Genomic DNA, 51,028 nt, shown 5'->3' with positions numbered 1-51,028 from the left:
GCCCGTAGATGCTGCTACAGGACGCGTTTACAGTAGCAATATCGATGTCGAGCTAGCAGGACCACTTCCCTTTGTATGGGAGCGTACCTACTACAGTGATGCCGAAGTCAAGGGGCCGATGGGCTATAACTGGCACCACAGCTATCATATGGGCTTGTTTAATCTGGGCAACGGCTATGCCTTTTTACGGCTTTCCGATGGCCGAGAAATGCCAGTTCCGCTCCTTGGTTTTGGGGAAAGCTGGTATAGCCGGGAAGAGCAAATGACCTTCAGCAAAGATGAAGAAGGCTATCTATTAGTCGATGCCGACAAGCTCCATTACCGTTTCGATGGCCCTAAAAATAGAGAAGGTTATGTTATGCTTTCACAGATAGCGACCAAAGAAGGGTTTAATATTGATTTAAGATATAACTCCTTAGGCGATTTGCTAGAAATCACCGATAGTAGAGATCAGCTTATCCAGGTAGATACAGACGCTCAAGGGCGTATAACCAAGCTCCATACCCAAGGAGAGCAACAAAAATCCGTTACCCTAGTGGCCTATACCTATGATGAATTAGGCAATATGACATCGGTTAAAGATATCGCTGTTGCTCAAAAGCATTTTTACTATGCCGGTCATTTACTCGTGAAGCTCACCAACCAGACCGGGCAGAGCTTCCATTGGGAATATGAAGGGCATGGCGATGAGGCCAAATGTATACATACCTGGGGCGATGGCGGTATTTTAGATTACTGGACGGTATACAACGATGGGCACACCATTACGCGAAACAGCCTAGGGCATACGGCTCATTATTTTTATGATGAGAAACACCTTATCTATAAAATAATAGATGAAAATGGCGGTATTACACATCAATACTATAATCCCTACCAAGAACTAGAACTTAGTGTCGATGGGGAGGGCTTAACCCAAAAGTTTGAATACAACAGTCATGGGAAACTTACAAAAGTAGAAAATGGAGGTATTACGAGCTATGAATATGACGATAGGCTCAACCTAACCCGTATTATCAGTCCGGGGCGCAAAAGTATAACTTGGAAATACGATACGCTAGACCGCGTAATTGAGAAAAAAAATGCCGCAGGAGGAACCTTATATTACACCTATGAAGGGCAGCATATTCGAACGGTAAGCGACGAGCAAGGTAATACCTACGAGCTATACTTTGACCGTAGACATCAGCTGGTGCAAATGACGCACCCAACTAAACTACTAAGCTTCTGGCAATACGACAGCAGGGGCAATGTACTGCTAGAACAAGATGTCCAAGGAATGCTTACAAAATACGAATACGACGATGCTAACAACCTGATTTATATACGGGAGTCCGGGGGCAATGAGCATTACCTAAAATACGACTCTTCCCGAAATATTATCCATGCTAAAGATGATTATAGAGAGGTGAAGTTTCGTTACGGCAGTCTAGGCATCCTCTTAGAGCGCACACAAAATGGTCGCTCAGTAGGCTTTAGCTACGATACCGAGTTACAACTCAAAAGCATCCGTAATGAAGGCGGAGAGCGCTACCGCTTTGGCTTAGATGCGATGGGTAATGTGGTCAGCGAGTGGGGTTTTGACGGCTTGCAACGCCGCTATCAAAGGGATGCCAATGGTCGGGTGAAGAAAGTAATGCGCTCCGAGGACCGGTGGAGCCGTTACGAGTATGACGCGAGCGATCATATTGTTTTGGAAGAGCATAGCGACAAGACTTGGGCAGCCTATAAATACGATAAGGATGGACTCCTGATTAGTGCGCTAAACGAAGATACTCATCTACAGCTTCAACGGGATCGTGCAGGACGTGTAATCAAGGAAACACAAGGCGCGTACAGCATAAGCCGTAGCTATGACAAGTGGGGCAATGCTACACAGATCAGCAGTAGCCTCGGGGCCGATATCCAGTTAGATCACGACAGTCAAGGGCTCATTACCCAGATGCAGAGTGGCGACTGGGAGGCTAAGTGGGCCTACAACAAAAGAGGGATGGAAATTCAGCGTGAGCTTAGCGGAGGCGTACGGGTGGAAACCGTGCGCGATAGCTATGGACGGGTATGCAGTAGAAGCATCGGTGTTAACAATATCGAACAGGCCTCCCATCGCTATACCTGGAAACAAGGCAACCGGCTACAGAGCATAATCAACCGGCTGGGCGAGACCACATCTTTTGAGTATGACGAATGGGATAACCTGGTTAGCGGTCAGTATAGTAATGGTAAAGAGATGAATACCATTTACAAGGCCCCGGATGCCATCGGAAACCTTTTTAAGACGCCAGAAAGAAACGATCGCAGCTACGATGCTGGTGGTAGCCTAATAAAAGATGAAACGTACCATTACCATTACGATGATGAGGGCAATCTTGTTTTCAAAGAGTTTATCCAAGTAGGCTATCCAGCATTATTTGAACGCCGTGTACTAGAGAAGATGCTCAACATCAAGATAAAGGCAAGCGGAAAAGGAACAGTTTACGAATGGGCCGGCAACGGCATGCTGAAAAGCGTGGTGCATCCCTTAGGCTATAAAGTATCTTTTTACTACGATGCCTTGGGGCGCCGCATAGCCAAGAAGAAAAACTCAATAGTAACCCGTTGGCTGTGGGATGGCAATGTTCCGCTGCACGAATGGCAATACGAAGGAGTATACCCACCCGAGCTCAGCGTAGATGAAAGTAAGCAGCTACAGCAGGAAGCCGAACCCGTCGAAAACCTGATTACGTGGTTATTTGAAGAGAATTCTTTCGTACCTTGTGGTAAGATTGTTGGAAAAGAGACTTACAGTATCGTTTCCGACTATTTGGGAACTCCAAATTTCATGTACAATGCCCAAGGGGAGAAAGTTTGGGAATGTACGTTAGATATCTATGGAAAAGTAAGAACCTTACAAGGCTCTTTGAAAGACTGTCCATTTCGCTATCAAGGTCAATATGATGATGTAGAAATCGGCCTTTATTATAATAGATTCCGTTATTATTCTCCAGATATTGGCGGGTATATCAGTAAGGATCCTATTGGACTGGCAGGGAATAACCCAACTTTGTATGGGTATGTAGGTGATACGAATACTTGGATAGATCCGTTTGGGTTGGATCCGTTAGTATCTGTTCAAGAAAAAATTAATAATATATTATTAGATCATTTATCTGCTATTCAGAAAATAGATTCTAATGCTAGTATTGGATATAGAGGCAGTGCCGCTAGTGGGATAAGTAAAGCTCATGACCCTAGTATTTCTAAGCCATTAAATCCTAATAATTTTGATGTCGATGCATTTATAAATAGTGATTATTTGGCTAACAACCCTTTGTTTACAAATAGAACTAGAAATGCTGCAAAAATTGATGGAATGAAAGAAATAGAAGCGTCCATAGACAAACAATTACGAGAAGTTTTTCCTAATAATAAATTTAAAAATGAATCTTTTGGATTTAGAATATTCAAAACACATGAATTAGATGAATTAGCTAGAAAGGGAGATTCTCAATTTAGATTAAATTGTCATTAATAAAAAATCTCTATTATGTATACAAAAACAGTAGATATCGTTTTACTTGAAGATATTCCGTTTAAAGAACTGCTCCCAAAGATTGAAAAAGTATTTAAGACTTCCCTTCCATTTGAAAACAAAAAAGGAAGACATATAGCGAAATCATGTGTTCAATATTTAAATGTAGAAGTTATTGATCGTTATGATGATTTAAGTGGTTTACTATGTGATGATTACCACACTCTAGTGTTAACCTTTTTTTATGAAGGTTCTTTGGATTATCTAGAGAAAGAGAAATATGTAAAAGAAATATTAAAAAATCTTATCATGTGGGATTATGGGATATGGTCTCCAATAGAAAAAGGAGAACCATATAGGAAGATTTTTCCAAATAAGGAAACAGAAATATTTTATATAAACTAAATAAGGATGATTAATGATAAGATATATATAGTAGTAGATATAGAGACAGATGGACCTGTGATAGGTAAAAATTCTATTGTTTGTTTTGGAGCAGTTGTTTTAGAAAATGGATTATATAATACATTTTATGGAAAAATAAAACCCCTTACAGAATATTATAATGAAGAAGCTTTGGCTATATCAGGATTTACAAGAAAAGAACATGAATCTTTTGAATCTCCTTTACAGGTAATGAAAAGATTTAATGATTGGATTAGTAAATTAAAAGGAAGACCTATTTTAATTTCGGATAATAATCAATTTGATGGAGCTTGGATAAATTACTATTTTCATACTTTTTTAGGAAGAAATCCTTTTGGATTTTCAAGTAAGCGAATAGGGGATATTTATCATGGTTTTCTTAATGATTCTAAATATAATTGGAAACAGCACAGAAAAACAAAACATACCCATAATCCTGTGGATGATGCTAAAGGAAATGCTGAAGCATTACTATATTTAATTTCTAAAGGATTTAAACTTTAATTCGATATCATTTTACTCGTTTCTTAGGATAAAAAGTAAAGAGGCTGATCTTTTTAGACAGCCTCTTGTTAGTATTATAAAGAAGTCTTAAAGCTTATTTTTTCAACTGAAAACTCAGCTGAAAAATGAATTAGGTAGACGGTTGAATATTAAGCTCGCAGGAAGGAAAATGTTGCACAGGTGTAGTATCCAACAGGTATCGTTATTACGACTCGGAGAGCGGGCTTTACATTAGTAAAGATCCGATTGGATTGGCCGGAAACAACCCGACGCTGTATGCGTATACACGTGACAGTAATATAGAAATAGATCCTTTTGGGTTAGAAATTCCATTAGGTTTTAGTAGTTATGGACAATTACAACAGTTTGCTACAGAAATACAATCTACAATAGCTAAAGCTGGATATGGAAGTGGTTCACCTATTTTAATGAAAGGAAGTTCGGTTTCAGGAAGAAGCTATAGTCCCGGACCTCTTTTTGATGTTGGAAGAGTAAGTGATTTTGATGTTGCTATTGTTAATCCTGAACTGCTTAAAAAAGCTGAAGAATTAGGAATAGCAAAATATGGTTCTGGTAAATCTTTCCCTATTGATATGGGTAATCCTGTAAGAGCAAGGGTTTTAGGTTTAGATAAACTTCAAGAAAAAATTATCTGCATTTATGGGGAGAGATGTTAATATGAGAATTTTTGATAGTGTAGATTCAGCAAAAAAAGCAAGTGTTACAGCAAGTATGATGATTAAATATGACTAACATGAGTAAATCTTTTTATTTAAAATTTGGATATTTACATAACAATAGAAAAGAATTGGTTGATATCATATCAAAAAAAATAAATATAATATTACAGCCTACTTCAAATGGAAATTATGGATATAGATTCGGAGAAGTAGCAGAGACTATTTCTATTTTTAATAATTATATTGAGTACGAAGATTGGTGGCAAGAAGAAAATTTTAAAAATTGTCCAACAATAATAACAGCTTCATTTACAAAAGGAAAAAATGTAGAAAAGGAAAAAAAATGAATTATTTAAAAAATGTATTATTAATAATTCCCGATTTAATAGAAATAGATCTCCAAGTTCTGGAATCAGAAAATTAAATTTAGAATAACTTCGAAAATTATTCTTTCCTATCCCCAGCTTTTAGCTATTGATTTAGGATAAAATTACAAAGCTACTCATTTGAGTGGCTTTGTATCCAACAGGTACCGCTATTACGACTCTGAAAGTGGGCTTGACATCAGTAAAGATCCTATTGGATTGGCAGGAGATAAACCAACGCTGTATGGATATGTAGGTGATAGTAATAGTTAGATAGATCCGTTTGGAGAATCAGGAATGCCTTGGCATTTTCGTAAACAGGATAAGTTGTGTTCTAGTCCTTATCACGCTTCCAACTATAACCATAGCGTTCTTTACTTCAAGTTATGCATTAGCAAAGTGTTGTATTCCTCCGTTTCTTCTTAAAAAAACGAAGATTTAAGATACAATGCTTTAGCAGCCCCTATAAAATAGACCTGCCCAAAAAGTGTGTATCTTTTTGGGCAGGTGCATAATCTTAGTTGGAAAAGATCTGCTATTAAAGTTCTTTCCGCAAACGAGCTACAGGGATATTCATAGCTTCTCTATATTTTGCTACCGTTCGGCGTGCGATACTATAACCTTTTTCCTTTAAGATATCGGTTAGTTTTTCATCCGCCAGCGGCTTACGTTTGTCCTCATTGGCAATACATTCCTCCAAAATTTTCTTCACCTCTTTGTTGGAGACCTCTTCACCAGAATCCGTTTGTATAGCTTCGGAGAAGAATGATTTCAAGAGAAAAGTTCCAAATTCTGTTTGCACATATTTAGAGTTTGCGACACGAGAAACTGTTGAAATATCCATTTCAATGCGGTCTGCTATGTCCTTTAAAATCATTGGCTTAAGAAGGCGCTCATCGCCGGCTAAAAAGTACTCATACTGATACTCCATGATGGCATTCATCGTTTTTAGTAATGTCTGCTGGCGCTGTTTGATAGCATCAATAAACCACTTAGCAGAATCTAGCTTTTGCTTAACAAACTGCACTGCCTCTTTCATCTTTTTATCGTTTTTCTCCGCCTTCTCATAATGCTCAAACATATCTTGATAGGAGCGTGATACACGTAGCTCAGGGGCATTACGTCCGTTGAGGGTTAAGTGCAACACACCTTCATTATTACTGATATGGAAATCAGGGATAATATGAAGCTGCTTTCCAGCCACTGCGCCAGAGTCACCAGGCTTAGGATTAAGTTTCAAGATTTCGTTGATGATATCCTTAAGCTCATTCGAGTCCACACTCAATTGTTTTTCAATCTTGTCGTAATGCTTCTTTGTAAACTCCTCTAGGTAGTTTTCTACAATACGGATTGCCTGATTTATAATGGGGTTGTGAACATCCTTTTTTTGCAGTTGGATGAGTAAGCATTCCTGCAAGTCACGGGCCCCAATTCCTGCAGGCTCAAAGTCTTGTATTATTTTTATCATCGATTCCACCTCAACTTCGGTAACCTCGATGTTTTGGGAGAAGGCAAGGTCATCAACCAGCGATAATGTCGATCGGCGTAAGTAGCCATCGTCATCAAGACTACCAATAATCTGTTGGCCAATTTGATAATCTTTATCAGAAAGAGCTAAAAGATCAAGCTGCTGCTGTAGGCTTTCAAAAAATGAATCCTGAACGGCCATCGGCATTTCCTTCTTGTCATCTTCATCGTCCGAGCTATAATTATTGGAATAGTCGCTATAATCATCCTCTTGAATATACTCATCTACGTTAAATTCATCTTCATATTCTTTGGACTCTTCGTTGTAGTTGTCATCAGGATCGCGATCAGGATACTCTTCCACAGGGTCATTCATGTTCGCTAAGCTGCCATCTTCTAGTGCTGGATTCTCCTCCAGCTCTTCTTTTATACGTGCATCCAAGGAAACCGTAGGCACCTGAAGGAGCTTAATAAATTGTATCTGTTGTGGAGAAAGCTTTTGTAAAAGCTTCTGTTGTAGTGTCTGTCTTAACATTTGCTATAAACTTAACGTAGGTAAAAATACTCAAATTAATCATATTTCTAAACTGGTACGTTTTTTGTGCAACGGGCGGCGTGGTTTTTTTCTCATTTTACCAATTTTTAAATAAAGGTTTTAATTGGTTTTAAGCAAATGTTAAATTTCGTTAATATTTGGCGCTAAATATTCTTTTTTGCACCGAGATGGCAGTTTTTCGGAAAACAATTTCCATCTTTATCCCCATGTTTAAACGGGTTAAGAATAAGTATCTGCGATACTTTATAATCGCTTTATACAGCCTAATTATTTTTGTTTGTGCTGTTCAATTGAACTTTTTGGGGTTATTTGGCTACTCGCCAACCAAGAAGGATATTGTTATGCCATCTTTAAATGTTGCTTCTGAGGTGTATACGGCCGATTCGGTTTTAATAGGTCGTTACTTTGAGGAAGATCGTGATCCTGTCGCTTTCGACAGCATATCTCCTAATGTTATCCATGCGCTTGTTGCTACAGAAGACGCTCGCTTCTATAAGCACAGTGGGGTAGATTTTATCAGTATTTTTTCGGGTGCCGTCTCAACAATTCAAGGAGATAAGCGTGGTGGTAGTACCATTACCCAGCAGTTAGCCAAAAACTTATACCGTACACGTTACAATAAGTCACAAGGCTTCTTAGGTAAAATCCCTGGCGTTAAGATTATCGTTACTAAGTTTAAAGAGTGGATGACTGCCTATAAATTGGAGTCAAAATATGAGAAGAATGAAATCCTAACCATGTATTTGAATACGGTTTCATTTGGAAATAATGCCTACGGTATCAAATCTGCAGGTATTCGTTATTTCAATAAGCTGCCAAATCAGTTGACGGTACCTGAAGCTGCAGTGCTTGTCGGTATGTTGAAAGGAACAACCTTATACAACCCGATGCGTAACCCAGAGAAGTCTTTAGCACGTCGCAATACGGTGTTGGCACAGATGCAAAAAGAAGGCTACCTGAAGGCCGACGAAGCCACCAACTATGCTAAAGTACCGTTGAAACTGCATGTAAACAATCAGGACAACAAAGGTATTAATGATTCATACCTACGCACAGCTGTTGAGCGCTGGCTCGAAAAATGGAGCGAGGAGAACGAGATTAATATATACACCGCTGGATTAAAGATTTATACAACGATTGATTCGCGTATGCAAGATATTGCTGTGGAAGCAGTGAATAAGCAGATGAAAGAGTTGCAGCGTCGTTTAGATAACACATGGGGGAAGGAGTTGCCTTGGCGTGATAAAAGTGGTACCGTTATCCCTAACTTCCTTGAAGATAAAATGCGTAAGCTTCCTATCTATAGCGAGTTGATGAAGCATTATAAAAGTGAAGAGTTAGTTTTTCAAGAGCTCAACAAGCCTAAGAAAATGACCATTTTCACTTGGGATGGTGATAAAGAAGTGCAAATGTCCAGTATGGATTCTTTGAAACACTATCTAACCATGCTGAACACCGGTATGATGGCTTTACAGCCTAAAACTGGAGAAATTAAAGTTTGGGTAGGTGGTATCAATCATTTGTATTACAAATTTGATCATGTTAACCAATCTAAGCGTCAAGCAGGCTCTACTTTTAAGCCTTTTGTTTATATGGCGGCTTTAGAGCAAGGTATGGCACCGTGTGATACCTACGATGATATTCCTGTACGTATCGACTTCGTCAATAAAAAAGGAGAGAAAGAAACCTGGGAGCCGAAAAATGCAGACTGGAACTTCTCACACCGCACCATGTCACTACGTTGGGCAATGGCGCGCTCTTTAAATAGTGTTACAGCACAGCTGACGCGCGATTTAGGATGGGATAAAGTGGTAGAAATGGCACATAAACTCGGTATTGATAGCCATCTGGAATCCGTTCCTTCCGTAGGTTTAGGATCCAATGATGTCACTGTTTATGAAATGGTGAAAGCATATGCCGTATTCATGAATGAAGGAAAAACAATCGACCCTTTATTAGTTTCTAGAATATATGATAGCGAGGGCAAGCTTATCGCTTCCTTCGAAGCTAAACAAAAACAGGTTGTAACTCCAGAAAATGCCTGGCTTATGACCTATATGCTACGCGGTACCATTGAAGAACCACGTGGTACTTCTCAAGCACTATGGGAATGGGATTTGTTTAAAAATAATAACCAGATTGGTGGTAAAACAGGAACCTCATCAGACTATGTAGATGGTTGGTATATGGGCGTAACGAAAGACCTTATTGCTGGCGTTTGGGTAGGCTGTGACGAACAGAGTATTCACTTTAAAAACTCCCATACAGGCGAAGGCTCTAAAACAGCGCTTCCTATATACGCCACTTTCATGGAAGAGCTCTATAAACAACCTGCTTTGGGTGTAACGATGGGGCCTTTTCCGCAAGCATCCGTTAAGATTAACAAAAGCTATAATTGTCCGAGTGTATATTACGAAGAGCGCACAACGACAGATAGCGTAGAGACAGACGAAGATCACCTCGGTGAAATAGACGAAGGCTCTCTGCCTGATTTGTCTGAAATCACAGAATAGTAACGTTATATTCCCTAAAAATTTCTATTTTTAGGGAATATAACGTTTATTATGAACACCAATTTAGCCCTACACTTCAAGTTTTTGAAGTGCTTTTTTTTAGCCTTACTTCTGCAAATTCTCTTGCCATCATTAGTGTCGGCACAGTATTTTGGTCAGAATAAAATGAGGTACAAAAAATTGAACTTTAAAGTTCTTGAGACGCCCCATTTTGAAATGTATTCTTACCTAAAGAATGATAGCATGACGACGTGGTTGGCTAAAGAGGCTGAAGTCTGGTATCGCATGCATCAGCAGGTATTTCAAGATACCTTTATTCGCAAAAATCCCCTAATCATTTATAATAACCATCCTGAATTCCAACAGACAACCGCTATTTCTGGTGAAATTAGTGTGGGTACTGGAGGGGTGACTGAGGCATTTAAGCAGCGTGTAGTGATGCCTGTGATGCAGATTAACCAACAAACACGCCATGTATTAGGGCACGAGTTGGTGCACGCTTTCCAATATCGTGTATTGATGGAAGGGAAGGATACCACCCGTTTGGAGAGTGTCGCTAATATTCCTTTGTGGATGGTAGAAGGGATGGCCGAGTACTTATCTATCGGAAAGAAAGATGCTTTCACAGCCATGTGGATGCGCGACGCTTATGCACGTCAGGATATTCCTTCTCTTAAGCAACTAACAGAGGAGTCCTATAAATATTTTCCGTATCGCTATGGTCAAGCTTTTTGGGCCTATGTAGGCGCCACTTATGGCGATACTGTGGTGATGCCTCTTTTCTTAGAAACAGCGAAGTATGGCTATGATGTAGGGATGCGTCGTGTATTTGGTTACGACTCCAAGACGATGTCTACCTTGTGGCGAAATAGTATGGAGACGGCCTTCAAGAGCTTAAATAAAGATACGGTATCACGCCCTATAGGACAGCCTTTAATCACGCCAAAGAATGGTGGGCGCATGAATGTTGCTCCTGCGATATCGCCCGACGGTCGCTATGTGGCCTTTATGTCGGAGAAGGATCTCTTTGGTATTGATTTGTTTTTAGCTGATGCCGTAACCGGAGAGATTATCCGTAAGCTTGGAAGCAGGACCACAAACAAAGATATTGATGAATTTAGTTATTTAGAATCGGCGGGAGACTTTTCGCCAGATAGTAAAACTTTTGCCTTTAGTGTGTTTAGCGAAGGAAAAAATAAACTTATGACCATTGATGTAGCGACGGGCAAAACGCGCTTTGTGCAGGAGATGGGAAATATTGTCGAGTTTACGAATATTACCTTTGCGCCAGACGGCGAACGTGTTGCTTTTTCAGGCCTTCGTGACGGACAGAGTGATATATTTGTATTCAATCTGCGCACGAAAGAGCTTCAACAGTTGACTGATGATAAGTATTCTGATTTCCAGCCTAGTTTCTCTAGGGATGGAAAGTTTATCGTATTTAGTACCGATCGAGTAGCCTACGAGAGCGATTCGCGCGCTGTAGACATACCGATGGGCCTTGCACTTATCGATGTAGATAGTAAAGTGATCACCACGATTCCGATCTTTCCTGGTGCAAATAATTTAAACCCACATTTCTCGGGTGATGATCAATATATCTATTTTCTGTCCAATGGTGACGGTTACCGAAATATGTTTCGCTATGCGATTAAAACGCAGCAGCTGGAGCAGCTAACGGACTACTTTACCGGGATTAGTGGTATAACAGAGTATTCGCCAGCGATGAGTATATCCTCGCATGACGATATCGTGTATTCCTATTTCAAAGGAAATCAATATAGCATATATAAGGCTAAAGCCTCCGATTTTAATGCTAAAGTAATTGATGGCGATAGCTCTGATTTTACGGCTGCCATGTTGCCTCCTTATGCAAATAGAGGGGTGAATGTGGTGTATACCAACCTGCAGAATTTTAACGCTTATAGCCGCATATCGGATGCGCAGATTAGCCCTGTTCCATACCGCGCTAAGTTCAAAATGGATTATCTAGCAAACTCTGGTGTAGGTATGACGGTAGGCTCTCGTTATGGGGCGGGTATGTCGGGCGGTGTTTTTGGTATATTTTCCGATATTCTGGGCTACAATCAGATTTTCTCAACATTGAGCATCAACGGAGAACTTCAGGATTTTGGTGGACAGGTGGCTTATGTAAATCAGAAAGGCCGTTGGAATTGGGGAGGAGCAGTTTCGCACATCCCATATCTATCGTCTTTCGGCGCTTACGCGCAACGTGATATCACGGGCAACGGTAAGGAGTCTGTTTATGATACCTATTTGGTGCGTAGCTTTCAACAGCAAATTGAAGGTTTCGTAGCTTACCCATTTAATCGTAACCACCGTTTTGAAGTCGGAACGGCCTTGGCACGTTACAGCTATAGAGTGGATCGTTGGAGCCGTGGTTATTAATCGTTCTTCTCGAAGCGAGATAAAATATATAATGAAGAAGCATCTCAGATTTTAGATGCGAACTTCAACTCTTTTGTGGTGCAGCAGCTGAATGCTGGTTTTGTTGGCGATAAGTCTGTGTTTGGTATGACTGCTCCAATAGAAGGCTTTCGTTACCGCTTAGGCGTGGAGCAGTACTTTGGCGACTATAGTCTGACGGCCTACAATATTGATTTACGCAAGTATTTCCGCTTTAAGCCAGTAACATTAGCTTTCCGTGCCTATAGTTACCTGCGTACCGGTAAGGATGATGATAAGCTTTATCGTTTATATCTCGGGTACCCATATTTGGTGCGTGGTTTTGACAACACCTCTAATGAGAATATCGGAGCGCTAACGATCAACGACTTGATGGGTTCGCGTGTTGCCGTTGGAAATATAGAGTTACGTTTGCCATTTACAGGTCCAGAAAAATTAGCCGCTATTAAGTCGAGCTTCTTATTCACCGATCTTAATTTATTTTTTGATGCGGGTTTGGCCTGGAATAAAGGAAATAAAATTGTAGGCAGCATGGATAAGCGCCCCGTGGTTCAGCAGTTTGATAGCGACGGAAATCCGGTTTTAGACCAAGATGGAAGTCCGGTTTATGCTTATGATAAAAACTATAGAATCCCAGTTTTTAGTGCTGGCGTATCGTTGCGAGTGAATGTATTTGGCGCCATGATTCTAGAGCCATTCTATGCTGTTCCCTTTGTCAAATCTAGAACGAAATTTGGAACCTTTGGATTAAACTTTACACCGGGATGGTAGTCTTACCAATGGAAAGTGTGTAAGATTTAAGTGTGGATAAGGTTAAGGTTGTTAGGGTCGTTGTTTCGCTTAGGCGTAAACAACGACTTTTTTTTGTTCATCTATTAGCGCGTAAAGAAGTATAATCTATTTATAGCGAACCAAACCTACCTGTGTAACGGTTGATGCTGGCGCATTGTAGCAGGGTAATTGATTAAGCCAATTTGGGTTCTTAAAACGGATTAGGCGTTCGCGCTGCATACGTGTAAACTGCATCAATTGTGCCGCTCTACGCTCGGCTTGATCCAAGCTGTCGTATACCTCAATATGAACAAGGTTTGTGAGCTTCGGGCTGTTCGGGAACAACGACGGGCTTGCTTGTCGTAATTCATTCATCGTGGTATTCAGGTCGTTGCTATAACCTACTTTAAGGTATGAACGATTGCTGTCTGTTAGTATGTAAACGCTGTGCTTTGTCATGATAATACTCCTTTTTGCTAATATATTTGGTGAACCAAAAGATAATTACTAATTTTATTGGCACAATATTACTAATTATTTTAGTATTTCAAAAATATTTAAAAAAATATGTCAAACATTGCTTCAAACCTTAAGTACCTCAGAAAGAAAAAGGGACTAACACAACAACAGTTTGCAGATGCGCTAGAAATTAAGCGTGCATCTGTTGGTGCTTATGAAGAGGATCGTGCTGAGCCTAAGTATGAACTCCTGCATAAGATTGCTGCATTTTATGAGCTATCAATGGATGAGTTGGCTAATGATGAGATTAACGACAAGTGGAAACCGAGCCCTCGTGGCAACGCGTCCAACCTGCGCGTACTGAGTGTGACAGTAGATGGTAATGACCGCGAAAATATAGAGTTGGTACCTGTTAAAGCTAGCGCAGGTTACCTTAATGGTTATGGTGACCCTGAGTATGTAGCAGAATTGCCGAAGTTCTCGTTACCTATGTTTAACCAAGGTACGTATAGAGCTTTTGAAATTAAAGGAGACTCCATGCTGCCTTTACCATCAGGCAGTATTGTTATCGGCGAATTTGTCGAGAACTGGAATGATATCAAAGCAGGACAAACTTATGTTGTGGTATCGAAAGACGATGGCGTAGTTTATAAGCGTATCGCTTTTAAATTTAAAGAAGATAAAGGATTGAAGCTTGTTTCTGATAATAAAGTGTACGACCCATATTGGGTGGAGGCAGGGGATATCATCGAGATATGGAAGGCTAAAGCTTATATAAGTACAGAGATGCCAGAGCCTAATCCAGCACCATCAATGGAGACATTGACCAACATGATGAGTCAGATGCAGAAGACTATAAACGCTGTTGTTGATAATAAATAGCCATGAATTTGTTTGTTTTAAAAAATATAATTACCTTTGTATAATCTGAAGAAGAGGGGGTATGCTATACCCCCTTTTTTAATTCTTTACAGTATAATTTATGCAAATAGAAGATAGAGTTCGACAGTTGGTCGAAGAGAAGATTGCCGATCGTGATGATCTTTTTATTGTGCGGATAAAAATGCAAGGCAATGGTATTCTTGAAATCTTATTAGATGGAGATCAAGGTATAGCCATTGAGGACTGCGCAAAGGTGAGTCGCCATGTTGGCTTTCATTTAGAAGAAGAGAACGCAATAGAACAAGCATATCGCTTGGAAGTTTCTTCCCCAGGGATAGACTCTCCATTGTTGCTTGATCGACAGTATCAGAAAAACATCGGACGTAGTGTTCGTGTTAAAACCAACGACGGTGCTAAACGTGAAGGCAAGCTCCTTGCTGCAACAAGTACTACAGTAACTCTGGAAGAAAGTGTAAAGGAAAAAGGAAAGAAGGCTACGCTAGTCGAAGTTGAAATTCCGGTAGAACAAATAAAAGAAACAAAGGTGTTAATTTCATTTAAGTAAAAATGAGCAGCAATATCAACTTAATTGACTCGTTTCAGGAGTTTAAAGACTTTAAAAATATCGACAGACCTACGGTAATTACGGTCTTAGAAGAAGTTTTCCGTAGTATGATTCGCAAGCGTTTCGGTACAGACGAAAATGTAGACGTTATCGTTAACCCAGACAATGGGGATTTGGAGATCTGGCGTACACGTGTGGTAATGGAAGATGGTTTTTCTGAAGATGATGATTTAGAAATCGAACTTGCCGAGGTACATAAGTTTGATCCAGACTTAGAGGTAGGTGATGACTATATCGAGCAAATTACGCTAGAGAGCTTCGGCCGCCGTGCGATTCTTGCTGCCCGTCAAACTTTAGTATCTAAAGTATTAGAATTAGAGAAAGACGAAGTATTCAAGAAATACAAAGATCGCGAAGGCGAATTGGTTGTTGGTGAGGTTTACCAAATCTGGAAAAAAGAAATTTTGGTGTTGGATGAAGACGGAAACGAACTTATCCTTCCTAAGACAGAGCAAATTCCTGCCGATTATTTCAAAAAAGGCGATAGCATCCGTGCGGTAGTTGATAAAGTAGATATGATGAATAGTAATCCTAAGATTATTATTTCTCGTACTTCTCCAGCATTCTTACAGCGTTTGTTCGAATTGGAAGTTCCTGAGATTTTCGACGGATTGATTACAATCAAGAAAATTGTTCGTGAACCAGGAGAGCGCGCTAAGGTAGCTGTTGAGTCGTACGATGATCGTATCGATCCAGTAGGAGCCTGTGTGGGTATGAAAGGTTCGCGTATTCACGGTATCGTTCGTGAGTTGCGTAATGAGAATATTGACGTAATTAACTTTACATCAAACCACTCTTTATATATCACACGTGCGTTAAGCCCTGCACGTATCTCATCTATCAAAATTGATGACGAGCGTAAAACGGCTGCTGTGTATTTGAAGCCTGACCAGGTGTCATTAGCAATTGGTCGTGGTGGACACAATATTAAATTAGCGGGTAAGCTAACAGGTTACGAGATCGATGTATACCGTGAGAATGATGAAATCGAGGAGGATGTGGACATCGAAGAATTCGCAGATGAAATTGAAAGCTGGGTGATTGAACAGTTTAAACGCGTAGGTTTAGACACGGCAAAATCCATCCTTTCATTGACAGAAGAAGAATTGGTTCGTCGTACCGATTTAGAAGAAGATACAATCCAAGAGATTGTACGTATTTTGCAATCCGAGTTTGAATAAGGCTCAGCTTGCGCATACACTGAAAAAACAATTGCTTATAAATTGTTTTTTCAGTGTAAAAAAACATATTTTTGTAGTACTTAATATTAGAAGGTAAAAAAATAGATGACAGAAGGAAAAAGCGTAAACTTGCTAAAGGCAGCAAAAGAACTTAATATTGGAATAGGTACCGCTGTCGATTTCTTAGGAAAGAAAGGTTTCGAAGTTGAAACTAAACCTAGCACTAAGTTATCGCCAGACATGTATGCTGTTCTTCTTAAAGAATTTCAAGGAGACAAAAACGCTAAAGATGAAGCCAAACAAATTGTTATTGGCAAAATCCGCCGTGATGAGTCTACTGCTGGAACAGGTGGAGCGAATCCGACTGACGCTTTAGAAGATAGTAAAGAAGGGGCTTCCGAAATTAAGGAAGTGGCTAAAAAGGAAGCGCCGGTAGCGGCAGCAGCTCCAGAAGTAGCTAAAACGCCTAGTGAGCAGACTAAAACAGAAGAGCCGAAGAAGGAAGAAGAAAGCACTGGACACTTGAAGGTGATCGGAAAAATTGATTTGGATAGTTTAAACCGCACGAAGAAAAAAACAGTAGAGCAGCCTAAGGTAGAAAAACCTGAACCGGTTGCTGTAGTGGCTAAACCTGAAGTGGTAGTAGAAGCTCCCAAAGAAGAGAAACCTGTAGTTAAGGCTGAAGAGATAAAAGTAGAAAAAACTATTGTCGAGCCTGTGGTAGCTGCAAAACCCGAAGTACAAGTAAAAGAAGAACCGAAGCAGGAAGCTGCTAAACCAGCGCCTGTGAAGACGGAAATTAAACCAGAACCAAAAGTAGAAGTGAAAAAAGAACCTTCTGTGGTAAACAACCCAGTTCAAGAAAAGAAATCCTCAACTGGAGAAGATAAGCAACAAGGCGAAGTTATTCGTGCTCGTTCAGAAACATTAGCAGGACCGAAAGTAATTGGAAAAATCCAGTTGCCAGTAGAGCGATCTAGCAAACCAGTAGCATCGTCGTCTAATGCAAACAATGATAACAAGCGTAAGCGCAAGCGCTCCAACAAACCTAATACGCCAGGTACGCCAAATACTACAGGTGGTGAAGGTGGACAGCAGCAGCAGCGTGGTCAGCAAGACGGTGGAAACCGTGGACCTGGAGGCTTTAATCGTGGTGGTGGACACCCAAGACCAGGAGGCGGTAACCCGCAACATGGTGGTGGTGGTAGAGGCCGTCCAGACTTTAAAGGTAGAGGACGTGCAGCAGACACAACGCCAAAAGAGGAGCCAACGGACAAAGATATCCAAGACCAAATCAAGGCTACACTAGCACGTTTAAGTGGTGCTGGTAAGTCGGGTAAATTTGCGCAGCGTGCTAAATTACGTCGTCAAAAACGTGATGATATAGCACTTTCAGCTGAAGAAGCAGCATTGGAAGAAGCAGCACAATCTAAAATTTTGCGTGTAACGGAATTCGTTACGGCAAATGAGTTGGCTAACTTGATGGATGTACAGGTGACACAAGTAATTTCTACTTGTATGAGCTTAGGTATGTTCGTATCAATCAACCAACGTTTAGATGCGGAAACTTTATCTATCGTTGCAGACGAGTTTGGTTACCAAATTGAATTTATTAAACCAGAAGATGAAGAAGTTGCTTCACTAGAAGAAGCAGATAAAGAGGAAAACTTAATTTCCAGAGCACCAATCGTTACGGTGATGGGACACGTTGACCACGGTAAAACTTCCTTACTCGATTATATCCGTAAAGCCAATGTAACTAAAGGCGAAGCGGGAGGTATTACACAGCACATCGGTGCCTATGCCGTGAAATTGGATGACGGACGTAAAATTACGTTCTTAGATACGCCAGGTCACGAAGCCTTTACAGCGATGCGTGCTCGTGGTGCGAAAGTAACGGATATCGTTATTATCGTTATCGCAGCGGACGATGCGGTAATGCCTCAAACGAAAGAAGCAATCAACCACGCACAAGCAGCAGGTTCTCCGATTGTATTTGCCTTCACGAAGGTTGATAAACCAGGAGCTAATGCAGACCGTGTTCGTGAGCAACTTTCGGCAATGAATATTTTAGTAGAAGATTGGGGTGGTAAATACCAAGCGCAAGAGATTTCTGCTAAGACAGGTGAAAATGTAGAGCTACTTTTAGAAAAAGTATTGCTTGAAGCAGAGATGTTAGAATTGAAAGCCGATCCTAAGAAACGTGCTGTAGGTTCTGTTATCGAGGCTGCTTTAGATAAAGGACGTGGTATTGTTACGACAGTATTAGTTCAAGGTGGTACATTACGTGTAGGTGATGCAATCTTAGCGGGAGCACACTCTGGTAAAGTGAAAGCTTTAACAAATGAGCGTGGCGAGCGTGTTCAAGAAGCTGGTCCATCGATTCCTGTACAGATTTTAGGTATGTCAGGTGCGCCGACTGCTGGTGATAAATTGTATGTACTTGAAAGTGAGTCTGAAGCTCGTCAAGTAGCAAACAAACGCCTTCAGTTACAACGTGAGCAAGGTATGCGTGCTACGAAACACATCACGTTGGATGAGATTGGTCGTCGTTTGGCTATCGGTAACTTTAAAGAACTTAACATCATTGTTAAAGGTGATGTGGATGGTTCAATTGAAGCTTTATCTGACTCTTTATTGAAGCTTTCAACAGCAGAGATTCAAGTTAATATTATCCACAAGTCGGTTGGTGCTATCTCTGAATCCGATGTATTATTAGCTTCGGCTTCTGATGCGATTATTATCGGTTTCCAAGTACGCCCTACACAAAATGCACGTAAACTAGCAGAAAACGAGCAGATTGATATCCGTCTATACTCTATCATTTACGATGCGATTGATGAAATTAAATCGGCGATGGAAGGTATGTTGGCACCGAAATTTGAAGAGAAAATCGTTGCGGAAGTACAAATCCGTGAGACCTTTAAAATCTCTAAAGTTGGTACCATTGCTGGATGTATGGTGTTGGATGGTAAAATCACACGTAACAATGATATCCGCGTAATCCGTGACGGTGTTGTAATTCACACTGGACGATTAGCTTCTTTAAAACGTTTCAAAGACGATGTGAAAGAAGTATCTCAAGGCTACGAATGTGGTTTGAACATCGATCGTTTCAACGATATTCAAGAAGGCGATATTGTTGAGGCATACGAACAAGTTGAAGTTAAACGTAAACTCTAAGTTTACAAACAACATAACACAAAACCTGAGCATGAAAATGCTCAGGTTTTTTTGCTTTAAGCGAAGCACAAACGAACCTGAATCTATGTTTCCTTTATTTAGATTCATTTTTTTTATAGGGTATAAGCAGTATCAATTTGACTATTTTGCCTAAATAAGGTATTTTTATAACATGCACGAATTCCAGATTTCAAAGATTATTCGCCAGCCGAATCAGAATGTTACTATTGAATTTAAAGATCTTACAGGAGGTTATCCAACCTATAAAGCAGGTCAGTTCCTAACGCTTTCCTTTATGTTTGGCGAGCGGGAAGTTCGCCGTTCTTACTCTTTCAGTAGCTCTCCGGATGTGAATGAACCTCTGGCTATTACAGTAAAACGCGTTGATAATGGTGAAATCTCTCGTTTATTACACCATCAAGCGGCTGAAGGTGATAAAATTTCAGCTATGGATCCTCAAGGTTTGTTTTTTTATGAGCCTGAAGAAGAGGCACAGCGAAAATTATTCTTATTTGGTGCTGGTGTAGGGATAACGCCTCTGTTTTCTATCTTGAAAACTGCGTTAACACGCGAGAAGAATACTAAAGTAGTGCTTATCTACAGTAATAGTAATCCTGACCAGACTGTTTTCGTCAATGAATTAAAAGAATGGGAGGCTAAATACCCTGACCGCCTAGAAATTATATGGATTTTCTCCAACACGAAAAACCTATTGAAGGCTCGCTTAAACCGTGACTTCCTAATTGAAATCGTTAAAAATCGAGTTACAGAAGGAGTGGAGTCTTTATTTTATACCTGTGGGCCTGTTTTTTACATGGACCTAGTACGTTTCACTTTATTAGGTATGGGCTTTCCAGATGAAAATATCCGTAAAGAAACATTTCATTTTCCTGAAGAGGAAGAAGACGAGGATGAGAAAGAAGAAGTACCAGTAGATAAAACTGCCTATGCGATTAAGCTACGCTTCCAAGGGCAGGAGCATGATTTGATTATTCCCTACAATAAAACGGTACTTGATGTTGGTCTAGAAAATAAAATCAAACTGCCATACTCTTGTAAATCAGGGATGTGCAGCACCTGTATTTCACAATGTACCTCCGGTGAAGTGCATATGGATTATAATGAGGTACTTACTGATCGTGAGGTAGCCAATGGACGTTGTTTAATTTGTGTTTCTCACCCGATTGTGGAAGGAACTGTTATCGATGTTTTATAAGAATAACCTAAAAAATTAGGATGCAATGCCTTAAGGTTTCTAAATAACCTTAAGGCATTTTTATTTTCAAGTTTAAAACTATATCTTTAGTTATAGCAGATGATATTCTGCCTACTAACCAGTGACATGACTTTGTGTAGTGTCTTTTTGTGAATATAGTATAAACTTGTATGCGTCAAATCAATCTGTTGTGTCTCTTCTTTTTTATTTTAGCAGGATGCTCTTCTTATAAGTTTGAGTCTAAGGCTCATTTTATGAATGATGTAGACGAATATTTCAATTTGAAAGCAGAACGAAATATTTGGGTGTATATGAGCTATGTCCAGGATCAGCAAGATGATTATGGCGTACGTTTAAACCGTTTTTACCCACGGGATCTTCAAGTTTTGAAAAAGACTGGGCTAAGAAGTTCCGCTATGCGCACCTTGTTTTCGGCTGTGCCGAAAACCTCGCCACGCTACCATTTGGTTGTTTTAAAACATAAAAATGCTAATTTCGATTATCGTGGTTTTGCAAAAGTAACGACAGCAGCATCGCATTACTTTTACGAAGACCTGAAGCTGGATTCCTTGGATATCCGTCATGTGCTGATACCATATGGCGATGATCAGCGTATAAGTATGGTCTACTATATAGATACCACGGCAAATAAACGTGCTCCTTTCAGTCAATTGGCATACCTCGCGGAGATAAATGCTAAAGAATTACAGGAAAAAACACCATTTAGTAAAAGTTGGCAAGTCTTTGATTGCGATAGAAGATTGCTTGATTCACACACAATAGTCTTTAATAAAAAGCTGCTTAAAAAGAATAAAGTTTTATACGCTAAATTGTACGCCCTCTACGGTAAAGAAGAAGGTATACATTTTGCACACGTCTTAACAAAGGAATCGCCGGCATCCGTAGCTGTCAAGTTATGCCCAAATAACTACCGTCTAGATTATTTTACACAAAAAGGTAAGTTGGTGTTTAGTCAAGATATTGATTTGTAGGTAGCTATGTCCATCTGTATATTTCTCTTTATTCATTCGTTTACAATTTCGTAAAGCATGGTAGTATTTGCTTAAAAAACGCTACTTTTGCAGCGAAGCAAACCGGTTCTATCGCTGCTCCCTCGTGGAGAAGAGGAAAGTCCGGGCAACATAGAGCGACACGCTTCCTAACGGGAAGGCTTTTCTTCGGAGAAGACAGAAAGTGCCACAGAGAATATACCGCCACAGCAATGGGGTAAGGGTGAAAACGTGAGGTAAGAGCTCACGGTCTTGTATGGCGACATGCATTACGGTAAACCTCGTGTGTTGAAAAACCAAATAGGTTGTGTAAGTCGAAGGCTGCTCGTCTTCTGTTGGTTCGCCAACATGCACAATGGGTAGGTTGATGGAGCCTGCGTGTGAATGCAGGCCTAGATAAATGATAGAAATTCTGCAAAGGATACAGAACCCGGCTTACAAGGTTTGCTTCATTTTTAGGTATTCTCCCGATATTTTATTATTTTGTTCTTTTAATAATCAAGATACATATTTATGGCTACAATACTGATTATCGACGATGAACGTCCTATACGGAGCTCGTTGCGTGATATTTTAGAATACGAAGAATATAAGGTTCTAGATGTCGACAATGGCCCTGATGGATTGGAAATTCTCAAAAAGGAAAAGATCGATTTAGTATTATGCGACATTAAAATGAATAAAATGGACGGTATGGAGGTATTGACTGCTGCGCAGGATATCTCGGAAGCCCCATTTATCATGATATCCGGTCACGGTACTATTGAAACAGCAGTGGAAGCAGCCAAACGTGGCGCTTACGACTTCTTAGAAAAACCCCTAGACTTAAATCGTTTAATTATAACGGTAAGGAATGCCCTGGAAAAAGGGTCCTTAGTAAAAGAAACGAAAGTCCTTAAGAAAAAAGTTAAACGTACCAAAGATATTCTAGGTCAGTCTGCAGGAATCAATTTAGTGAAAGAAACTATTGATCGTGTAGCACCGACGGATGCGCGTGTATTAATTACTGGCGAGAATGGCTCTGGTAAAGAGCTTGTTGCGCGTTGGTTGCACGATAAGTCGAACCGCTCAAGCTCCACGATAGTGGAGGTCAACTGTGCGGCGATACCATCTGAACTTATTGAATCTGAGCTTTTTGGTCACGAAAAAGGGTCCTTCACATCTGCTGTAAAGCAGCGTATCGGGAAGTTTGAACAGGCGAGTGGTGGCACATTATTTTTGGATGAAATTGGTGATATGAGCCTTTCTGCGCAGGCAAAAGTATTGCGTGCCTTGCAGGAAAGTAGAATTACACGCGTCGGTGGTGAGAAAGAAATCGAAGTTAATGTGCGTGTAATTGCAGCGACCAACAAAGACTTACAGAAAGAAATCGAATTGGGTAACTTTAGGATGGACTTGTACCATCGTTTAAGTGTTATCTTAATACACGTTCCACCTTTGAAAGATCGTAGTGATGATATTCCGCTAATTGCATCTAGTTTTTGTGAAGAAATTTGCAGTGAGTATAATATTCCAACGAAGCAAATTACGGATGATGCCATGGCTGCCTTGCAGTCTTTACCGTGGATGGGTAACATTCGCGAGTTGCGCAATATGGTAGAGCGATTGGTTATTTTGAGTGATAAAAAGATAACCGAAAAAGAAGTTCGTTTATATGCTAATCCATCGAATATAAATGGTACTTCACTGCCAAGCGGTGGCGCACAGAGTGATGAGCTTGATTACGATCAGTTTGCTTCATTTCAAGATTATAAAGACTATACAGAAAAAGTGTATATCACCTTTAAGTTGGATAAAAATGCTTGGAATGTTTCGAAAACAGCAGACGAGATTGGCATACAGCGCAGTCATCTGTATCATAAAATAGAAAAATTTGGACTCAAAAGAGCTGAATAATATAAAAGGCCGTTTCTTAGAAACGGCCTTTTATCTTTTAATCATTAAACCTTCTTTTCTGTCTTCTATATAGTACAATTACGACAATCAATAAAAGAATGATGCCAATTGCAATTACGGTAGCGGATGACTCATTGTGCACCGCTGTCGCTATAGGTTTTGCTTGTACAAGATCAATTAGAAGCGTTGATAAAATGAGTAACCACACTTTTTTCATAACTGAATTTGTTTTAAATTTATAATTGAAACAATGTAATAAAATAAATTCAATAAAGCAAATTATATTTAATTTTATTAAAATATTGCTTTTAAGTGTGTTATCTTCTTTTATTTCTTTCTAGTTGAAAAGTTGCATTGCGAACAGAGTTCGTTAGCCTCTAAAAGTATCGTTTTTTTCTTTGCCTCAGCGATTCCCAATTTATCCAAAAAAGTAGGGTTTTTAACAAGGTCTAGGACTAAGATGCAACGCTTCTTCAAGAGTTCTTTTTTCTCAATTTCGCTTAAGTTCGTTAAACAAGTAATAGGGTATAGTCCTTTATGGTCTACGCGTGCCTTGATGCTATTCTCTGATGGGTAATCCCAGGATAAGAGATTAAGCTTGTAGTAGGCGCCAAAATCTTTCGTGTCCGATGTGAGGTACGCATTGGTAACGAGCCAGCCGTCGGTAAACTGTCTTTTTTTACCAAAAAATTCGAAATCCTTATCTTTTATATCCTTCACGCGAGACATGAAATACATCGGTGTCGTTACTGATATTTTAGCATCTACATCATTTCTGAATTTACACTCTATAGCTAGCATGCCTTCGCCTTCCTTCACCGCGACAACGTCAATTTCGTGTGAAACAGCATGGCCCTGTACCACCTGTCCGGTCACTGTTTGGTAGCCCTCTTCTGAAAACAAACGACCAATCCAATCTTCAAAATAAAACCCCTCAGGACCAAGGTCGCGGAGTGCTTTTTTAAGGGAATAGCGTGCTGCAAAGCTATTTCTTTGCTTTTTTAAGGAGTCAAATGCTAGTTCATAAAGCTCCCTGGTGCTGATTCCGTCATACAAGTGGCTATCGATATCTTTATACACCTGATCAACTTGGTCATCATCGGCCCCAGAACGCACGAGAGAGTGCTTTAAGCTGTCTACATTAAACGGAACTAATTCTCCTGAATATTTGGTTACTCTCATATTATGTTTAGTCGAATTTTAATAATGTTTTTTAAATGTAGTAAAACATTCTGAGCCTTTTTGCTGTTTTATTTATAATTAACGCTAATAAAAGGAGACATATGGAAATATTGGATACAGCATTAGATACAATAAAAGGTAAGCTTGAAAAAGCATATATAGAAGGTGATGTTGGCGGTTCTGAGCGTATTGTTTCAGCTATTGCTGGAGGTTTTGTATTGAGCAATGGCATTAAGAATATTTTACACCGTCCGGTGGGCGCTGTAGCCACAATAGGTTTGGGGCTTGCTTTATTGGCACGTGCCGCTACAGGCAAATGTGTCGTTAAAGGTTTAGTAGGCAAAAAGGATAAAGCCGCTAAATTAACAGTCATTGAACATCGTTATTTCGTAAAATAGATTCGTGTTTGTTTTGTTTTGAACAGTTAGACGCCTAAAAACGTTTAGCTGTTTTTTTTGTGTCTAAATTTCTCTAACGCTAAAACAGAAACCATTTTCCTACATTTCCTTATCTTTGTTAGGCTCAAGGTAGGCCTTGTCCTTCCTGCAGTATATTTTAGATAGCGCTTTAATTCGTAATAAAAATGAAGAAGAAACTTGTGGTTTTTACTGGGGCAGGCATTTCTGCAGAGAGTGGTTTGAAGACCTTTCGTGGTGACGATGGACTGTGGGAAGGTTACCGTGTGCAAGATGTAGCAACTCCCGATGCTTGGCGAAGAGATCAGAAAATGGTGTTGGATTTTTATAATATTAGACGTAAGCAGTGCTTGTCGGCCGAACCAAATTTGGCTCATAAAATCTTGGTAGATTTGGAAGAAATTTATGACGTTCATATCATCACCCAGAATGTGGATGACCTCCATGAACGTGCCGGAAGCACGCAAGTTTTGCACCTACATGGGGAGCTTATAAAAGCACAATCGACCTTAAATCCGCGATTCGTTTATGGCATGGAAACGGATGAAATCAATGTGGGAGATACCTGCGAATTGGGGTCTCAGCTACGTCCATATATCGTATGGTTTGGAGAGGCTGTTCCTAATTTGGAGAAGGCCGCAGTCATCACACAAGAAGCCGATATCTTCGTCGTGGTAGGGACGTCGCTACAAGTTTATCCTGCTGCAAACTTGGTGCAGGAGACAAGCGATAGCTGTCAACTTTATTTAGTTGACCCAAATGCAGCAGAAATTCGCGTTTCCTCCAAGGTTACTAAAATTGCTGAATCAGCGACGGTAGGTATGCAAGAGCTGCGTTCTTTGCTGAGCGAATAATATTCTGTCGTCATTCTTTGAGTGATGCATACTATTCTTTTAAGGCTGTTATATGAAGTGATGCTTTATATGATTGAAGTGTTACTTCAATTAGAGGGAAGAAAGGCTATAAAGCCGGCCGAATAAAATTCTGATTAGCGCTAATTTAAATTCTAACTACTTGTAAATTAGCGCTAATATATGTTTGTTGTAAATCATTTATTCATACCTATAATAGGCAGAAAGGAAGCTTGAACGCATAGTTGCAAACAGCGAAACAACCTCCTGAATAAAGGCTTCATCAAGCAATTCAAATACCCCATTGACTCCACCAATAATATCGGCTTCAGCAATTTTGTAGGACTGCTCTAAAGTGCCTTGTTCAAATTTTATGATGAACTTTTGGTTCATTCCGAAGATGGAAATCTTGCAATCTGGATGTGGAAGTTCTGCTAATATGCGCATATCAATTTGTCTTTATAAACATGAAAAAAGGGATGCAAAAGCATCCCTTGTCAAAAGTACATTAAAAATAAGATTAAACCAATCCTTGTGCTTTCATCGCTGAACCTACTTTAATGAAGCCACCAATATTGGCGCCTTTTAAGTAGTTGATATGGCCATCTTCTTCCTTACCATATTTCACACAAGTCTTGTGTATATTTTCCATAATTCCTTTTAAACGGCCGTCCACTTTTTCTGACGTCCATTGTTGGCCGATCCAGTTTTGTGACATCTCTAAACCGGAGACAGCCACGCCACCAGCATTCGCCGCTTTACCTGGAGCAAAGTGAACTTTAGATTTATGGAAGTATTTTATAGCCTCCATGGTTGATGGCATGTTTGCACCCTCAGCAACAAAACGACATCCGTTTTTAACTAAGGTTTTAGCATCCTGCTCATCCAACTCATTTTGTGTAGCACACGGAAGTGCGATATCACAAGCGAAGTCCCATGGCTTTTTGTCTGTGAAAAATTGTCCGCTTTTGTAGGTCTCTGTGTATTTAGCTAGCTCTCTTCCTAGACTCGCTACGTGGTGTAGCTTCTCTAAGCTGAATCCTTCTGGATCATGCAAACAGCCACTGCTGTTTGAAAGCGTGATTACTTTTCCACCTAAGTTTACAGCTTTCTCTGCAGCATAGTAAGCTACGTTACCAGCGCCAGAAATTGCTATCGTTTTACCAGAGAAGTCTTCATCTAAGTTTTCTAAAATACACTGTACAAAGTATAGCAAACCGTAGCCTGTAGCTTCTGGACGAATGTAGGAGCCGCCCCAGTTAGGACCTTTACCTGTCAAGACGCCAGCAAAATGGTTTTGAATACGCTTGTACTGACCAAACATATAACCAACTTCACGCTCACCAACACCAATATCACCAGCAGGAACGTCTGTCTCTGGACCTACATGTCTGAACAATTCAGTCATAAAGCTTTGGCAGAAACGCATGATCTCATTATCAGATTTACCCTTCGGGTCAAAGTCTGATCCTCCTTTACCGCCACCCAATGGGATGCCTGTTAAACTATTTTTAAATACTTGCTCGAAAGCTAAGAATTTCAAGATGCTTAAGTTTACAGTTGGTGAAAAGCGTAATCCTCCTTTGTATGGGCCAATAGCGCTGTTCATCTGCACACGGTAACCGCGATTTACTTGAACGACATTTTTATCGTCTAACCAGGTAACACGGAAACTAATGACGCGCTCGGGCTCTACGATACGTTCTAAAATCTTTAAATCATTCCAGGTAGGGTGTTTTTCATTAATATAAGGGATTAAATCCTCTGTGACCTCGGCTACTGCTTGAAGGAACTCGGGCTCGTTGGGGTTTTTATCGGTAACGTATTTAATGAAATTCTTAAAGTTTAGGGACATGTGTTATTGAATTTTATGTGGTCGTTATATGATATTGCGAATTTATTAAAAATAATCCTAATTTCACAATATTTTCACCGGTCCACAAGGCCTATTCTATTATTTTAAGGCAATTACTGGATTTTAAATGGATATTTTAGCTTCTCTTTTTTGTTCTGTACTACTGCGTTAGATTTCCTCCACAAAGACGTAGCTACCAAGGGTATTGGTGCCCGGTGCTCCACCAATATAGTAGTAGGTGTGTGGCGAACTAGCTCCACTGTATTTTACACGTAAGTATACATTTGCTCCCTTATTGCCAGTCTTAACAATAATAATTGGCATAGAGACACCTCCGTCATCAAGGTCCTCGGTTGACGACTCCGTGTAGCCAATAGTTTTGACCAAAAGCTTAGAGCCATCGTTATTTATATTCTTTAACTCAAATTGAGATATAATAAAAGCGGCATTCCTACGTGCGGGTTCTTCTCTAGCGCCAATCAATCCCAGGCTCCCCGTAATCTTTAAGGTTTTATTGGGAGGAAGGATAAGCTCTTGTTTGTTAGCCGTTACTTTAATTTTATCAGAATTTACGCCTGAAATGATGCCATCAAATTCTACATTAGCATAGGTATTTCGCTTTGTTATGCGCTGCCTTGCTTCCTTGTTTATAATGCTGAATATCCTGGTTTCAATGGGTGGGAATATATTGCTGATATCGGTGAAGTGGATTTTCCCATCATCATCAATGGTGACAATTTTTTCGGGACGAGAAGCGAAATTCTTAATATCCGTCAATTTTAATTTTCCGATAATATCTAAGGTTGCTTTGGGGCTCAGTGTCCCTATGCCAACACGTCCATTTTCAGTGATGATAAAATCGTTCGATTGCTGTGCTGCGTTTGGTGGCTGATCGATGGGGTTGTCGCTCTTTCCATCAATATGAAAAGGATGAAGTGGCTTTATAGTGTTAATTCCGACCTGCCCGAATAAACTGACGCTTAATATCGTTTTTAATAGTAAAAAAAGAAAGGATAGCTTTGTCATAACTTGAATTCTATTGTTTTTGTTTTAAAAGATGTGGGGTAATTAGAGGATAGGTCTTTTAAATTTCTTCAATTAAAATGTAGCTCGCCAATGTATCATCGTTGGCAGCACCACCAATGTAGTAGCCATTTGTTGGAGAATCAATACCATTGTACTTTACATTCAATATGACATTTGCACCTTTACTACCCGTCCTAACAATGATGATAGGCATCGAGACGCCACCATCATCATAATTCTCTGTTGATGACTCTGTATAGCCTATAGTCGTGACGAGCTGGTGTGAGCCATCATTGTTGAAGTTTTGTAACTCAAATTGCGAAATGATGTAGGCCGGGTTTGTTTTTGTGGGGTTGATAGCAGCCCCAATAATGCCAATGCTGCCCGTTAATTTTAATGTTTTTTTTGGAGGTAGGAATAGCTTTTTCTTGTCTGCGCTAACGACTAGCTTGTCCGCATTTACACCTTCTACAGGGCCGTCAAACTCGAGGTTGTAAAATACATTTCGCTGTGGTAAAAACTGTCTACTTGTTTTATTTATAATGCTGTATATCCTAGTGTCTAGTGGTGGGGCTACGTTTGCAACGTCCGTATAAAAGAGATTGCCGTCAGCGTCAAGGACTAATATTTTTTTAGGCATTGTGGGTAACGCAGGGACATCCGTGATACGTACATCACCGTTTACCTCTAGCTTAGTAACGGGATAAATAGTACCGATGCCCACATTACCATTTGCAGTGACAACGAAGTCATTCTTTTGCTGGCTAGGACTAGGTGTTGCTGTACTTGAGTTGTCATTTTTTCCGTCAACATGAAACGTTTGAATAGGCTTCTTGGTGTTTATTCCAGTTTGTGCATAGATAATAGTCTGCTGAATCATGGTGCAAACAAATAAACAAAGACATTTTGTTTTTAAAAATTTAATCATAAGGGGTTATTTAATAAGTTTTTGTCGTTTACACTATGTTTGATGATGTTGGGCACATTCAAACTATAGATAAACAAATCTTGCGCAAACTTACCGAGAATCAGGAGTGGGTAAGGCCTAAATAAGTTTAAGTTCAACAAGTAAAGACATTTTATGGTATGCTATTTATTCCTATAATTTTGTAGTTTAGCAGAAGTTATACTACACCACTGATGACAAATGACTTACCAGCATAATTCGTTTTGATTATCGCTTTATTCCTTTGTAAATCAAAATTTTATAGTACACCTTGAGAGTAGCATTTTTATTTTTTTTATTTTTAATGTGCGCAGGATGCACGAGTTTAAGCAAGCTTCCTAAAGAGCAGTACTATGAATTTACGTATCGCTTTGACAGAAAGTATGAAGGCGATAGTGTATATTTTCGTTTGAAAAATCCACTGCAATGCCCTGTGAATGTCGTTTTGACAAACGACTCGTTAAACCCAGGTATGGAGCGCCTATTTGGGCGCGTTACACTTCAGCCTTTGCAAGATACATTGTTAACAATCGCTTATCGTTCATTCAATCAATCTGCTAAAAGTAAGTATGTTGTGCACTATGGTGACTTGAATCGCGAGGTTACTAAAAATAAAATCGCTTATCCGTTTCCAAGAGGTAAATCCTATAAAGTAATTCAAGGCTATAATGGTAAATTCACCCATAGTAACGCATACAGCCAATATGCGATAGATTTCAATCTATTGGTTGGAGATACCATTGCTAGCGCCGATAAGGGCTTCGTGGTGGGCTTAATTCAGGATTATAAGGGGCATGGTAAGACCAAAGAATGGTTGACTCATGATAAGAGCAATTATTTAACGATTTATCATCCGCACAGCGGATTGTATACCCAGTACGTACATTTAGACCATAAAGGTGCCTTAGTGAAACTAGGGGATTGGGTAGAACAGGGGCAGGCAATCGGAATTTCCGGAATGACGGGCTTTACCACAACGGCGCACCTGCATTTTAATGTTAAGATTCCATCAGCAGAAAAGGGCTTGATATCAACAAAAATTGAATTTAAATCTGGTTTTAAAGGAGAGAATCTGAAGCGAAATGATATTGTTAAATAGGGAATTTATGCTAACTTAAGCTATAAAAACCAGCTTTTAAGCTAAGGATTCATAGTCGATGCACAAAACAGTTCGATTCATTTATATTTTCTAAAAATCCAAAACCTAAATCACAAATTGTAAATTTTACATTTAAATCTGATTCTAAAACAGCTAATTTCAACCCATATGTGCCTATATGTAATTCGCCAGCTTTAGGATTACTTTTACATTTGGGATTACTGAAAAAGTTATAACCATTAAAAACGTTCCTCATATATATGTATAGGTATAGAATTACTGATTTTAGTATATTTTACTGTAAATAAGTGTTTTATGTTTTTTAAGGTTTATTCAGGACTATAATAGTGAATTAGCCAATAGCGGCGCGTACAGCAAATAAATAGTAAATCTCAAACTATAGGTTGAGGATTCCCCTTAAAACGCTTATAATGGCTTTATAATAGGCTTGATTCGGTCTTGTGAGAAGCTTAGATAGGACTGTTTGTTCGTGTTTAGGCAGTAAAATGTTCTATTAATTCATAGTTAATGTGCCCAAAGAAATAGCTTAAGCGGAGGGAGAGTGTCGTGAAATATAAGTGGTTTTAGGGTAGGGAGTTAAGCTTTTTTACTAGTAATACTCCATTTCTGCTTCAGCGCTTTTACAACAAGGTAACTGAACCATAAAAACGATGCGGAAAAGGCAAATAGACGCACAATTTGTAATGGATCATTATGATTTATAGGCTTTACAACAGATAAAACAAGCAAAACAGCAACTGATAAAGCGGCTAAATAACGGTATTTCTTCATTTTATTAAGATACGGATTTTTCGTAACAGAACCTAACGATTGAACTGATTTTATTTTCCTTCAATCAACTTTTCTAATCTAGCCATCATTTCATCTTTTTCCTTAAGCATACGCTCGTAAAGGGCGATTTTTTCGTCATATAAAATGACAATTTTATCTATTGGATTAAAGGTGCATTGTATATTGTCTGCTGTAGCATTTGCTATAGCACCTTCATTAAAAGTATTCGAAATAATGTTGATAGCCTGCTCTTCATTAAAGTGCTGAAAAGCCTCTACAGGGATATTAAGGACTTCGGAGATTTGCTGTAGGAGAGAGGTTTCAATGATCTCTTTCTGCTCTAGCTGCGAGATCTTTTTCTGGCTCCATTCATCACCCAAATCGTAAGCTAAAGACTCTTGTTTAATCCCAAGCATTTCACGGAAACGTTTTACATTGCGACCTTGGTGTATTTTCAGATTTGATGTTTCAGTATGTTGCATAAGGACAAATTTAATAGTTTTTGTGAGTTTAACGATTTAGAATTTAAAACAATTAGCGCGTTAAATACTGCTGATTGTTAAAAAACGCGTGTGCAAATTGCTGCGGGCTTTATACTCAAGATACGGAATTTTATCAATTTTCAGCGTAATAATAACAGGCTGAGCTAACCTAAAAAGAGTTCGTATGGGCAATTTGACGAGTCGCTTAAGGCATTGGTTATGTAGTATTGAAGATACGGTTTTTGTTTTAATCAAGCAAGGAAATCCTCAATAAGAATAGCTGAAATAGCTAATATATTCGGCATTTATTGGTCAATGTGCCGTAATCCGGGTGATTTAAGTAGAAATCCAACTGTTGTATGTAAGAATCCTAAACGACTAAAATGCTGCTGATAATGAGCGAATTACCAAATAATAATATTGTATTATAATTTATATTATGTTAAATAGGATTATTTCGAATATCCCCTGTCTGTGATTCTATACGTTTATCTACGGATTTAAAATGTCGTTCGGCTTTGTGTTAATCCTAGGTATTGAACTGTATATTCTTCTCGCTGTATGCTTATACGGGTTGATGTGCTTAAGCTTTATCCAGCCGACGCTAAAATGTGCTTAATTATATACGTGCTTTACTCGTGGCTTTAATAAGCCTGAATCCTTAGCTTGTGTAAAATAAAATTTAAAGTCACCAAATCTGCCAGATTTCTAAACGCCTGAGAATCGCTTAAAAATAAAAAATCAAGTCTGTGGTGCGTACGATGAAAATTTAAGGAAAGAAAATGTGCAGGAAAAAAAATAAATTCCTGCACATAAAAAATATATTAGATGCTATCGATTAATACTGCACCTATGGTAAGGTTAGTTCGTGGGTCGATTAAAATGCCGCGTGCATTTTGGCTGATGGCTTGGTTTAAGTCAAAGACCACATCGTTGGCGGCTTTGATGCTGACTTTAGCAATATCGTTAAGCTGGATGGTATCACATGCATTTTTTTCCTGCGTGTTGACATCATACTTATAATGCATGTCCGTAATTTTTACTTTATGGATTGCCGTATGGTTTTGGAAATAGTATGTTTGATTGTCGGATAACGGTTTTTGGTCAAACCAACACAACGTAGCTTCAAAATTGCGCTCTACATGTGCAGGATTGCTCGCTGAAACCAATACGTCGCCTCGGGAAACATCAATGTCATCCGCCAAGTGTATGACTAACGATTGACCATCAACCCCATTTTCTAACGGTTTTTGGTCAAATTCAAGTGCTTTTATATGCGAACGTTGGCCTCCCGGTAAAATGAGGACCTCTTCCCCTACCTTTAATCCATCGCCTAATACCCTACCTGCATATCCCCTATAGTCATGTAAATCATCCGTTTGCGGACGAATTACCCATTGTACAGGGAAGCGCCAAGGCTGTGGTTTATCTTCCACAAAATCAATACTTTCCAAGTATTCTAGTAAGGTTGCCCCTTCGTACCAAGCCAGTTTATTGGAGTGTTGCACGATATTGTCGCCAAAAAGTGCTGATACAGGGATAAAATCTACATTTTTAAGTCCTAATCGGTCTGCTAAAGCTAAATAATCCGCTTTTATCTGCTCGTAAGTAGCTTCTTGGTAGTCCACCATATCCATTTTATTGATGCAAACGAGCACTTTCTTAAGGTCTAGTATTTTAGCCAAAAAGGAATGTCTTTTCGTTTGCTCAATAACCCCTTTGCGGGCGTCAATCAAGATGATGATAAGCTCCGAGTTGGAAGCTCCGGTGATCATATTGCGGGTATATTGAATATGACCAGGGGCATCAGCAATAATAAACTTGCGTTTTTCCGTTTGAAAGTATTTGTAGGCTACATCAATGGTGATGCCTTGCTCCCGTTCTGCTTTTAGTCCATCGGTAAGGATGGCAAGATCAATGCTTCCATCTTGATTTTTCTTACTCGCCTTTTGTATGGCTTCCAGCTGATCATCCAGTATAGAGTGCGTATCATAAAGTAGACGTCCGATGAGTGTACTCTTTCCGTCGTCTACAGATCCTGCTGTAATAAATTTTAATATATTCATCGCTCCCCTGTTTTTAAAAATAACCTTGTTTCTTTCTCTCTTCCATGGCCGCTTCCGATACCTTGTCGTCCATGCGTGCGCCACGCTCACTGATGGTAGATGCTTTAATCTCCGCGATAATCGTGTCGATGTCGTTAGCTTCCGAATCTACGGCCGCTGTGCAGGTCATATCACCTACGGTGCGGAAGCGTACAGAACGGAAGTCTAATTTATCGTCGCTGTCTATATGCATAAATGCATTGGCGGCCATCCATTGTCCATTGCGCCATACCAATTCGCGCTCATGACTGAAGTATAGCTCCGGCAAGGCGATTTTTTCACGTTTTATATAGTTCCATACATCGAGCTCCGTCCAGTTGGAAATTGGGAATACACGCACATTTTCACCGGGCTGTATTTTACCATTGTAGATATTCCATAATTCTGGGCGTTGACGCTTAGGGTCCCACTGCCCGAAGTCATCCCTCACGGAGAAGATGCGCTCTTTGGCTCTTGCCTTTTCTTCATCGCGGCGAGCGCCACCAATACAAGCGTCAAAGCGGTGTTCGGCAATCGTCTCCAGCAGCGTTACCGTTTGCAGCGCATTGCGGCTTGCATTTTTACCTGTGGCTTCTACCGCCGTGCCTTTATCGATGCTATCTTGCACATGACCGACGATAAGCTTCTCCCCGATTTGCTCCACGAGCCAGTCGCGATAAACAATGGTTTCTGGAAAATTGTGACCTGTATCGATATGTACTAAAGGAAAAGGAAATTTGCCCGGGCGGAAAGCCTTTAGCGCTAGGTGCACTAAGGTTATAGAATCTTTACCTCCCGAAAATAATAAGGCCGGATTTTCAAATTGACCGGCGACTTCACGCAATATATAGATGGCTTCAGCCTCTAAATGATCTAAGTAATCCATGCTTTATGCTGTTCTTGTTGTATGTAAACCACATTCTTTTTTACTCTGGTCTTCCCACCACCAACGGCCTGCGCGTTGATCCTCGCCCGGCTGTACCGCTCGTGTACACGGCTGGCAGCCAATACTTGGGAATCCCTTATTATGTAGTGCGTTGTAAGGCACATTGTTTTCTTTCAGAAAAAGCTCCACCTCTTGTAGGCTCCAATGAAATAATGGATGTATTTTAAGGAGCTGGTGTCCCTCATCCCACTCTACAGAAAGCATATGTTCTCGATTGGGTGATTGTTCCGCACGGATGCCTGTAAGCCATACCTTAAAGCCTTTTAGCGCCCTATTTAAAGGTTCTACCTTGCGGATGCCACAACATTCTTTTCTATTTTCTACAGACTCATAAAAGCTTAATGGCCCCTTTTCTGTCAATAGCTGTTGTAGGGCTTCCGTATTCGGATAATAGGTGGCTATAGGCAGCTTATAGCGGCTGAGGGTTTTGTTCCAAACGGAATACGTTTCTGGGAATAAACGCCCTGTATCCAGTGTGAATAAGGATGCTTTGCTTTTTGTTTCCGCAAGTAGATGCGTGATGACTTGATCTTCGATGCCAAAAGAGGTTGAGAAAACAACTTGGTCACCAAATTTTTCATCTACATAACGGATAATATCGAGTGCTGATCGATTTTCGATGGCAGCGAGTATTTCGTTAATCATCTTTCTTCAATTGTAAGAGGTCCTCAGTATGTGCATTCAGGATGCGTAGTTTCTCCTTAAAATCACCGTGTAAACTTTGGCGCAGTTGAGCCATGAGCTCCAGCGTTTCGTCAATCTCCTCAGGCAAGAGCTCGTTGAGGTACTCTTTGACACGTTTAGCGATGGTTGGTGATTTCCCATTGGTGGATATCCCAATTTTAAGGTTCCCTTTTTGCACAACCGAGCCTAAGTAAAAATCACATAGCGCCGGCGTATCTGCTACATTCAGTAGGATATGCTGCTCTCTGGCTTTCTGCTGAACATGTCGGTTCAGCTGGTCGTTGTTGCTGGCCATGATGATTAAATCAATCCCTTGCAAATCGCTATCTTCAAACAAACGCTCATGGAGGCTTATTTGAGGATGGTCTGCCGCGAAAGAACGTACCTCCTCGTTAATCTCTAGGGCTACGAGTTTCACTTTTGCCTCCGGCGAATTTGCATAGATGGCTGTGAGCTTTTCCAGGGCTACAGGCCCTCCGCCCACCAGCAGCGTTTGTAGCTGGGCAAGCTTTACATAGATGGGGAACAGCGCATTCATAGGCTTCCCACCTGCTGCTGTGCGAGCTCTTCTTTCAGCTTCGCAAAGGCTTCATGCTTCGCCACAACTTCACCGATGACAATCAAAGCTGGCACCCCAATTCGGTTTGCCTGCGCTTGCTCCACGATGCTATCAATGCGACCTAGGGTGATTTTCTCTGTAGGCAGTGAGCCATGCTGTATCAGTGCAATAGGCAGATCTCCTCGCCCATGCTGCTGGTAAAGTGCTGCTATCTCCGCCAACTTGCCGTAGCCCATCAAGACGACTACCGTTGCTGTGGTTTGCACGGCCGTATAGATGTCTTGTGAAAGCTGACCACTGCTTGTTGCACCCGTGATCACCCAAAAGCTATCGCTGATACCTCTATAGGTCAGCGGAATTTGTTGCAGGCCTGTTAGGCCAATTGATGACGATATGCCAGGTACTACGGCTGTCGGGATGTCGAAGCGCCGTGCATAGTCGATTTCCTCACCTCCACGACCAAATACAAAGGGGTCACCTCCTTTTAGTCGTACCACATGTCCGTGCGTTAAGGCATAATCAACCAATAGTTGGTTGATATAATCTTGGGAGGTCGACAAGCGTTCGGCACGCTTACCTACATATATCTTTGTACATTCAGGCTTCGCATAATCCAGTAGTTCTTCATTAACTAAAGCATCATATAAGATAACATCGGCATCGGCTATGGCCTTGACACCTTTCAGGCTAATAAGCTCTGGATCACCAGGGCCTGCGCCAACTAATGTGATAAAGGGTTTGATTTCCATAACGTTTATGCTTGAGGTTGACTAATGATACCACTATTTTTGCGCCATGCTGATGCTTCATAGCAAAAGGCTTCGGCTTGTAGTAAGAAGGTTTCGGCAAATTCTCGCGATGGCTCAAACTTGTTTATTTGAAGCACGCGCGATGCAAATGTGTTCGGGAACGTGAATATACCAGGTTCTACAAAATTAACATCGAATGCTTCGATGACAGATTTCTGCGTATTGGTACTCACTCCTTTATCTAAAAGTAAAGCTTTAGCTGCCCATACAAACGTGCTGTATGCATGGTAGATAGCATCTGCGAATTGTTCTTGTTCTAACGTTCGTTTTGCCCATACCATCTTTTCCTCGGCTTCGTAAAGTAAGGTTGCCACGAGGTCAATCATAACGCCCGCACACTCGCCTACACCAATCGCCGTAGCGAATGTCTCTTGATGACCCCAGTCGATGTATTCATCGTCCGTTAGGGTGCTAAGGTCTGCTAATGGCTTTAGGAGCTGATAGAAATAGTCCTTGGTCTGGCGGTCGTAGTATTGGTGGAAATTCTCCGTATCTTCTTTGAAGCCGATATAATCTGCCAAGACAAGGTCTACCACTTTGAGTACGCGCTTGGTTGGTACTTTGATGATGCGTTCTGCCACACGGCCTTCACCATCACCTATTGTTCCGCCGCCAAGCATCACCTGCGCAGCAGGAAGAACTTTGCCGTTTGCCTTCACGGAACTACCATGGAAGCCAATATGGGCCAAGCCATGCTGTCCGCAAGAGTTCATGCAGCCTGATATTTTTATCTTTAGATTTTGCTCTGTTATAAAGTCTTGGTGAAAAGCGTGAATATGCTGCTCTAGTACACGGGCCATCTCTGTAGAGTTGGAAATACCGAGGTTACAGGTGTCTGTTCCTGGGCAAGTGGTGACATCTGCAGTGCTTTCAAAGCCGGGAGCCGCCAAGCCGAGGCTCGTTAATACCTCAAAAATAGCAGGAAGCGATTCTTCACGTACATACTTAAAGAGTAAGCCTTGGTTTTGTGTTATGCGGATATCATCGGCTATATAATCTTTTATACCAGCCACCAGTTCGCGAGTGAGGTCGGTGCTTAGGTTTCCAATTTGGACACGCACAAAGATGCCGAAGAAGCCTTCTTGCTTCTGTGCAAATACATTGGTATTGCGCCATAAGGCATATGCAGCGGCGTCCTTCGCGACTAAAGGTGTTGCAAGAGCCGTTGGTGGTTCCGGTTGCTGGATGCTCTCTCTGTCTATAATATATGTTTTAGACTGATTGGCGATGCGTTCTTCCGCTATTAAGCGGAGTACCTCTTCCAGCCCCAGGCTATTGATAAGGTATTTGAAACGTGCTTTATTTCTATTGTTCCGTTCGCCATGGCGATCAAATACGCGAAGCGTAGATTCAATAAAAGGAATCAGCTGATCCTCGGGAAGGAACTCTTCAACGATATGCGCTAAAAAAGGCTGTGCCCCTAAGCCACCACCGAGCGCTACCTTAAAGCCGCGTTGTTCCTGTCCATCGACGATACGAAGCTTCGGAATGAATCCCAAGTCGTGGATGTAAGAAAAAGCGGTATCGCGGCTGCTTGCCGAGAAGGACATCTTGAACTTACGACCCATTTCAGCACATATCGGGTTGCGCAAAAAGTATGCGAATGTCGCATGTGCATAAGGCGATACATCAAAAGGTTCCTCCGGGTCGATACCCGCTGTTGCGGAAGCGGTAACATTACGAACGGTATTGCCGCAGGCTTCGCGTAAAGTGATGTCATCCTGCGCAAGCTTTGCCCAAAGTTCAGGCGTCTTATCTAAGCTCACATAGTGAATCTGGATATCTTGACGGGTCGTTAGGTGTAGCGTCTTGCTGGCATACTCATCGGCGATGTCAGCAATTTTCAAAAGCTGCTTAAAGGTTACTTTTCCAAACGGCAGCTTGATACGTACCATCTGTACGCCGGGCTGTCGTTGTCCATAAACTCCCCTAGCCAAACGCAAGGATCGGAATTTCTCTTCCGGAAGTTGTCCATCCCGAAAGGCTTTAATTTTTTTCTCCAGCTCGATTATTTCTTGTTCGACGACTGGGTTTTCTAATTCTGTACGGAAGCTCTGCATGTTAATCTCTCCTAAAATTTAATACATTACTAACTATGTGGGGTAAATATTTGGTTATTCGCAATGAATTGATTACAAATGTATAAAATAAATATCTATTAAATACATTAAATCTACCAATTTAATATATATTTGTGATGAAATCTAAAAACCCTGTATCCATGCGGCTTACGAAACCTGTCTTAAATTTACTGGTATATGGTCTGTCTATGACATCCCTGCTTTCGGCCTGTGCGCCTAAGGTGAAAGATGGCTATGACGAGAAGACCGGCTATAGTGGTAATATTTCCATGTCGGGTGCTTTTGCTTTATATCCGCTTGCGGTGCTTTGGGGTGAAGACTTCAAGAAATTGCATCCCAATGTACGTTTTAATGTTTCTGCTGGTGGTGCTGGTAAAGGTATTACCGATGTGCTAACGAATATGGTAGATATTGGTTTGGTGTCGCGTGATCTGCATCCTGCCGAATTGGAAAAAGGAGCGCTACCTATTCACGTGGCGAAAGATGCTGTTTTGGGAACGCTAAACAGCAATCACCCTAATATTGACCTTATAAAAAAGCGTGGTTTCACCCGCGAGGAGCTCATCAACCTTTTTGTAAAGCAAAAATATAAGCTGTGGAAGGATATCGACCCTCGCTTTGTGGCCGAGCCTATAGAGAGCTATGTGCGCTCGGATGCCGCTGGTGCTGCAGAAACCTGGGCTAAGTTTTTGGGTGAGCGCCAGGAAGGGCTTAAAGGTATCGGTATTTTTGGTGACCCCGGTTTGGCGCAGGTTATTAAAGGGAAACCCTTGGCTGTAGGTTTTAATAATATCAATTATGTGTTTGATTTAAAAACGAAAAAGCCAACAGCGAATATTACAGTTCTTCCTATTGATCAAAATGGTAACGGTCGTATTGATGCTAATGAGAATTTTTACGACAACCTAGATAGCCTCACGCAGGCCATAGCTTTGGGGCATTACCCATCGCCTCCCGTACGTGACTTGACATTCGTCATCCGCAAGGATAAACAAACCAAACTACTTAAAGCTTTTATTGAGTTTGCACTCGATAAAGCGCAGCAAAGTCATCTTTTAGAGAATGGCTATGTCCCCTTAACCGAAGAACTTATACATGTTGAATTAAATAAATTGACGCGTGAACGGTAGATTAAGAAAAGATAAATTTATAAAGATCTACTTTGCTAGCATTCTCGTTTTGGTGCTTGCGGTAGTCTTTGTTATTGCCATAGGCTTAGTGGTAAAGTCCATGCCGCTGCTCGAAAGTGAAAGCCTCGGTAAAGTTTTGTTCGGAAAGACATGGTCGCCAATGAATGGTGACTTCGGCTTCTTTCCATTTATTATGGGTACGGTATGGGTAACGGTTATTTCGTTGGTCATCGCTGTACCCTTGTGTGTGCTTGCTGCTATGTATCTTATTGCTTATGCGAGCACGCGACTTCGTAATATTGTATTGCCTTTGATAAATGTATTGGCGGCAATTCCGCCGGTGCTTTATGGTGTATGGGGTGTCTTGTTTGTTGTTCCCGCTATACGGGAGTACGTAGCTCCTATATTTGGTGTTGAAACCACCGGCTATTCCGTCCTTGCGGGCGGTATGGTTTTGGCGGTCATGATATTCCCTATTATGCTAAGCATTATGGTGGCTGTCTTGTCGGGCATCCCCAAAGATCTGAAGGATGCTTCCTTGGCGCTGGGTGCCACACGCTGGGAGACGCTCACCAAAGTGGAGCTTTTAAAAGCTAGGCCGGGGCTGCTTGCGGCTGCTGTGCTTGGTATTTCGCGTGCTTTTGGGGAAACCATTGCCGTGCTGATGGTTTGTGGTAATGTACCTAAAGTACCGAAGTTCTTATTTGATGCGGGCTACCCACTTCCAGCACTTATTGCTAATAATTTTGGCGAGATGATGTCTATCCCTAATTATGATGCTGCGCTGATGTTTGCTGCCCTACTATTATTTGTTATTATTTTAGGTTTTAACATGGGGTCTCGCCTTGTCTTGAATCGTATGGAAGGAGAAGCAGCATGAGCCATTTAAAACGTCGTTTATGGAAAGAGAAGATTGCTAAAGGATTTATGCGTCTATCTGTATTTCTCATTACAGCCTCTTTATTCCTGATTATTGGTACCATTGTCTATAAGGGCTTCCCTTTCCTAAGTTGGGAAATGGTGAGTCAAACTCCGCAAGGAGGCTTTTACCTCGGTAAGGAAGGTGGTATTCTCAATGCGATATTAGGGTCTTTGTATTTAGCAGGTCTCTCAACCGCCTTGGCTTGTTTTATCGGTATTCCTATCGCATTATACCTACATAGCTATGCGTCGCCAAAGTCTTTTATTGTGCGTTTTAGCAAACTGCTATTTGATGTGCTCTTTGGTGTGCCTTCCATCGTTTATGGTGCTTTGGCCTTTAGTATCATGGTATGGCTGGGTATTCGTGCTTCCTTGCTCGGTGGTGTGATCACAATAAGCCTTCTGACAATTCCGATTGTCGTGCGTACCATTGATGAGCTGCTACGCTTAGTGCCTGTCGATTTAAAGCAAGTTACCTACTCGTTGGGTGCTACACGCTGGGAATCTGTGAAAGTAATCTTAAAATATATTAGACCAGGAATATTTACGGCCGTTCTACTCGCCTTTGGTCGTGCCATTGGTGATGTAGCTGGCGTCCTTCTTACGGCAGGATTCGGTGATAACCTGCCTAAATACCTCGATGAGCCTGCGGCAACGTTGCCTGTGGCCATTTTCTTTCAATTAAGTAGTCCTATTCCGGAAGTACAAGGCAGAGCATATGCTTCGGCCTTCATCCTTGCGGGCATTATTTTATTTATTGTTGTATGCACACATCTATTAGCCTCCAAACAGAAGAAGCACAGGATATAATCCCGGTGTCTACCCCTCATATTGAAATCAAGGATTTGAATGTGTATATCGAAGGGCAACATATTCTTAAAAATATCAATCTCGCGATACCCAATAATTCCGTAACCTCTATTATTGGTCCGTCGGGCTGCGGTAAGACAACGCTATTAAAAACCTTAAACCGATTAGTCGATGAAGACAATAAATCTGTCGTCGTAAAAGGATCGGTGTTGGTGAACGGTGAGGATGTGTATGCTCCGGGTGCCGAGATTACTCATTTACGTAAAAAAATGGGATTGCTTTCACAGCGTCCATTTCCGCTACCGATGTCTATTTTTGATAATGTGGCCTATGGCCCACGTATCCATGGCGAGCGCCGTAAGGCTGTATTGAAAGAGATTGTCGAAACGCAATTGCGCAATGTAGGCCTGTGGGAAGAAGTGAAAGATCGCCTATCTTCGTCGGCAACGAACTTATCCATCGGGCAGCAGCAGCGATTATGCTTGGCACGTGGACTCGCTGTAGAACCAGAGATCATACTCGGTGACGAGTCTACTTCGGCTTTAGATCCGCTATCTACGCAAACGATCGAAAACTTGTTGATTCGTCTGAAAGATGACTACACCATTGTTTTGGTTACGCATATCCTTCGTCAGGCACGACGTGTTTCAGATTATATCGTTTTTGTGTATGGTGGTGAGATTGTGGAGTTTGGAAAAACGGAGGATGTTTTACTCCATCCGAAGAATGAAATTACGAAAGAATATATAAAGGGATTTATTAGCTAAATCCCTTTATCTTGTTGATTATAATTTGTTTATAGACCATTCGCTCCAAGAGCCTACGTAGAGACTTGGTAGTGCGAGACCTGCAATGGCTATCGCCAATAAGGTATGACAAGCGGTAACTCCCGATCCGCAATGAATAGCAGAGCTATTACTGCTTAAGTCCTTGATTACGGGCGCGTACAAATCCTTCAGTTCCTCACTTGATTTAAATAAACCGCTGTCGTTTAGATTCTTTGCATAAGGGATATTGATGGCTGTAGGTATATGGCCTGCCACCAAGTCAATAGGTTCTTGTAAGCCCTGATAGCGAGCTTCTTCACGCACATCAACAATCAATGTAGGTTCAGTATCTTCCGTCCACTGACTTATCGTTTCCATGCTTACGGTTGGTAGCTGCCATGTGCTAGGTGCTGGATATGCTTTTGTGTCTTCTGTCGTTCTTGCGGGATTTCCTTCTGCTGTAGGATAGCCTTGCCTTTTAGCTTCTTGAAAGCCTCCGTCGAGTACCTGTATGTTGGCATGCCCTATAGATTTCATCATCCACCAGAAGCGCGCCGCAGCGTTAGCACCCGACAGTCTATCGTAAACAATTACGTGGGTATCCTTCTGGATACCCAAGCTTGTTAATAGGCTAGCGAAGTCCGCTGGACTCGGTAATGGATGCCTCCCGCCTTTCGCGGGATTATCTATCGCAGAAAGGTCTTGCTCTAGGTTTACATAGTAAGCCTGCGCAAGATGCTCCATGCTGTAGCTGTCTGCTGCGGTGGGTCCACCTGTAGCGTCAATAAGTACGAAGCTTCCCGGCTGTAATGCTTTTAGCTCCGCTATTTGGATGATATCTTTCATCTGTTGTTTTATAGGCTTAGCGTTTGCGCTTGAATAATAAATAATCGATACTATAGTTTCCTGGACCAATCCATAAGATGGCTGCGTAAGCGATGAAGTAAGCCGTTGCTAATTCGTACTCTCCGAAGAAAGCCCAATTGTGAACGCCCATGGCGATTAGCATAGTTGTCAATAATGGAATGGTGGCTAGTCGAGTAAATAAACCGAAAACAAGTAATATGCTACAGAAAAACTCGGCAAAGATTGCTAAGCTTAAAGATATCGTAGAGCCTAAGCCTAGAAAGTCCATAAACTTATCCTTGTAGGCGCTAAAACCAACAAGCTTTGCATAGCCATGTTGCGGAATCATTAATACACCGAAGCCTACGCGCAGAAGTAAGGCGCCTAAACTAGTGGATGCGCCGGAATTTTTAATACCGAAGAAGAAATTTCTCATAATAAGTTGTTAATTGCTTTAACGATTAAACGTCTAAAACAAAAATAAACAAAAAAACGGAAGGTTAAAGCCTTCCGTTTTATCGTATTGAAAATGGGATATATTAACGTAAATGTGAACGTAAGAACCAAGCGGTTTTTTCATGTGCTGCCATAACGCCAATAAGAAAATCTTCCGTTCCTGCATCTTTATGGTCATCACCAACGATGTCGATTTGCCCGCGGATGTACTCAATCACAGCGTCAAAATCTGCTGTAAGCTCCTTAATGTAGCCTTGGCTGTCATTTTTGCCATAACGTAATTCCGTTAGCGATGTTAGCGCTAAGTAATCTTTCATCGTGCCTACGGCATAGTGGCCAATAGCACGAATACGCTCGGCGATATCATCAATTGTTGTACTTAACTCGTTGTAAATCTCTTCAAAAAATAGATGCTGTGCATGGAAGTCTGGACCTTCGATATTCCAGTGTGCATTACGTACTTTAATATACAATACATGCTCATCAGCCAATAGCTTGTTTAAAATGGTAGCTACTGCTTGTCTGTCTTTTTCTTGAATACCAATGTTTGTTTTCATAATGATTTTTTTTACACGCTATATTTGCTGTTTCAATTATTAAACCAAGATTTGAGGATTTAGTTTTTTCATTAAGTAGTTAAATTAACAAACCTAAAAAGCAACCTGTCTTTCCTTAAACCTACTATTACAAGGTACAGAATTTAAGCTTATTTCTTGTTGTTAAAATGTCATAATGGACGATTTATAGCCTCTTGAAGGACATAAATAGCGTTCTATGTATCCTCATAACGTTTTTTAATGCAGCTAAGTTCTTTTGAATCAGTACTTGGCGCAGTTGTTGCTACTGAACTGATATTTAATGTACAGGCAAAAGCGTATTTTTGTGCTTTCTTTTTGATTTAGGAACTCATGTTGACGAACTCGACCTTTTTACATTTTTTTCAAACGGATATCGCTTCTGTCGAAAAGCCTCTACTTTTTAATTTCCCTTTTTGCTATGAGCCACATCAGCTGGCTAAAACGGCAGCTAAGGAACTTCAGCAGTATTTAGAGCAGCAGACAGACTTCGTGCACAACTTTGGCTTGTCGGAGGGCGAAACGGCACCTATCGGTAAGATGTTTGGCGTCTTGGTGGTGGAATGCCCTGATGGACGCCTCGCTTATTTAGCCGCTTGCTCGGGTAAGTTGGCCGGTAGAAATGAACATGCTTATTTCGTGCCTCCTGTTTTTGATATGTTGACGAAGGATAGCTTCTTCCTCCGTGAAGAGGAACAGATAAATGCGATGAATCGGCGTATTGAGGTTTTGGAAGCTGATGAGGATTGTGCGGCAGCAAAAGCGGAGTTTATCCTGCGTAGCGCAGAGAGTGAAGCTGCTTTGAAGCATAGTCGCGAGGAGATGAAGCGTACGAAGAATGAAAGAAAGGAAAAGCGAACAGCTGCACATGCCACTTTAGCTGCTGAAGAATATGAAGCAGTAGTTGTAGACCTTATTAAGCAGAGCTACCGTGACCAGCATGAGCATGCCTTACTTAAAACACATTGGAAAGAAATTCTTGAAGCATTAGAACAGAAGATACAGGCTGTAGAGGGTGAAATAGCCGCTTTAAAACAGCAGCGTAAAAGTCAATCGGCCGCATTACAGGTTAAATTGTTTGATCAATATCAATTTTTAAATGCCAAAGGCGAAAAAGAAAGCGTTCTTAAGATTTTTAGCGCTGTTGGTATTGCTGTTCCGCCTGCTGGTGCAGGCGAGTGTGCAGCGCCAAAGCTGCTACATTATGCTTATCAGCATGGACTGACGCCTATTTGTATGGCTGAATTTTGGTGGGGCGCCTCTCCAGGGTCGGAAGTGAGAAAGCATAAAAGCTACTACCCTGCTTGCAAAAGCAAGTGCGAGCCGATATTAGGGCATATGCTTATAGGCTTGGATGTGGAAGCTAATCCTTTACTAGAAAATCCTGCGGAGGGTAAAAGCTTGTCCATAATTTATCAAGATGATGATATCATCGTGGTGAATAAGCCGGCGGAGTTTCTATCTGTGCCCGGCATTAATGTGCAAGATTCTGTGTTCACACGTATTCAAGCGCAGTTTCCAGAAGTCGAAGGCCCCGTGATTATACATCGACTGGACATGTCAACATCAGGGATTTTGGTGCTGGCGAAGCATAAAGATGCTCATCAGTTTATTCAAGATCAATTTATAAAACATACGGTTGTAAAACGTTATGCCGCTTTATTAGACGGAACGGTTAAGGAGGCCGCCGGACGTATTGATTTACCGCTGCGTGTGGATTTGGACGATAGACCAAGGCAGTTAATCTGCTACACACACGGCAAGCCAGCGCAAACGCGCTACGAGGTGGTTGAATCGGTAGGTGGACGAACGAAAGTACATTTTTTTCCAGAGACAGGTAGAACACATCAACTACGTGTTCATGCAGCGCATCATTTGGGCTTAGACTGCCCTATTGTTGGAGATGACCTTTACGGTCAACGTGCCAATCGATTGCATTTGCATGCTGCATTTATTGAATTTGTACATCCTTCTTCACGAGAAAAAATTTCTTTCACTGTCTTGGAGCCCTTTTAATCACGTGTTTATGAAGAAAAATCAAGAAAACGTCACAATATAAAATTAACGTTACATTGTGTTTCTTTTCTTTTAAAGTATGCGTACATTTGTTCGACTTTTTAAAAGACTAACTTTTTAGGTTTAAAAGTCAACATGATTGTTTTCTGATCAATAACAGAACTTATGTCAAGACACACTACAAAAAATTACGTTGGAAAATTTGGGATGACAATTTTGTTGTTTCTTATGGCCCAAATAACATTCGCCCAGACCGTATACCTTAAAGGTAAAGTTATGGACGTGACTACTAAACAACCTATCGGCTACGCTACAGTGGCTCTTATTGGTAGTACTATTGCTACTTCTACAGACGATAACGGTTCATTTACGCTAAAGCTTGACCCTCGCTATTCCAAAGTGAGGTTTAGTTATTTAGGCTATGAATCGCAGGATGTCAGTGTGAATGCGGAGCAAGCGCAATCGATGAATATTTACTTGGTGCCTGAAGACAACACCATTGAGACTATCGTTGTTAAAGCGCCAAAACGCGCCAAGTATTCCAATAAGAATAACCCTGCTGTGGAGCTTATCCGTAAGGTAATTGAGCACAAACAGGAGAATAGAGTTGAAGCATATGACTACGCTGAATTTCAGCAGTATGAAAAGGTTTCTTTGGGTTTAAGTAATATATCTGAGAAGTTTAAGAATAAAAAAGCATTCAAAAACTATCAGTTCTTATTTGAGAAAGACGATGCCGATGAAGGTGAAACAACCAATTCTTATAGCTTACCAGCTTATATTGAGGAACGTTTGTCGCAAATCTATTCCCGTAAGAAACCCAATACCACGAAACAGTTGATCTTGGCGGAGCAACGTGCACAGTTTGATCCTAAGTTTATTGATAACAACGGTTTAAGCGCGTACTTCAATAAGCTTTATCAAGATATTGATATCTACGATAGTAATATTGAGTTGGTAACAAACCAATTCTTAAGCCCTATTGCGGGTTCATCTCCTACTTTTTACCGTTTTTATATCACAGATACGATTAAGACGGAGAAACCGTATTTGGTAGAGTTAAGCTTTTTCCCTAGAAATAAAGCCGATCTTTTATTCCAAGGTAAGTTATACATCACGCTAGACGGTAAGTATGCGGTTAAAAAAGCAGAATTGAGCGTAGCGAATGATATCAACTTGAACTTTGTTCGTGACTTAGATGTTAAATTGGACTTTGCTAAAGATCCTAATAACCGCTATTACTTAAAGACAAGCTCTTTAGGCTTGGATTTCTCGCTAACAGAAAAAGGAACGGGTATTAAAGGTAACCGTACGGTGACTTTCGATGACTTCAAAACAGGTATCGTTCGTCCGGACAGCACTTTTGCAGGTCCTGCGGTGGTGAAGATGTATACCGAAGGTAAAGATGCGCCAACAGAAGACTATTGGTCTAATAAGCGTCCTATTCCTTTGGCAACACGCGAACTTAATATTTACAAGAATATCGACAGCTTACAGCTGATGACCTCTTTCCAACGTTTTATGGATATTAGTGCATTGGTATTGTCGGGCTATAAGCAATTAGGTCCTTTCGAATTAGGTCCGGTGAATACTTTTTACAGCTTCAACCCTGTCGAAGGTTTCCGTTTACGTGTGGGTGGTCGTACAACCGATCGCTTGAGTAAGCGTTTCTATGCAGAGTCTTATGTAGCTTATGGTTTCAAAGATGAGAAATGGAAATATTTCTTGAGTGGTACTTATGCGTTGAACAATAAATCAGTGTATACGTTTCCACAACATTATATCCGAGGATCCATCATGCGTGATACTAAGATTCCAGGACAGAACTTAGAATTTGTTCAGGAAGATAACTTCTTGCTATCCTTCAAGCGTGGTGAAAATGAGCGTTACTTATACAATGATGTATACCGTATAGAATATAAACGTGAGTTCACCAATAACTTCTCTTACACTTTGGGTGCAACAAAGACGAAGCAACAGCCGGCTGGTATCTTGACTTACCAAATGTTGGATGAGAATGGTAATAACAAATTGTTTAATGAATTAAAAACGACAGAATTTACTTTAGGACTTCGTTATGCACCGCATGAGGAATTTTACCAAGGTAAATTGTACCGTACACCAATCTACAACAAGTACCCTATTTTGTACATGAACTATGTAGCTGGCGTGAAAGGTGTGTTAGGCGGTCAGTATGACTACCATAACTTCACTTTAGGGGTTGACAAACGTTTCTACTTCTCCCAATTGGGTTTTGCGGATGTGAATGTTGAAGGTAACTATATCGCGGGTAATAACATCCCGTTCCCTTTCTTGAATATCCACCGTGCCAACCAGACATATGCTTACCAGTTGCGTTCATACAACTTAATGAACTTCTTGGAGTTCGTGAGTGACCACTCGGTATCGACAAATATTCAGTACTACATGAATGGTTTTATTTTAAATAAAATTCCATTGGTTAAGAAGTTGAAGTTGCGTGAGGTATTCAGTTTGAAAGCTATTTATGGTGGTCTTCGTAGAGAGAATGACCCTAAGTATACAGACAATGTATTCCAGTTTCAAGAGAATGAAGACCATGAGAAAATCACCTACGGCTTTGGCAACAAACCTTATGTTGAGGCGAGTTTCGGTTTAACGAATATCTTCAAGATTTTACGTGTTGATTATGTTCGCCGTCTGAACTATCTAGATCAGCCAGATGCACCGAAACATGGTATCCGTGCACGTGTTCGTTTTGATTTTTAAGTAGAGTAAAAGAATAAAAAAATAGTTTTTGTATGCAAAAGGTTAAGCCTAACCGCAGTGGTAAAGCGGTTATTTTAGGGATAATTGCTGTGGTTGTTTTGTTATTAGTAGGTCGCAATTTTCTTTTAGGTCATGATCCAAACATACAAGTTCGTCCGCCGGCACATTTTCCGGCGGCGATAGATACAGGAACAATAAGCGTCCAAGGGGCTACCCTCGGACGCTTTTTTTTTAACGACCCTATCCTTTCTTTAGGGCAAAAAATTAGCTGTGCTTCCTGCCACCAACAAACAGCGGCCTATGCTGACTTCAATAAGGTGTATAGCAGTGGCGATAATCATCAGTTGACCAAACGTAACTCGCCTGCTTTGATGAATCTGCTATGGAAAGAGAGCTTCTTTGCTGATGGTAGAGCGACAAAGCTATCAGAGACCGTACTGAATGCCATTAAAGATTCTTTGGAGCTACACAGCGATATGGCCCTTATCCTAAGTCGTCTGAACCAGGATGAAGGCTATGCCGATAAATTCAAGCGTTATACACACAAGGCGCAAATCGAAGAGCATGATTTTGTGGATGCGCTTGTTCAGTATTTACGTACGCTAAACTCCTGGACGAGCAAGTATGATGCGGTAATGCAGAAGCGTGAACAGTTTACGGCGGCGGAGCAAAAAGGCTGGCTTCTTTTTCAAGCGAATTGTCAATCCTGCCACATCCCTCCTTTGTTTTCTAGCAAGGCTACCTATGCGGTAAATAGTGCGGTGGGTAAAGACTTAGGGCGTTCCCTAATATCAGGGCTTGCGGCAGACGATTATGCGTTTGTCGTGCCGACCGTACGTAACATTGACTTTAGCGCACCTTACTTTCATAATGGTGTTCATGCCGATCTGAAAAGTGTCTTATCTTTTCATACGAAAAAGGAGAATACAGCGCAGCTGCAACGCAGCTTAACCGATCGGGAACAGCAGGAGCTTCTTACTTTTTTAAAGACCTTGTCTGATCGTCAGTTTGTAGCTAGCAATTCCTATTAATCCTTTTTAGGAGATAACTTATTTAACGTATCAAAATCGCGAAAGTAGGCAACGATAAAATCAGCAAATTTTACTATTTTTACGTACTTTCAGTACAAACGTATTAAAATACACGAAGTTTTTTGGGTAAATGAGTGAAGAAACAAACTTTCCGGAGGAATCTGCTGAGCATTTAAATAGCGCAGAACATGAATCAAACAGTACAACCATCCCTTTATCAGGCTTGTATGAAAGCTGGTTTTTAGAC

At 40.8% G+C, this 51,028-nt stretch carries 46 protein-coding genes and 1 other RNA gene (1 of these 47 only partly in view); 28 read left to right on the top strand and 19 right to left on the bottom strand.

What is annotated here, in order from left to right:
* The 6 genes from WH223_RS10625 to WH223_RS10600 all read left to right on the top strand — a co-directional run.
* On the top strand, nucleotides 1–3,508 hold a 3,508-nt coding region (locus WH223_RS10625), incomplete at its 5' end, for a DUF6531 domain-containing protein (RefSeq protein ID WP_340047609.1).
* 15 nt (nucleotides 3,509–3,523) lie between these two features.
* Nucleotides 3,524–3,913 carry a hypothetical protein gene (locus WH223_RS10620; protein WP_340047608.1) on the top strand — a complete coding sequence of 130 codons (390 nt, stop codon included), beginning with the start codon at nucleotides 3,524–3,526 and terminating at the stop codon, nucleotides 3,911–3,913.
* Between the two features lie 6 nt (nucleotides 3,914–3,919).
* Nucleotides 3,920–4,438, top strand: a complete 519-nt coding sequence (locus WH223_RS10615; RefSeq protein ID WP_340047607.1) for a 3'-5' exonuclease — start codon at nucleotides 3,920–3,922, stop codon at nucleotides 4,436–4,438.
* A gap of 146 nt (nucleotides 4,439–4,584) precedes the next feature.
* On the top strand, nucleotides 4,585–5,115 hold the full coding sequence (locus WH223_RS10610; RefSeq protein ID WP_340047612.1) for an RHS repeat domain-containing protein: 531 nt from the start codon (nucleotides 4,585–4,587) through the stop codon (nucleotides 5,113–5,115).
* Nucleotides 5,116–5,192: 77 nt separating this feature from the next.
* The gene (locus WH223_RS10605; RefSeq protein ID WP_340047606.1) at nucleotides 5,193–5,465 is read left to right on the top strand and encodes a hypothetical protein; all 273 of its coding nucleotides are present in this window, start codon (nucleotides 5,193–5,195) and stop codon (nucleotides 5,463–5,465) included.
* A gap of 159 nt (nucleotides 5,466–5,624) precedes the next feature.
* Complete coding sequence (locus WH223_RS10600; RefSeq protein WP_340047605.1) at nucleotides 5,625–5,756, top strand: hypothetical protein; 132 nt, start codon at nucleotides 5,625–5,627, stop codon at nucleotides 5,754–5,756.
* A 265-nt stretch (nucleotides 5,757–6,021) separates the two neighbouring features.
* Here the strand turns inward: WH223_RS10600 and rpoN are convergent, their stop codons facing one another.
* Complete coding sequence (gene rpoN, locus WH223_RS10595; protein WP_340047604.1) at nucleotides 6,022–7,485, bottom strand: RNA polymerase factor sigma-54; 1,464 nt, start codon at nucleotides 7,483–7,485, stop codon at nucleotides 6,022–6,024.
* A 362-nt stretch (nucleotides 7,486–7,847) separates the two neighbouring features.
* Between rpoN and WH223_RS10590 the strand changes: the two genes are divergently transcribed.
* The 3 genes from WH223_RS10590 (at nucleotide 7,848) to WH223_RS10580 (ending at nucleotide 13,217) form a co-directional block, all read left to right on the top strand.
* Nucleotides 7,848–10,019 carry a penicillin-binding protein 1A gene (locus WH223_RS10590; protein WP_340047603.1) on the top strand — a complete coding sequence of 724 codons (2,172 nt, stop codon included), beginning with the start codon at nucleotides 7,848–7,850 and terminating at the stop codon, nucleotides 10,017–10,019.
* Nucleotides 10,020–10,070: 51 nt separating this feature from the next.
* Nucleotides 10,071–12,428: a basic secretory protein-like protein gene (locus WH223_RS10585; protein ID WP_340047601.1), complete on the top strand. Its 2,358-nt coding sequence runs from the start codon at nucleotides 10,071–10,073 to the stop codon at nucleotides 12,426–12,428.
* 78 nt (nucleotides 12,429–12,506) lie between these two features.
* Nucleotides 12,507–13,217, top strand: coding sequence for a BamA/TamA family outer membrane protein (locus WH223_RS10580; RefSeq protein WP_340047599.1), 711 nt, complete (start codon nucleotides 12,507–12,509; stop codon nucleotides 13,215–13,217).
* Nucleotides 13,218–13,343: 126 nt separating this feature from the next.
* Here the strand turns inward: WH223_RS10580 and WH223_RS10575 are convergent, their stop codons facing one another.
* On the bottom strand, nucleotides 13,344–13,676 hold the full coding sequence (locus WH223_RS10575; RefSeq protein ID WP_340047597.1) for a GIY-YIG nuclease family protein: 333 nt from the start codon (nucleotides 13,674–13,676) through the stop codon (nucleotides 13,344–13,346).
* A 108-nt stretch (nucleotides 13,677–13,784) separates the two neighbouring features.
* Here WH223_RS10575 and WH223_RS10570 point away from each other — a divergent pair, with 108 nt between their 5' ends.
* The 8 genes from WH223_RS10570 (at nucleotide 13,785) to WH223_RS10535 (ending at nucleotide 23,669) form a co-directional block, all read left to right on the top strand.
* Nucleotides 13,785–14,558, top strand: a complete 774-nt coding sequence (locus tag WH223_RS10570; protein ID WP_340047595.1) for an XRE family transcriptional regulator — start codon at nucleotides 13,785–13,787, stop codon at nucleotides 14,556–14,558.
* A gap of 100 nt (nucleotides 14,559–14,658) precedes the next feature.
* A complete protein-coding gene (rimP, locus tag WH223_RS10565; RefSeq protein ID WP_340047594.1) occupies nucleotides 14,659–15,123 on the top strand; it encodes a ribosome assembly cofactor RimP in 465 nt (154 codons plus the stop codon).
* A 2-nt stretch (nucleotides 15,124–15,125) separates the two neighbouring features.
* Complete coding sequence (nusA, locus tag WH223_RS10560) at nucleotides 15,126–16,364, top strand: transcription termination factor NusA (RefSeq protein WP_340047592.1); 1,239 nt, start codon at nucleotides 15,126–15,128, stop codon at nucleotides 16,362–16,364.
* Between the two features lie 105 nt (nucleotides 16,365–16,469).
* Nucleotides 16,470–19,547, top strand: a complete 3,078-nt coding sequence (infB, locus tag WH223_RS10555; protein WP_340047590.1) for a translation initiation factor IF-2 — start codon at nucleotides 16,470–16,472, stop codon at nucleotides 19,545–19,547.
* A gap of 172 nt (nucleotides 19,548–19,719) precedes the next feature.
* Nucleotides 19,720–20,763 carry a ferredoxin--NADP reductase gene (locus WH223_RS10550; protein WP_340047588.1) on the top strand — a complete coding sequence of 348 codons (1,044 nt, stop codon included), beginning with the start codon at nucleotides 19,720–19,722 and terminating at the stop codon, nucleotides 20,761–20,763.
* Between the two features lie 254 nt (nucleotides 20,764–21,017).
* Entirely contained in the window at nucleotides 21,018–21,755 is a 738-nt protein-coding gene (locus WH223_RS10545) for a hypothetical protein (protein ID WP_340047587.1), read from the top strand.
* Nucleotides 21,756–21,850: 95 nt separating this feature from the next.
* An RNA gene (rnpB, locus tag WH223_RS10540) (RNase P RNA component class A) lies at nucleotides 21,851–22,227 on the top strand.
* A gap of 59 nt (nucleotides 22,228–22,286) precedes the next feature.
* Nucleotides 22,287–23,669 (top strand): sigma-54-dependent transcriptional regulator, encoded by a 1,383-nt coding sequence (locus tag WH223_RS10535; RefSeq protein ID WP_340047586.1) that lies wholly within the window; start codon nucleotides 22,287–22,289, stop codon nucleotides 23,667–23,669.
* A gap of 37 nt (nucleotides 23,670–23,706) precedes the next feature.
* Here WH223_RS10535 and WH223_RS10530 read toward each other — a convergent pair whose 3' ends face one another.
* Both WH223_RS10530 and WH223_RS10525 read right to left on the bottom strand, forming a co-directional pair.
* Nucleotides 23,707–23,886, bottom strand: coding sequence for a hypothetical protein (locus tag WH223_RS10530; protein ID WP_340047585.1), 180 nt, complete (start codon nucleotides 23,884–23,886; stop codon nucleotides 23,707–23,709).
* A gap of 110 nt (nucleotides 23,887–23,996) precedes the next feature.
* Nucleotides 23,997–24,851 carry an ATP cone domain-containing protein gene (locus WH223_RS10525; RefSeq protein ID WP_340047584.1) on the bottom strand — a complete coding sequence of 285 codons (855 nt, stop codon included), beginning with the start codon at nucleotides 24,849–24,851 and terminating at the stop codon, nucleotides 23,997–23,999.
* 101 nt (nucleotides 24,852–24,952) lie between these two features.
* On the opposite strand from WH223_RS10525, the gene WH223_RS10520 reads away from it, so the two are divergent.
* Nucleotides 24,953–25,249 carry a YgaP-like transmembrane domain gene (locus tag WH223_RS10520; RefSeq protein ID WP_340047583.1) on the top strand — a complete coding sequence of 99 codons (297 nt, stop codon included), beginning with the start codon at nucleotides 24,953–24,955 and terminating at the stop codon, nucleotides 25,247–25,249.
* A 185-nt stretch (nucleotides 25,250–25,434) separates the two neighbouring features.
* Nucleotides 25,435–26,121: a Sir2 family NAD-dependent protein deacetylase gene (locus WH223_RS10515; RefSeq protein ID WP_340047582.1), complete on the top strand. Its 687-nt coding sequence runs from the start codon at nucleotides 25,435–25,437 to the stop codon at nucleotides 26,119–26,121.
* Between the two features lie 198 nt (nucleotides 26,122–26,319).
* Here the strand turns inward: WH223_RS10515 and WH223_RS10510 are convergent, their stop codons facing one another.
* From WH223_RS10510 to WH223_RS10495, 4 genes are all read right to left on the bottom strand, one after another.
* Entirely contained in the window at nucleotides 26,320–26,565 is a 246-nt protein-coding gene (locus WH223_RS10510; RefSeq protein WP_340047581.1) for a hypothetical protein, read from the bottom strand.
* A 73-nt stretch (nucleotides 26,566–26,638) separates the two neighbouring features.
* Nucleotides 26,639–27,973 (bottom strand): NADP-specific glutamate dehydrogenase, encoded by a 1,335-nt coding sequence (gene gdhA, locus WH223_RS10505; RefSeq protein WP_340047580.1) that lies wholly within the window; start codon nucleotides 27,971–27,973, stop codon nucleotides 26,639–26,641.
* Nucleotides 27,974–28,141: 168 nt separating this feature from the next.
* Nucleotides 28,142–28,999 (bottom strand): hypothetical protein, encoded by an 858-nt coding sequence (locus tag WH223_RS10500; RefSeq protein ID WP_340047579.1) that lies wholly within the window; start codon nucleotides 28,997–28,999, stop codon nucleotides 28,142–28,144.
* A gap of 58 nt (nucleotides 29,000–29,057) precedes the next feature.
* Nucleotides 29,058–29,879, bottom strand: a complete 822-nt coding sequence (locus WH223_RS10495) for a hypothetical protein (RefSeq protein ID WP_340047578.1) — start codon at nucleotides 29,877–29,879, stop codon at nucleotides 29,058–29,060.
* 370 nt (nucleotides 29,880–30,249) lie between these two features.
* Here WH223_RS10495 and WH223_RS10490 point away from each other — a divergent pair, with 370 nt between their 5' ends.
* The gene (locus tag WH223_RS10490) at nucleotides 30,250–31,044 is read left to right on the top strand and encodes a M23 family metallopeptidase (RefSeq protein WP_340047577.1); all 795 of its coding nucleotides are present in this window, start codon (nucleotides 30,250–30,252) and stop codon (nucleotides 31,042–31,044) included.
* A 597-nt stretch (nucleotides 31,045–31,641) separates the two neighbouring features.
* On the opposite strand, the gene WH223_RS10485 is transcribed toward WH223_RS10490, so the two are convergent.
* From WH223_RS10485 to WH223_RS10450, 8 genes are all read right to left on the bottom strand, one after another.
* Nucleotides 31,642–31,836, bottom strand: a complete 195-nt coding sequence (locus tag WH223_RS10485) for a hypothetical protein (protein ID WP_340047576.1) — start codon at nucleotides 31,834–31,836, stop codon at nucleotides 31,642–31,644.
* 50 nt (nucleotides 31,837–31,886) lie between these two features.
* Nucleotides 31,887–32,318 carry a helix-turn-helix domain-containing protein gene (locus WH223_RS10480; RefSeq protein ID WP_340047575.1) on the bottom strand — a complete coding sequence of 144 codons (432 nt, stop codon included), beginning with the start codon at nucleotides 32,316–32,318 and terminating at the stop codon, nucleotides 31,887–31,889.
* 824 nt (nucleotides 32,319–33,142) lie between these two features.
* Entirely contained in the window at nucleotides 33,143–34,384 is a 1,242-nt protein-coding gene (locus WH223_RS10475; RefSeq protein ID WP_340047574.1) for a sulfate adenylyltransferase subunit 1, read from the bottom strand.
* A gap of 13 nt (nucleotides 34,385–34,397) precedes the next feature.
* Entirely contained in the window at nucleotides 34,398–35,288 is an 891-nt protein-coding gene (gene cysD / locus WH223_RS10470) for a sulfate adenylyltransferase subunit CysD (RefSeq protein WP_340047573.1), read from the bottom strand.
* 3 nt (nucleotides 35,289–35,291) lie between these two features.
* On the bottom strand, nucleotides 35,292–35,993 hold the full coding sequence (locus WH223_RS10465) for a phosphoadenylyl-sulfate reductase (RefSeq protein ID WP_340047571.1): 702 nt from the start codon (nucleotides 35,991–35,993) through the stop codon (nucleotides 35,292–35,294).
* On the bottom strand, nucleotides 35,986–36,570 hold the full coding sequence (locus WH223_RS10460; protein ID WP_340047569.1) for a precorrin-2 dehydrogenase/sirohydrochlorin ferrochelatase family protein: 585 nt from the start codon (nucleotides 36,568–36,570) through the stop codon (nucleotides 35,986–35,988). Before WH223_RS10460 ends, WH223_RS10465 begins: the two co-directional genes overlap by 8 nt.
* Nucleotides 36,567–37,340, bottom strand: coding sequence for a uroporphyrinogen-III C-methyltransferase (gene cobA / locus WH223_RS10455; protein ID WP_340047568.1), 774 nt, complete (start codon nucleotides 37,338–37,340; stop codon nucleotides 36,567–36,569). The genes WH223_RS10460 and cobA overlap by 4 nt, the downstream gene beginning before the upstream one ends.
* Before the next feature lie 5 nt (nucleotides 37,341–37,345).
* A complete protein-coding gene (locus WH223_RS10450; RefSeq protein ID WP_340047567.1) occupies nucleotides 37,346–39,460 on the bottom strand; it encodes a HEPN domain-containing protein in 2,115 nt (704 codons plus the stop codon).
* Nucleotides 39,461–39,597: 137 nt separating this feature from the next.
* Between WH223_RS10450 and WH223_RS10445 the strand changes: the two genes are divergently transcribed.
* From WH223_RS10445 to WH223_RS10430, 4 genes are read left to right on the top strand one after another with little or no spacing between them, the layout of a single operon-like run.
* On the top strand, nucleotides 39,598–40,611 hold the full coding sequence (locus tag WH223_RS10445) for a PstS family phosphate ABC transporter substrate-binding protein (protein ID WP_340047566.1): 1,014 nt from the start codon (nucleotides 39,598–39,600) through the stop codon (nucleotides 40,609–40,611).
* Entirely contained in the window at nucleotides 40,601–41,491 is an 891-nt protein-coding gene (gene pstC / locus WH223_RS10440) for a phosphate ABC transporter permease subunit PstC (protein ID WP_340047565.1), read from the top strand. The genes WH223_RS10445 and pstC overlap by 11 nt, the downstream gene beginning before the upstream one ends.
* Nucleotides 41,488–42,342 carry a PstA family ABC transporter permease gene (locus tag WH223_RS10435; protein ID WP_340047564.1) on the top strand — a complete coding sequence of 285 codons (855 nt, stop codon included), beginning with the start codon at nucleotides 41,488–41,490 and terminating at the stop codon, nucleotides 42,340–42,342. Before pstC ends, WH223_RS10435 begins: the two co-directional genes overlap by 4 nt.
* Nucleotides 42,297–43,109: a phosphate ABC transporter ATP-binding protein gene (locus WH223_RS10430; RefSeq protein ID WP_340047563.1), complete on the top strand. Its 813-nt coding sequence runs from the start codon at nucleotides 42,297–42,299 to the stop codon at nucleotides 43,107–43,109. The genes WH223_RS10435 and WH223_RS10430 overlap by 46 nt, the downstream gene beginning before the upstream one ends.
* Nucleotides 43,110–43,127: 18 nt before the next feature.
* Here the strand turns inward: WH223_RS10430 and WH223_RS10425 are convergent, their stop codons facing one another.
* From WH223_RS10425 to WH223_RS10415, 3 genes are all read right to left on the bottom strand, one after another.
* A complete protein-coding gene (locus WH223_RS10425) occupies nucleotides 43,128–43,955 on the bottom strand; it encodes a sulfurtransferase (RefSeq protein ID WP_340047562.1) in 828 nt (275 codons plus the stop codon).
* 16 nt (nucleotides 43,956–43,971) lie between these two features.
* A complete protein-coding gene (locus WH223_RS10420; RefSeq protein WP_340047561.1) occupies nucleotides 43,972–44,391 on the bottom strand; it encodes a DoxX family protein in 420 nt (139 codons plus the stop codon).
* A gap of 103 nt (nucleotides 44,392–44,494) precedes the next feature.
* A complete protein-coding gene (locus WH223_RS10415; protein WP_340047560.1) occupies nucleotides 44,495–44,968 on the bottom strand; it encodes a Dps family protein in 474 nt (157 codons plus the stop codon).
* Nucleotides 44,969–45,319: 351 nt separating this feature from the next.
* Here WH223_RS10415 and WH223_RS10410 point away from each other — a divergent pair, with 351 nt between their 5' ends.
* From WH223_RS10410 to WH223_RS10395, 4 genes are all read left to right on the top strand, one after another.
* Nucleotides 45,320–47,002 carry an RluA family pseudouridine synthase gene (locus WH223_RS10410; RefSeq protein ID WP_340047559.1) on the top strand — a complete coding sequence of 561 codons (1,683 nt, stop codon included), beginning with the start codon at nucleotides 45,320–45,322 and terminating at the stop codon, nucleotides 47,000–47,002.
* Between the two features lie 228 nt (nucleotides 47,003–47,230).
* A complete protein-coding gene (locus tag WH223_RS10405) occupies nucleotides 47,231–49,750 on the top strand; it encodes a DUF5686 and carboxypeptidase-like regulatory domain-containing protein (RefSeq protein ID WP_340047558.1) in 2,520 nt (839 codons plus the stop codon).
* A 32-nt stretch (nucleotides 49,751–49,782) separates the two neighbouring features.
* Complete coding sequence (locus tag WH223_RS10400) at nucleotides 49,783–50,781, top strand: cytochrome-c peroxidase (RefSeq protein WP_340047557.1); 999 nt, start codon at nucleotides 49,783–49,785, stop codon at nucleotides 50,779–50,781.
* Nucleotides 50,782–50,911: 130 nt separating this feature from the next.
* Nucleotides 50,912–51,028, top strand: partial view of a DNA gyrase/topoisomerase IV subunit A gene (locus tag WH223_RS10395; RefSeq protein WP_340047556.1) — the 5' end (the start) only. 2,580 nt of this gene lie beyond the right edge of the window; 117 of the gene's 2,697 nt are visible here — the first part of the coding sequence; its start codon is at nucleotides 50,912–50,914; the stop codon falls past the right edge of the window.

It is taken from the genome of Sphingobacterium sp. MYb382 (genome assembly GCF_037572665.1).
Lineage (GTDB): Bacteria > Bacteroidota > Bacteroidia > Sphingobacteriales > Sphingobacteriaceae > Sphingobacterium.
The sequence above is the reverse complement of the archived record's forward strand: the minus strand, read 5'-3'. Positions and strand labels throughout refer to the sequence as shown.

Coding starts and splice junctions, on each gene's coding strand:
- WH223_RS10620 (WP_340047608.1), top strand. CDS start 3,524: ATGTATACAAAAACAGTAGATATCGTTTTACTTGAAGATATTCCGTTT.
- WH223_RS10615 (WP_340047607.1), top strand. CDS start 3,920: ATGATTAATGATAAGATATATATAGTAGTAGATATAGAGACAGATGGA.
- WH223_RS10605 (WP_340047606.1), top strand. CDS start 5,193: ATGAGTAAATCTTTTTATTTAAAATTTGGATATTTACATAACAATAGA.
- rpoN (WP_340047604.1), bottom strand. CDS start 7,485: ATGTTAAGACAGACACTACAACAGAAGCTTTTACAAAAGCTTTCTCCA.
- WH223_RS10590 (WP_340047603.1), top strand. CDS start 7,848: ATGCCATCTTTAAATGTTGCTTCTGAGGTGTATACGGCCGATTCGGTT.
- WH223_RS10585 (WP_340047601.1), top strand. CDS start 10,071: ATGAACACCAATTTAGCCCTACACTTCAAGTTTTTGAAGTGCTTTTTT.
- WH223_RS10575 (WP_340047597.1), bottom strand. CDS start 13,676: ATGACAAAGCACAGCGTTTACATACTAACAGACAGCAATCGTTCATAC.
- WH223_RS10570 (WP_340047595.1), top strand. CDS start 13,785: ATGTCAAACATTGCTTCAAACCTTAAGTACCTCAGAAAGAAAAAGGGA.
- rimP (WP_340047594.1), top strand. CDS start 14,659: ATGCAAATAGAAGATAGAGTTCGACAGTTGGTCGAAGAGAAGATTGCC.
- nusA (WP_340047592.1), top strand. CDS start 15,126: ATGAGCAGCAATATCAACTTAATTGACTCGTTTCAGGAGTTTAAAGAC.
- infB (WP_340047590.1), top strand. CDS start 16,470: ATGACAGAAGGAAAAAGCGTAAACTTGCTAAAGGCAGCAAAAGAACTT.
- WH223_RS10550 (WP_340047588.1), top strand. CDS start 19,720: ATGCACGAATTCCAGATTTCAAAGATTATTCGCCAGCCGAATCAGAAT.
- WH223_RS10545 (WP_340047587.1), top strand. CDS start 21,018: ATGAATGATGTAGACGAATATTTCAATTTGAAAGCAGAACGAAATATT.
- WH223_RS10535 (WP_340047586.1), top strand. CDS start 22,287: ATGGCTACAATACTGATTATCGACGATGAACGTCCTATACGGAGCTCG.
- WH223_RS10530 (WP_340047585.1), bottom strand. CDS start 23,886: ATGAAAAAAGTGTGGTTACTCATTTTATCAACGCTTCTAATTGATCTT.
- WH223_RS10525 (WP_340047584.1), bottom strand. CDS start 24,851: ATGAGAGTAACCAAATATTCAGGAGAATTAGTTCCGTTTAATGTAGAC.
- WH223_RS10520 (WP_340047583.1), top strand. CDS start 24,953: ATGGAAATATTGGATACAGCATTAGATACAATAAAAGGTAAGCTTGAA.
- WH223_RS10515 (WP_340047582.1), top strand. CDS start 25,435: ATGAAGAAGAAACTTGTGGTTTTTACTGGGGCAGGCATTTCTGCAGAG.
- WH223_RS10510 (WP_340047581.1), bottom strand. CDS start 26,565: ATGCGCATATTAGCAGAACTTCCACATCCAGATTGCAAGATTTCCATC.
- gdhA (WP_340047580.1), bottom strand. CDS start 27,973: ATGTCCCTAAACTTTAAGAATTTCATTAAATACGTTACCGATAAAAAC.
- WH223_RS10500 (WP_340047579.1), bottom strand. CDS start 28,999: ATGACAAAGCTATCCTTTCTTTTTTTACTATTAAAAACGATATTAAGC.
- WH223_RS10495 (WP_340047578.1), bottom strand. CDS start 29,879: ATGATTCAGCAGACTATTATCTATGCACAAACTGGAATAAACACCAAG.
- WH223_RS10490 (WP_340047577.1), top strand. CDS start 30,250: ATGTGCGCAGGATGCACGAGTTTAAGCAAGCTTCCTAAAGAGCAGTAC.
- WH223_RS10485 (WP_340047576.1), bottom strand. CDS start 31,836: ATGAAGAAATACCGTTATTTAGCCGCTTTATCAGTTGCTGTTTTGCTT.
- WH223_RS10480 (WP_340047575.1), bottom strand. CDS start 32,318: ATGCAACATACTGAAACATCAAATCTGAAAATACACCAAGGTCGCAAT.
- WH223_RS10475 (WP_340047574.1), bottom strand. CDS start 34,384: ATGAATATATTAAAATTTATTACAGCAGGATCTGTAGACGACGGAAAG.
- cysD (WP_340047573.1), bottom strand. CDS start 35,288: ATGGATTACTTAGATCATTTAGAGGCTGAAGCCATCTATATATTGCGT.
- WH223_RS10465 (WP_340047571.1), bottom strand. CDS start 35,993: ATGATTAACGAAATACTCGCTGCCATCGAAAATCGATCAGCACTCGAT.
- WH223_RS10460 (WP_340047569.1), bottom strand. CDS start 36,570: ATGAATGCGCTGTTCCCCATCTATGTAAAGCTTGCCCAGCTACAAACG.
- cobA (WP_340047568.1), bottom strand. CDS start 37,340: ATGGAAATCAAACCCTTTATCACATTAGTTGGCGCAGGCCCTGGTGAT.
- WH223_RS10450 (WP_340047567.1), bottom strand. CDS start 39,460: ATGCAGAGCTTCCGTACAGAATTAGAAAACCCAGTCGTCGAACAAGAA.
- WH223_RS10445 (WP_340047566.1), top strand. CDS start 39,598: ATGAAATCTAAAAACCCTGTATCCATGCGGCTTACGAAACCTGTCTTA.
- WH223_RS10435 (WP_340047564.1), top strand. CDS start 41,488: ATGAGCCATTTAAAACGTCGTTTATGGAAAGAGAAGATTGCTAAAGGA.
- WH223_RS10430 (WP_340047563.1), top strand. CDS start 42,297: ATGCACACATCTATTAGCCTCCAAACAGAAGAAGCACAGGATATAATC.
- WH223_RS10425 (WP_340047562.1), bottom strand. CDS start 43,955: ATGAAAGATATCATCCAAATAGCGGAGCTAAAAGCATTACAGCCGGGA.
- WH223_RS10420 (WP_340047561.1), bottom strand. CDS start 44,391: ATGAGAAATTTCTTCTTCGGTATTAAAAATTCCGGCGCATCCACTAGT.
- WH223_RS10415 (WP_340047560.1), bottom strand. CDS start 44,968: ATGAAAACAAACATTGGTATTCAAGAAAAAGACAGACAAGCAGTAGCT.
- WH223_RS10410 (WP_340047559.1), top strand. CDS start 45,320: ATGTTGACGAACTCGACCTTTTTACATTTTTTTCAAACGGATATCGCT.
- WH223_RS10405 (WP_340047558.1), top strand. CDS start 47,231: ATGGCCCAAATAACATTCGCCCAGACCGTATACCTTAAAGGTAAAGTT.
- WH223_RS10400 (WP_340047557.1), top strand. CDS start 49,783: ATGCAAAAGGTTAAGCCTAACCGCAGTGGTAAAGCGGTTATTTTAGGG.